53 protein-coding genes (2 of these 53 cut by a window edge) are annotated in these 56,291 nt (G+C 61.4%); 24 read left to right on the plus strand and 29 right to left on the minus strand.

Annotated elements, in window-relative coordinates; translation table 11 throughout:
- The 5 genes from GSF27_RS11150 to GSF27_RS11170 all read right to left on the minus strand — a co-directional run.
- Positions 1 to 21, minus strand: partial view of a nuclear transport factor 2 family protein gene (locus GSF27_RS11150; protein WP_160968998.1) — the start only. The gene continues 390 nt to the left of window position 1, outside the view; 21 of the gene's 411 nt are visible here — the first part of the coding sequence; the start codon lies at positions 19 to 21; the stop codon falls past the left edge of the window.
- A gap of 69 nt (positions 22 to 90) precedes the next feature.
- Entirely contained in the window at positions 91 to 831 is a 741-nt protein-coding gene (locus GSF27_RS11155) for an SDR family NAD(P)-dependent oxidoreductase (protein WP_160969000.1), read from the minus strand.
- An 89-nt stretch (positions 832 to 920) separates the two neighbouring features.
- Positions 921 to 1,736, minus strand: coding sequence for a TauD/TfdA family dioxygenase (locus tag GSF27_RS11160; protein ID WP_160969002.1), 816 nt, complete (start codon positions 1,734 to 1,736; stop codon positions 921 to 923).
- Positions 1,737 to 1,790: 54 nt separating this feature from the next.
- Positions 1,791 to 2,114 (minus strand): hypothetical protein, encoded by a 324-nt coding sequence (locus GSF27_RS11165; RefSeq protein ID WP_160969004.1) that lies wholly within the window; start codon positions 2,112 to 2,114, stop codon positions 1,791 to 1,793.
- 3 nt (positions 2,115 to 2,117) lie between these two features.
- A complete protein-coding gene (locus tag GSF27_RS11170) occupies positions 2,118 to 3,416 on the minus strand; it encodes an SRPBCC family protein (protein WP_160969006.1) in 1,299 nt (432 codons plus the stop codon).
- A gap of 201 nt (positions 3,417 to 3,617) precedes the next feature.
- On the opposite strand from GSF27_RS11170, the gene GSF27_RS11175 reads away from it, so the two are divergent.
- Positions 3,618 to 4,529: a LysR family transcriptional regulator gene (locus GSF27_RS11175; protein ID WP_160969008.1), complete on the plus strand. Its 912-nt coding sequence runs from the start codon at positions 3,618 to 3,620 to the stop codon at positions 4,527 to 4,529.
- A gap of 99 nt (positions 4,530 to 4,628) precedes the next feature.
- The gene (locus GSF27_RS11180) at positions 4,629 to 5,015 is read left to right on the plus strand and encodes a rhodanese-like domain-containing protein (protein WP_237457518.1); all 387 of its coding nucleotides are present in this window, start codon (positions 4,629 to 4,631) and stop codon (positions 5,013 to 5,015) included.
- Positions 5,016 to 5,049: 34 nt separating this feature from the next.
- Here the strand turns inward: GSF27_RS11180 and GSF27_RS11185 are convergent, their stop codons facing one another.
- The gene (locus GSF27_RS11185; protein WP_160969010.1) at positions 5,050 to 5,805 is read right to left on the minus strand and encodes an SDR family NAD(P)-dependent oxidoreductase; all 756 of its coding nucleotides are present in this window, start codon (positions 5,803 to 5,805) and stop codon (positions 5,050 to 5,052) included.
- Between the two features lie 160 nt (positions 5,806 to 5,965).
- Here GSF27_RS11185 and GSF27_RS11190 point away from each other — a divergent pair, with 160 nt between their 5' ends.
- Together GSF27_RS11190 and GSF27_RS11195 are read left to right on the plus strand one after the other, a co-directional pair.
- Positions 5,966 to 7,180, plus strand: a complete 1,215-nt coding sequence (locus GSF27_RS11190) for a cytochrome P450 (RefSeq protein ID WP_160969012.1) — start codon at positions 5,966 to 5,968, stop codon at positions 7,178 to 7,180.
- Between the two features lie 30 nt (positions 7,181 to 7,210).
- Positions 7,211 to 7,612, plus strand: coding sequence for a DUF1330 domain-containing protein (locus GSF27_RS11195; RefSeq protein WP_160969014.1), 402 nt, complete (start codon positions 7,211 to 7,213; stop codon positions 7,610 to 7,612).
- Between the two features lie 36 nt (positions 7,613 to 7,648).
- Here GSF27_RS11195 and GSF27_RS11200 read toward each other — a convergent pair whose 3' ends face one another.
- A complete protein-coding gene (locus GSF27_RS11200; RefSeq protein WP_160969016.1) occupies positions 7,649 to 8,569 on the minus strand; it encodes a LysR family transcriptional regulator in 921 nt (306 codons plus the stop codon).
- Positions 8,570 to 8,653: 84 nt separating this feature from the next.
- Between GSF27_RS11200 and GSF27_RS11205 the strand changes: the two genes are divergently transcribed.
- From GSF27_RS11205 to GSF27_RS11215, 3 genes are all read left to right on the plus strand, one after another.
- Entirely contained in the window at positions 8,654 to 9,490 is an 837-nt protein-coding gene (locus GSF27_RS11205; protein ID WP_160969018.1) for a sterol desaturase family protein, read from the plus strand.
- A gap of 210 nt (positions 9,491 to 9,700) precedes the next feature.
- The gene (locus GSF27_RS11210) at positions 9,701 to 10,129 is read left to right on the plus strand and encodes a hypothetical protein (RefSeq protein WP_160969020.1); all 429 of its coding nucleotides are present in this window, start codon (positions 9,701 to 9,703) and stop codon (positions 10,127 to 10,129) included.
- A 78-nt stretch (positions 10,130 to 10,207) separates the two neighbouring features.
- Complete coding sequence (locus GSF27_RS11215) at positions 10,208 to 10,495, plus strand: putative quinol monooxygenase (protein WP_160969022.1); 288 nt, start codon at positions 10,208 to 10,210, stop codon at positions 10,493 to 10,495.
- A gap of 65 nt (positions 10,496 to 10,560) precedes the next feature.
- Here GSF27_RS11215 and GSF27_RS11220 read toward each other — a convergent pair whose 3' ends face one another.
- The 4 genes from GSF27_RS11220 to GSF27_RS11235 form a co-directional block, all read right to left on the minus strand.
- Positions 10,561 to 11,499, minus strand: coding sequence for an aldo/keto reductase (locus GSF27_RS11220; protein ID WP_160969024.1), 939 nt, complete (start codon positions 11,497 to 11,499; stop codon positions 10,561 to 10,563).
- Between the two features lie 189 nt (positions 11,500 to 11,688).
- Positions 11,689 to 12,666 (minus strand): nitronate monooxygenase family protein, encoded by a 978-nt coding sequence (locus tag GSF27_RS11225; RefSeq protein WP_160969026.1) that lies wholly within the window; start codon positions 12,664 to 12,666, stop codon positions 11,689 to 11,691.
- A 159-nt stretch (positions 12,667 to 12,825) separates the two neighbouring features.
- Positions 12,826 to 16,335, minus strand: a complete 3,510-nt coding sequence (locus GSF27_RS11230) for an indolepyruvate ferredoxin oxidoreductase family protein (RefSeq protein WP_160969028.1) — start codon at positions 16,333 to 16,335, stop codon at positions 12,826 to 12,828.
- 83 nt (positions 16,336 to 16,418) lie between these two features.
- A complete protein-coding gene (locus tag GSF27_RS11235; RefSeq protein WP_160969030.1) occupies positions 16,419 to 16,892 on the minus strand; it encodes a VOC family protein in 474 nt (157 codons plus the stop codon).
- Between the two features lie 331 nt (positions 16,893 to 17,223).
- Here GSF27_RS11235 and GSF27_RS11240 point away from each other — a divergent pair, with 331 nt between their 5' ends.
- The 7 genes from GSF27_RS11240 (at position 17,224) to GSF27_RS11270 (ending at position 26,114) form a co-directional block, all read left to right on the plus strand.
- A complete protein-coding gene (locus tag GSF27_RS11240; RefSeq protein WP_160969032.1) occupies positions 17,224 to 18,612 on the plus strand; it encodes an SRPBCC family protein in 1,389 nt (462 codons plus the stop codon).
- 221 nt (positions 18,613 to 18,833) lie between these two features.
- Entirely contained in the window at positions 18,834 to 19,145 is a 312-nt protein-coding gene (locus tag GSF27_RS11245; RefSeq protein ID WP_160969034.1) for a non-heme iron oxygenase ferredoxin subunit, read from the plus strand.
- A gap of 163 nt (positions 19,146 to 19,308) precedes the next feature.
- Positions 19,309 to 20,511, plus strand: a complete 1,203-nt coding sequence (locus tag GSF27_RS11250; protein ID WP_160969036.1) for an acyl-CoA dehydrogenase family protein — start codon at positions 19,309 to 19,311, stop codon at positions 20,509 to 20,511.
- Complete coding sequence (locus tag GSF27_RS11255) at positions 20,508 to 21,554, plus strand: acyl-CoA dehydrogenase family protein (RefSeq protein ID WP_160969038.1); 1,047 nt, start codon at positions 20,508 to 20,510, stop codon at positions 21,552 to 21,554. The genes GSF27_RS11250 and GSF27_RS11255 overlap by 4 nt, the downstream gene beginning before the upstream one ends.
- 278 nt (positions 21,555 to 21,832) lie before the next feature.
- Positions 21,833 to 22,822 (plus strand): MDR family oxidoreductase, encoded by a 990-nt coding sequence (locus tag GSF27_RS11260; RefSeq protein ID WP_160969040.1) that lies wholly within the window; start codon positions 21,833 to 21,835, stop codon positions 22,820 to 22,822.
- 297 nt (positions 22,823 to 23,119) lie between these two features.
- Entirely contained in the window at positions 23,120 to 24,301 is a 1,182-nt protein-coding gene (locus tag GSF27_RS11265; RefSeq protein ID WP_160969042.1) for a MaoC family dehydratase N-terminal domain-containing protein, read from the plus strand.
- Between the two features lie 85 nt (positions 24,302 to 24,386).
- A complete protein-coding gene (locus GSF27_RS11270) occupies positions 24,387 to 26,114 on the plus strand; it encodes a class I adenylate-forming enzyme family protein (RefSeq protein WP_160969044.1) in 1,728 nt (575 codons plus the stop codon).
- A 79-nt stretch (positions 26,115 to 26,193) separates the two neighbouring features.
- Here GSF27_RS11270 and GSF27_RS11275 read toward each other — a convergent pair whose 3' ends face one another.
- On the minus strand, positions 26,194 to 26,670 hold the full coding sequence (locus tag GSF27_RS11275) for a hypothetical protein (RefSeq protein WP_160969046.1): 477 nt from the start codon (positions 26,668 to 26,670) through the stop codon (positions 26,194 to 26,196).
- Between the two features lie 275 nt (positions 26,671 to 26,945).
- On the opposite strand from GSF27_RS11275, the gene GSF27_RS11280 reads away from it, so the two are divergent.
- Both GSF27_RS11280 and GSF27_RS11285 read left to right on the plus strand, forming a co-directional pair.
- Positions 26,946 to 28,334, plus strand: a complete 1,389-nt coding sequence (locus tag GSF27_RS11280) for an MFS transporter (RefSeq protein WP_160969048.1) — start codon at positions 26,946 to 26,948, stop codon at positions 28,332 to 28,334.
- Entirely contained in the window at positions 28,331 to 28,735 is a 405-nt protein-coding gene (locus GSF27_RS11285) for a nuclear transport factor 2 family protein (protein ID WP_160969050.1), read from the plus strand. Before GSF27_RS11280 ends, GSF27_RS11285 begins: the two co-directional genes overlap by 4 nt.
- 16 nt (positions 28,736 to 28,751) lie before the next feature.
- On the opposite strand, the gene dmeF is transcribed toward GSF27_RS11285, so the two are convergent.
- Both dmeF and GSF27_RS11295 read right to left on the minus strand, forming a co-directional pair.
- On the minus strand, positions 28,752 to 29,756 hold the full coding sequence (dmeF, locus tag GSF27_RS11290) for a CDF family Co(II)/Ni(II) efflux transporter DmeF (protein ID WP_160969061.1): 1,005 nt from the start codon (positions 29,754 to 29,756) through the stop codon (positions 28,752 to 28,754).
- Positions 29,757 to 29,874: 118 nt separating this feature from the next.
- A complete protein-coding gene (locus GSF27_RS11295; RefSeq protein WP_160969063.1) occupies positions 29,875 to 30,885 on the minus strand; it encodes a LacI family DNA-binding transcriptional regulator in 1,011 nt (336 codons plus the stop codon).
- A 216-nt stretch (positions 30,886 to 31,101) separates the two neighbouring features.
- Between GSF27_RS11295 and GSF27_RS11300 the strand changes: the two genes are divergently transcribed.
- The 4 genes from GSF27_RS11300 (at position 31,102) to GSF27_RS11315 (ending at position 37,762) form a co-directional block, all read left to right on the plus strand.
- Positions 31,102 to 33,288, plus strand: coding sequence for a hypothetical protein (locus GSF27_RS11300; protein ID WP_202410407.1), 2,187 nt, complete (start codon positions 31,102 to 31,104; stop codon positions 33,286 to 33,288).
- A 99-nt stretch (positions 33,289 to 33,387) separates the two neighbouring features.
- Positions 33,388 to 35,829 carry a glycoside hydrolase family 3 C-terminal domain-containing protein gene (locus tag GSF27_RS11305; protein WP_160969065.1) on the plus strand — a complete coding sequence of 814 codons (2,442 nt, stop codon included), beginning with the start codon at positions 33,388 to 33,390 and terminating at the stop codon, positions 35,827 to 35,829.
- 41 nt (positions 35,830 to 35,870) lie between these two features.
- Positions 35,871 to 37,349 carry a sulfatase gene (locus GSF27_RS11310; RefSeq protein ID WP_160969067.1) on the plus strand — a complete coding sequence of 493 codons (1,479 nt, stop codon included), beginning with the start codon at positions 35,871 to 35,873 and terminating at the stop codon, positions 37,347 to 37,349.
- Between the two features lie 134 nt (positions 37,350 to 37,483).
- Positions 37,484 to 37,762, plus strand: a complete 279-nt coding sequence (locus tag GSF27_RS11315; RefSeq protein WP_160969069.1) for a hypothetical protein — start codon at positions 37,484 to 37,486, stop codon at positions 37,760 to 37,762.
- A gap of 44 nt (positions 37,763 to 37,806) precedes the next feature.
- Here GSF27_RS11315 and GSF27_RS11320 read toward each other — a convergent pair whose 3' ends face one another.
- The gene (locus tag GSF27_RS11320) at positions 37,807 to 38,457 is read right to left on the minus strand and encodes a hypothetical protein (RefSeq protein WP_160969080.1); all 651 of its coding nucleotides are present in this window, start codon (positions 38,455 to 38,457) and stop codon (positions 37,807 to 37,809) included.
- Between the two features lie 312 nt (positions 38,458 to 38,769).
- On the opposite strand from GSF27_RS11320, the gene GSF27_RS11325 reads away from it, so the two are divergent.
- From GSF27_RS11325 to GSF27_RS11340, 4 genes are read left to right on the plus strand one after another with little or no spacing between them, the layout of a single operon-like run.
- Entirely contained in the window at positions 38,770 to 39,696 is a 927-nt protein-coding gene (locus GSF27_RS11325) for a dialkylrecorsinol condensing enzyme (protein ID WP_160969082.1), read from the plus strand.
- Between the two features lie 24 nt (positions 39,697 to 39,720).
- The gene (locus GSF27_RS11330) at positions 39,721 to 40,878 is read left to right on the plus strand and encodes a beta-ketoacyl-ACP synthase III (protein ID WP_160969085.1); all 1,158 of its coding nucleotides are present in this window, start codon (positions 39,721 to 39,723) and stop codon (positions 40,876 to 40,878) included.
- 3 nt (positions 40,879 to 40,881) lie between these two features.
- Complete coding sequence (locus GSF27_RS11335; protein ID WP_160969087.1) at positions 40,882 to 41,307, plus strand: hypothetical protein; 426 nt, start codon at positions 40,882 to 40,884, stop codon at positions 41,305 to 41,307.
- Complete coding sequence (locus GSF27_RS11340) at positions 41,304 to 42,293, plus strand: BtrH N-terminal domain-containing protein (protein WP_160969089.1); 990 nt, start codon at positions 41,304 to 41,306, stop codon at positions 42,291 to 42,293. Before GSF27_RS11335 ends, GSF27_RS11340 begins: the two co-directional genes overlap by 4 nt.
- Before the next feature lie 725 nt (positions 42,294 to 43,018).
- On the opposite strand, the gene GSF27_RS11345 is transcribed toward GSF27_RS11340, so the two are convergent.
- The 14 genes from GSF27_RS11345 to GSF27_RS11410 form a co-directional block, all read right to left on the minus strand.
- Entirely contained in the window at positions 43,019 to 43,900 is an 882-nt protein-coding gene (locus GSF27_RS11345; RefSeq protein WP_160969091.1) for a beta-ketoacyl synthase N-terminal-like domain-containing protein, read from the minus strand.
- The gene (locus GSF27_RS11350; RefSeq protein WP_160969093.1) at positions 43,893 to 45,071 is read right to left on the minus strand and encodes a beta-ketoacyl synthase N-terminal-like domain-containing protein; all 1,179 of its coding nucleotides are present in this window, start codon (positions 45,069 to 45,071) and stop codon (positions 43,893 to 43,895) included. Before GSF27_RS11350 ends, GSF27_RS11345 begins: the two co-directional genes overlap by 8 nt.
- A 3-nt stretch (positions 45,072 to 45,074) precedes the next feature.
- Positions 45,075 to 45,326: an acyl carrier protein gene (locus GSF27_RS11355; RefSeq protein WP_160969095.1), complete on the minus strand. Its 252-nt coding sequence runs from the start codon at positions 45,324 to 45,326 to the stop codon at positions 45,075 to 45,077.
- A 41-nt stretch (positions 45,327 to 45,367) separates the two neighbouring features.
- Positions 45,368 to 46,537, minus strand: coding sequence for an ABC transporter permease (locus tag GSF27_RS11360; RefSeq protein ID WP_160969097.1), 1,170 nt, complete (start codon positions 46,535 to 46,537; stop codon positions 45,368 to 45,370).
- Between the two features lies 1 nt (position 46,538).
- Positions 46,539 to 47,456 carry an ABC transporter ATP-binding protein gene (locus GSF27_RS11365; RefSeq protein WP_160969099.1) on the minus strand — a complete coding sequence of 306 codons (918 nt, stop codon included), beginning with the start codon at positions 47,454 to 47,456 and terminating at the stop codon, positions 46,539 to 46,541.
- A gap of 109 nt (positions 47,457 to 47,565) precedes the next feature.
- Complete coding sequence (locus GSF27_RS11370) at positions 47,566 to 48,327, minus strand: hypothetical protein (protein WP_160969101.1); 762 nt, start codon at positions 48,325 to 48,327, stop codon at positions 47,566 to 47,568.
- Positions 48,328 to 48,405: 78 nt separating this feature from the next.
- Positions 48,406 to 48,957, minus strand: a complete 552-nt coding sequence (locus GSF27_RS11375; RefSeq protein ID WP_160969103.1) for an isoprenylcysteine carboxylmethyltransferase family protein — start codon at positions 48,955 to 48,957, stop codon at positions 48,406 to 48,408.
- The gene (locus GSF27_RS11380; protein WP_160969105.1) at positions 48,957 to 50,186 is read right to left on the minus strand and encodes a beta-ketoacyl-ACP synthase; all 1,230 of its coding nucleotides are present in this window, start codon (positions 50,184 to 50,186) and stop codon (positions 48,957 to 48,959) included. The genes GSF27_RS11375 and GSF27_RS11380 overlap by 1 nt, the downstream gene beginning before the upstream one ends.
- Positions 50,186 to 50,959 carry a 3-ketoacyl-ACP reductase FabG2 gene (locus tag GSF27_RS11385; protein WP_370462597.1) on the minus strand — a complete coding sequence of 258 codons (774 nt, stop codon included), beginning with the start codon at positions 50,957 to 50,959 and terminating at the stop codon, positions 50,186 to 50,188. Before GSF27_RS11385 ends, GSF27_RS11380 begins: the two co-directional genes overlap by 1 nt.
- Positions 50,956 to 51,429 carry a hotdog family protein gene (locus GSF27_RS11390; protein WP_160969107.1) on the minus strand — a complete coding sequence of 158 codons (474 nt, stop codon included), beginning with the start codon at positions 51,427 to 51,429 and terminating at the stop codon, positions 50,956 to 50,958. Before GSF27_RS11390 ends, GSF27_RS11385 begins: the two co-directional genes overlap by 4 nt.
- Before the next feature lies 1 nt (position 51,430).
- Positions 51,431 to 52,615 carry a beta-ketoacyl-ACP synthase gene (locus tag GSF27_RS11395; RefSeq protein ID WP_160969109.1) on the minus strand — a complete coding sequence of 395 codons (1,185 nt, stop codon included), beginning with the start codon at positions 52,613 to 52,615 and terminating at the stop codon, positions 51,431 to 51,433.
- Positions 52,608 to 53,225, minus strand: a complete 618-nt coding sequence (locus tag GSF27_RS11400) for a DUF3261 domain-containing protein (protein ID WP_160969111.1) — start codon at positions 53,223 to 53,225, stop codon at positions 52,608 to 52,610. Before GSF27_RS11400 ends, GSF27_RS11395 begins: the two co-directional genes overlap by 8 nt.
- Positions 53,225 to 54,469, minus strand: a complete 1,245-nt coding sequence (locus tag GSF27_RS11405; protein ID WP_160969113.1) for an NAD(P)/FAD-dependent oxidoreductase — start codon at positions 54,467 to 54,469, stop codon at positions 53,225 to 53,227. Before GSF27_RS11405 ends, GSF27_RS11400 begins: the two co-directional genes overlap by 1 nt.
- Positions 54,466 to 56,291, minus strand: partial view of an MMPL family transporter gene (locus GSF27_RS11410; RefSeq protein WP_160969115.1) — the 3' portion only. The gene runs 553 nt beyond the window's last position; the window shows 1,826 of its 2,379 coding nt (coding positions 554–2,379); its start codon lies beyond the right edge, outside the window — the gene reads right to left on this strand; it ends in the stop codon at positions 54,466 to 54,468. The genes GSF27_RS11405 and GSF27_RS11410 overlap by 4 nt, the downstream gene beginning before the upstream one ends.

Here is a 56,291-nt window from a genome sequence, read left to right on the forward strand (position 1 = left end):
TTTCTTATTGTTATCACTCATAGCTATCGTCTCTGCGTTATTTTTTAATTTTTCCCTAGTCCCTAGTCCCTAGTCCCTAGCCCCTGCGCTTTAGTCTTTGCCCAGATTGGACCCGCCATCAACCGGCAATACAAGCCCTGTCACCTGCGCTGACAGTTCGCTCGCAAGATAGATTGCCGCGTTGGCTACATCCTCCGGAGTGCCACGACGTTCCAGCGGCTGCTTGCGCCGTACCATCTCGTCCATATCGTAAAAGGTCTGGGCGGCGGGAATATGACCGGGGCAGATACAGTTTGCCCGCACGCCGTAGGCACCAAGCTCCTTGGCAATGGATTTGGTGTAGTGAATCACACCGGCTTTGGCGGCACGATAGGTGATCAATGGCAGGCCGGGTTTAAGGCCGGCGATGGAAGAGGTGTTGATGATGGAACCGCGTTTCTGTTTCGCCATATAGCGTCCTGCGGCGCGACTGCCCAGCATAACGCCCTTCAGGTTAACGCCGATGACCTGGTCAAAGTCGGCCAGGTCATCTTCCAGGTAGCTGTTGTGTACGGCACCGCTGATGCCGGCGTTGTTGTACATGCAGTGCAGGTCGCCAAACTGATCCAGCGCAAACTGCACCAGCTCTTCAATCTGCGCTTCGTTGCTGACATCAGTCTGCTTGAAGCGGGTGCTGTCACCCAGTTCCAGCGCCAGGGCTTCACCCTGCTCGCGATTGACGTCGGCAATCACGACACGGGCACCCTCTTCCACAAAACGTTTTACCGAGGCACGCCCGAGGCCGCTGGCGCCACCGGTGATGATGGCAACCTGATCGGTAAGTAAAGACATCACTGATACTCCGGAACGGGTTTTATTTTTATAAGTAAACCGCCTTGCGGCGGTTTTGCGTGTTAATGGTTATAGCATCACCGGGAACATCAATTCAAAGGCTCTTCCCCTTCAAGGATGGTGCGGTGCATCAGGCGACCACTGTCTTCCGGATAGGGGATGGCGCGGTGCATGGTGCCGGTGTTATCCCAGATCAGCAGGTCGCCCAGTTGCCATTCGTGGCGGTAGACATACTGTGGCTGGGTGGACCAGTCGCGTAGCTTGGCCAGCAGCGCTCGGCTCTCCTCAATTTTCATGTCGACCACATAGTCGCAGGTAGCCCCCAGTAACAGGGACTTGCGACCGGACTGGTGTTGCCACACCAGCGGGCAGTTTTTGTTGGGTACCTGTTGCCACTGCTGTACCTCGGCGTAGCTCATTTCCGGGCGCACGTAATATTGTGATGCTTCAGCGCTGTGAATTACCCGCAGTTTGTCGTAGTCAGATTTTTCCGCGTCGCTGAGATCGTCGTAAGCAGCGTAGGTGTTGGCAAACTCTGTCTGGCCGCCGACTTCGGACAACTTCATCGGGCGCAGCAGCGCACCCAGGTTGGGGTACTTCTGCAGCGAGCCGTCGGAGTGCCACATCAGGGAGCCCTTCAGGTAGTCAGCGCGGGCGTTGATACCCTTGTCGAGGGAGATTTTGTAAATGCCGCCCTCGCCTTCATTGTCGGGAATGGTGCCCAGGGTTTTGGCGATAGCGACTTGCTGTTCGTCGTTAATGGGCATGTTGCGGAACACCACTACGCCGCGGTGCTCGAGAATTTCACGGATATCCCTCGAGTGTTTTCCGGACAGCAGGGTCTGCACATCGGTTTTGATTTCACTGCCGATGCGGGGTGTCAGGTTGATGACTGTAAAGCTCATGGTTCACCTCAACAGGCAGTTCACGGCGACTGCCCTGATACAATGAATTGGCGATCAACAAATTCGCGTCAGGATGGTGTTGGCCGAGTGTTTGACCCGGGGCTGGCGCCACACTTCGACTGCCAGGGCAACGGTTATCAGTGAGTAGACCAGATTGCGAAGGTTGGCCGCGTCTTCCGGCAATGGCTCGCTGTAATCAAATTGGTTGATGTACTCAATCGCCTCCTTGCCGCGGGGAAACATGTCGTTGTAGAAGGCTTTCAGCTGCTCCATGGTGCTGTTGACCCGCTTTACGTAGCGCTGGTGGCCATCTTCGATGCCCCACTCTTCTACCCAGCACTCAAGCTCCCGGAATTGTTGCGGTAATTTTGAGGTCATTGGTTAGCCCCCCTGCTTCGCAATAATATTTTTGTTCTTTTCTTTCTCACCTTCTTCCACGGTGTCCTGCACCACCTTGTGCAGGTGGCGGACCAGAATCTCTTCGTCGTTGGCGTGGAAGTGTGTCAGTGCGCGGCTGTTGAGCATGGCCTGCATGCCTTCCAGGGGGCTGGCGTCTTCCAGAACAATATCGTTGAGGAAGGAGACAGTTAGCTCCTGGGAGATGCGCTCCTTGTGGGTGGTGGGCGGTTTGAAATACATATCCACTTCAATGATGTGTGAGTGCGGTCCCGTCGGCCAGTGCAGATGGGTGGTAAACCCGGACGAAGAGAAGATGAGTACGAAGTTGGGGAAGAACTGGAAGGAGTCAAAGCCGTACTTGTCGGAACGGGTCGGGTTCAATCCTTTCGGCAATGGCTTGTCGCTGGGTTTCTTGTTCCAGGGACCGGCGGGGCTGGATTCGGTGAGCTTCTCAATCGGGCGGGAGAACGGCGTCTCTTTGGAGGGTTCGCCGTAGAAAGAGAACATACGATGTGGTCCGCTCAGCTGATAGGCCAGTGCATCGGTGTAGGGGTTGGCGGCATCCATCTTGGCCACTTCTGTCAGCGCCCCGAAGGAGTTGGCGTGCAGGTAGGGGCCGTGATAACTCTCGGCGAAGCCATCCATGAAGATTTTCCAGTTGCACTGCAGTTCGGCCTTGAACTTGTACACCTGGTGTGGCCCGTCGAAGTCGTAACCTTCCAGTCCGTCGGCAAACTCGCCGAGGAAATCCCGCACCGTCTGCTTGTTGTCAGGATCCATATTGATAAAGACAAAACCGCCCCAGGTATCGCACTGGATAGCGGGAACGCTGCACTTGCTGCCGTCAAAATCCAGCAGCAGGTCGGCGCGGGAGGGCTTGATGAGGGAGCCATCCAGGTTGAAGCGCCAGCCGTGGAAGCGGCAGTAGAGCAGTGGCGCATTGCCCTCCATCTCCTTGAACGGGTCGTCCTGCCATACCAGCTTATTGCCGCGGTGGGGGCAGACGTTGTGGAAGGCGCGAATCACATCATCCTTGCCTCGCACCACCAGCACGGAGGTGTCGAGAATGGCCAGCTCACGGGTGAAATAGCTGCCCTTTTTCGGGACTTGTTCAACGCGTCCGACACAGAGCCAGTTCTTGCGAAAGACGTGCTCTTTCTCCTTTTCGTAGAACTCCGGGCAGACACTGTCTTCCAGGGAGATGGGACCGCGCCCCAGCTCCGGGTAGGCGTCATGCCAGAAGCCGCTTTCGGGCTTCTTAACGATGGGGTCGTCACTCATCAGGCTCTCCTTCAATTATTTCCACCGACTCTTCAGGCCCGGGGTTATCGCATTGAACGCTCACCTTGAGGGCAAGCTGATTATTGTTTGGACGATCTTACTCTTGACTCAATATCGCAAAAAGACCTTAAATAAAAACATGGTGTTGCAATAATGGAACAGGATAAGGGTCCTGGCCCGTGTACTTCTGAGAGTGGCGTAATGGAACAGAACCTCCCTTTCAATGTGGACGCGCTGCTGGTGTTCAGCAAGGTGGTGGAGTGCCGCAGTCTCTCCCGCGCGGCGGCACTGCTGGGGATGCCCAAGTCCACCGTCAGTCGCAAGATCAGCAAGCTGGAGGCGGACCTGGGGATCAAGCTGTTGCGCAAGAATACCCATCAGTTGTCGGTGACCGACCTGGGGGAGCAGGTTTACCAGCACAGCCTCAAGATCTTTACCGAGGCCAACGATATCCGTGCCCTGGTAGAGGGCAGCAAGCAGGAGCCTCAGGGTGCGCTGCGGGTGGCGATGCCGGTATTTGTAGGCATCGACTACGCCGCCAATGTCAGCACGCTGTTCCTGCAGCGCTTTCCGAAATCACGGCTGGAGATCCGCCTCGTAGACAGTATGGCGCACCCGGTTAAGGACGGGTTCGACCTGGTGCTGGGAGTGGGCCCGCTGCAGGACTCCTCCCTGATCGCCCGCAAGGTGTTCACCCTGGACTGCTTTCTCTGTGCCTCTCCGGTCTATCTGGAGTCCCTGGCAGAGCCGGTTACCGCTCCGTCGCAGGTGAACAAACTGCCGCTCATCGACACCGACTTCTACGGCTCGTCCAATAAACTGGTACTGGACAACGGCAGGAAGCAGCTGGAGTTCTCGCCCCTGGTGCGCGCGCGTGCCAACAGTTTCCAGATCTGCAAGCAGTATGTGCTGCAGGGACTGGGTGTGGGCATCCTGCCGCAACAGATGATTGTGGCCAGCGATGAGCTGGTACCGCTGCTGCCGGAGTGGCAGGCGGCGAAGGTGGATATGTATATGCTCTACCCTTTCCAGCTGTCGTTCTCCAGCCTGATCAGCGCCTTCTACGATACCGCGCTGGAGGTGATGGGTCGCAATTCCCGGCCATCGGCCTGATTCCGCATCCGGATCAAGGCAAATTTATTCAGCGGGTGTCAGAGTCACAAGCACAGTGTTGATACCCTGCTGGCGTCAGTGTCAGCAACGCAGGAGACCATGAAGATGAAAGATGCCCATGAACTGGTACTGGAAGCCAAGGCCAGGATCACTGAAGTGTCACTGCCGCAGGTGGATGACGCCATTACCCGGGCGGCGGCGGTGATTGATGTGCGCGAGCCGGACGAGTACCGGCAGGGTCACGTGCCGGGTGCGATCAATATTCCCCGCGGTTTGCTGGAATTCAAACTCTCCGGTTCCCCGGAGCTGGCCGGTCGCGACCTGCCCCTGGTGCTCTATTGCAAAAGCAGTGGCCGCGCCGCACTGGCGGCCTGCAGCCTGCAGCAGATGGGTTACCTGAGTGTCACCAGTATTGCCGGTGGTTTTGATGCCTGGCTGGAGGCGGGCAAGCCGGTGGCGCGCGCCGACGAGCTGGATTTCGAGTAGTCCAACGGCCTGCGTTCCATTGGGGCGGCGCTTGCTAAACCGCGGTGCCGCCGTTCACGCCAAGCAATTGCGCGGTAATGTAACCGGCCTCTTCCGAGGCAAAGAACGCTGTTGCGGCCGCCACTTCCTCGGGCCTGCCAAGACGGGGAATGGGGTAGCTGGCCAGTACCGCGTCGATATTCTCCCCCAGTTTGGCGGCGGCAATGGTGCGCTGCGCCATGGGGGTATCGATAAACCCGGGGGCCACGGCGTTTACGGTAATCCCCTGTCTTCCCAGCTCCTGCGCCAGTGAGCGGGTCATGGCAATAATGCCACCCTTGGCGGCGGTGTAGTGCACCATGTTCGGGGCGCCCACCTGGGCGCCGAAGGAGGATATGTTGATGATCCGTCCCCACTGCTGCGCAATCATATCGGGCACCACCGCCTGGGTGACGTAGTAATTACCCGTCAGATTGACACCGATCTGGCGCTGCCAGTTGTCGTCGCTGATTTCGGTGAAGGGGGTAAAGTCCTCAATCCCGGCGTTGTTGACCAGAACACTGATGGGGCCAAGTTGTGCGTGAATGGTGGCGATGGCGTTATCAACCTGAGCGCGCTCGGAGATATCCGCGCTGCACGCCAGGGCCCTGCCACCGGATGCGGTAATGGCCGCCGCCACCTGTCGGGCGTTTTCCTGATTGATATCCAGTACGGCCACTGCGAGACCGTCCCGGGCCAGACGTTGGGCGGTGGCTTCGCCCATACCGGCGCCGCCGCCGGTTACAAGGGCAACTCGTTGTTGCGTCTGCATAGTAGGTCCTGATCGTTATTGTTATTGGATTGTGTGCTTCTGCTACATTGATGGCGCTTGGGGGCTACTATACCCTCAAATCCAGGTCAGGAAAGAAACCACCCGGTAAGCTGTCATCAGGCAGCCATCAGATAATAAAAACAAGATACAGAGTAATGCCATGACTTCCATCCAGAAGTTGAACCTGCCCCATTTACCTGTCAGTGATCCCGACTTTCATCGCGACCCGTTTGCCTTTGTGGCCGAGGCTCGCTCACACCACCCATGGCTGGCAGGTTTTGAATCCGGCTATGTGGTCTACGGCTATCAGGCCCTGCGGGAGCTCGGTGCCATGGATGACAAGCTGGAGATGGGACTGGCCGGGGTGGTGGATTTCTATCAGGCAGGCGACTCACACTGGGCGCGCTTTATGCTGGAGATGATGCAATCAAAATCCGGCGTCGATCACCACCGGTTGCGTATGAGTGTGGCAGAGGCATTTTCACCGCGCCGGGCGCAACAGGCGCGACCGTTGATGCAGCAGGTGATCAGCGACCTGCTGGATCAGTGGTCGCCTCTGGGCGCTTTTGATTTTGCGGAGTTTGCGGCCCACTTTCCAGTGACAGTGTTGTGCGGGATCCTCGGCGTTCCGCCGGATTCCATTGCCACCATTCGCGCCGATATCGAAACCTATATGACGCTGTTCGGATTGCAGCCTCAACTGAAAGAAGATTTTTTGAGGGCTTACGATAACCTGTGGTGCTTTGTGGATCGCATTGTAACCACTCGTGAGACCGGTGCGCTTGAGCAGCCTCACGGGGACGGATTGCTGGATGCCCTGATCGTCAGTAAAAACAGCGGCAGGATCAGCGATGATGATCTGCGGTTTATGCTGCTGGACCTGTTGATCGCCGGCTACGACACATCGACAAACATTCTCACGCTGACAGTACACCAATTGCTGTCGCATCCGGACTACTGGCAGCGTTGTGCCGACGAGCTGCCTTTCTGTCGCCAGGTCATTGAAGAGATGTTGCGCTTCTCCTCAATCGCTACCTTCTTCCGCACGGTCAAGGAAGCGTTTGAGTACGACGGTGTGCATTTTCCCCGGGGGACGTTACTGGCGTTTTCCATACCCCTCAGCGGCCGTGATCCTGCAGTGTTTTCTGACCCCGATCGCTTTGATCCGTTGCGCAACAGTGAACAGCGTCACCTGGCCTTTGGCCGTGGTGAGCATATCTGTCTGGGTCAGTTCCTGGCGCGGGCACAGTTGGAGGAAGGTTTGCACCTGATCGCACAGCGCCTGCGTCAGCCGCAGTTGGCTGGTGAGTTACAGTGGCGACCGTTTCTCGGCGCCTGGGGATTACAGAGTTTACCGATCAAGTTTGAGTGCTGAGGGTTCAGCGCAGGAGAAGCGGGAGATAACATGGAAACCATAGAAGCCAGCAAAGAACAGCTGCAACAACTGACTGAACAGCTGCCCGCCGATACTCCATTCGTCATGCTTAACCTGCTGCGTTTTCGCCAGCGGGCGGACTATCGAAGTACGGGTGATGAAGTGTCCGGAGAAGAAGCCTATCGGCGTTACAGTCGCGCGGCAGCGCCATTGCTGCAGGCGGTGGGCGGCGAAGTGATCTGGTACGGGGACGCACGGGCGACGGTTATCGGGCCGCAGGACGAGTGCTGGGATCAGGTATTGATGGTGCGCTATCCAGACCTGCAGGCTTTTATGAGCCTGATTACCGGCAGTGACTATGCTGCCGCCGTCAAACATCGTATGGCGGCATTGCAGGACTCGCGCCTGATCGCGACCTTGCCGAAGTTTTGATGTCGACAGCAATGCCGCTTCTGTGAATGGCAGGGCTTAGTCCTGCAGCAGTTGCGCCATTTCCCGCTGCAGTCGTTGCAGCAGCTGTTGCGCCGCGGGGGAGAGTGAACGCTGTTTGAGGGTGTAGCACACCATCCTGAAACTGACGGCAGCCTCTCCCTCGGTTCCCGGTAATAAACAGAGTTGGCCGCTGCGCAGTTCGTTGGCCACCGCCAGCCAGGAGATGGGCCAGACGGCGTCGGTGGTTTGGGTCAGTCGGGTCAGTAGCCCGTAGTCACTGGTGACCAGGCGCGGTGGTTGCTCCAGGTGATCACGCCAGTCGGCAGGAAAGCCGCGATAGCTGCTGGCACCGAAGTGCCCGGTGGCAATGACCGGAAACTGTCGGGAGGCCGCCGGTAATGCCTCTGCCAGCAACGGGTGGCCGTTGCGCACCACAAACGAGATCGGAAAGCTGGCCAGTGTCAGCTGGTCTACCGGCGCGTTGGCCGGCAGTTGCTCCTCGGCACAGACAAAAAACTCGATCTTCTCATCCAGCAACAGCGCCAGCAGGTCCCTGGCTGTCTGCACCTCCGCCTGCCAGCGCAATTTGCTGTCACTGCTGAGCAGCTCCTGCGCCAGCTGCGGCAGCAGTGCCTTGGCCGGCAACGGGGCCATGCCAAAACGTACCTCGCCGTCATCGCCACTGGCGATTCGTGCCATTACCTGTTCGAAGTCATCCATCTCCCGCAGCAGGCTCTCGGCCCGCAGCACAAAATCCTGGCCCACGGCGGTCAGGTGCACACTGCCCCGGTCCCGGTCGAAGATCTTCAGCTGCAGTTTCTCTTCCAGTGTCTGGATGCTGCGTGACAGGGCCGGCTGCGTGAGGTGCACCCGTTCGGCGGCGCGGGTGAAATTGCGTTCCCGGGCGAGGGCGATCACGTGGCGCAGGCTGCGGATGTCCATATGCATATAACTCATAAGATTTTGATAAATAATGCATTGGACGCAGGCTGGGGTGCAAGCCAGAATCCCTCCACAGCATAAGAAAGTGAGGCACTCCCCATGCAGGACATACATCTCTGGATAGGCACGGTACTGGGCATTGTATTTGTGGCCGAGTTACTGGCTGGCCGGCATCGCGGCATCTACAACGGCAATGACTATCTGGTGAACGGCCTCTGTATTGCGTTGGGGTACACCATTCGCCCGATGCTGGCGGTGGGTCTGGCTGTATTTATCGGTTGGTTGGTGCCTGCTCCTAAAGGGGCGTTGGCAGATCTGCCCTTCTGGCCGGCACTCATTGGTATCGTGCTGCTGGCGGAGTTCTGCAACTACTGGGTACACCGGGCATCCCACCTCAAGCGCAATAACCGCTGGCTGGGCTGGATCTGGCCCCTGCACCGCACCCATCACACCGCCAGCTACGCCAACGTGATCCTGCATTTCCGCATCAATCTGTTCTGGGGGCTGGTGTCACCCCTGGCCTGGGTGCACTCGCTGGCGTTTTACCTGGGCCTGTATCAGGCGGCCAGTGTCAGCATCCTGATCTTTGCCATGTGGGGCATCTTTACCCACAGCAACTTCCGCTGGGACGATTCCTTGCGCAGCAACCGGCTCACGGGCAAACCCTTTCGAGCCCTGGAACACCTGCTGGTGTCGCCCGGTATTCATCACACCCACCACGGCTTTGGTGGCGCTGATGGCAAACACTATCGCAACTTTGGTCTCTTCCTGTCGGTGTTTGACTGGATGTTCGGTACCCTGCATATCCCCGAGGGTCGTCCGGCCCGTTACGGGGTGCCGGGGGCAAGACCGCACTGGGCGGAGGAGCTGTTCTACCCACTCTATCGCCACAAGCCGGCCCGGGTGATGGCGTCACCCCAACCCGATCAGCTGTGAGAGCTGCAAGATGATCGGCACAAAGCCCGCTATTGCGGGCTTTGTTGTTTTCAGGGCGGACCTGGGTACCCTGTTCGATTTGCCCGGCGAGTGGCGCTACAATCGATGTCTTAAATGTGGTTTGGGAAACTCGCAAACCGCGCGGTGAGCCCACAGTCACAAGCTGTGGGTTTTGTTCGTCAGGAATGGCACTACAAGGAATCGGTCAGGATGACTTCAGGTAAGGAGAGCAGCTACCAGGCAGAGTGGATGCTGTTGCAGAACCAATACGACAGCTATGAGAAGTTTTCGCTGCTGATCAAACTGACTAATGTGGTGGTCACGGCATATTTGCTGTTTGCACTGCAGGTGGATTTTTGGGCAGCACTGGTAGCAGCTACCCTGTGGTTGCAGGATGGCATCTGGAAAACCTGGCAGTCCCGCATCAATGCCCGCTTGCTGGAAGTGGAAGCAGTACTGAGCAGCGAATATCCCGATACCGCCGCTCCTATGCAATACAACCAACGCTGGTTGCAATTGCGACCCGGTATGATGGGTATGGTGAAGGAGTACCTGCGCAATGCACTGGCGCCGACGGTCGCTTACCCTCATATGGTGCTGGTGGTCTTGAGTGGGCTGGTTGGTGTTTGCGGCGTTTAAAGCACAGTCGTCGTTAAGCGTAACGGTACGTACCCTTGCCTGGTTAAAGTTATAAAACAATAAACATCGGAACGAAAAATGAGTATAAGACTGATTGTAGAATTCGAATTGAAGGCCGGCGAGACAGACGCCTTTGTGCAAATGTTGCAGTCCGCCAAGCCCAACATTGAAAGTGTGGAAGGTTGTGAGTCGGTGGAGGTGCTGCTGAATCTGGAGACTCCCGATCGGGTGGCACTCTCGGAAGTGTGGGAGTCAAAAGAGCTGCATGATCAGTACGCAGAGAGGATGCGTGAAGCCGGTTCCATGGATGCCATGGCCTCGCGCCTGGCGGGTCCGCCTAAAACCCTGCTGTTTGAAATCAAGTAATTGAGTGACTGCTCCGGGTTTGGTCCCGGAGCATATCCCTTATCGGTATTCCAGGGACAGTCGTCTTAGCCCTGACAAATCTGATCGATCTGTTGCATCTCTTCCGCAGCCAGCTTCCACTCGCCGCACTCCAGGTTTTTCTGCAGCTGCTGTGGTGTCGTTGTGCCGGCGATGACGCTGCACACCACCGGTTGTGCCAGCAGCCAGGAGATGGCCAGCTCCAGCAGGTTGTGCCCGCGCTCTTGCGCGAAGGCACTGAGCTTGTCCACCAGCTGCAGGCGCTCCGGTGTCAGGTAGCGGTCGCCCATATTCCACAGGTTTTTCGCCAGGCGGGTGTCGCTGGGCAGTTCGCCACTGGCGGAGTACTTGCCGGTGAGCAGGCCGTTGGCCAGTGGTGAGTAGGGCATCAGCGCCATGCCGTACTTTTCCAGCGCCGGGATATGGCTCTGGCGGTTCTGCTGGCCCACCAGCGAATACTCCTCCTGGGTGACGATGTAGCGGTGCAGGCCTTCGTTCTTCGACAGCCACTGGGATTCCACCACCTGCCACGCCGGCAGGTTACCGCAGCCCAGGTAACGCACCTTGCCGCTGGTGACCAGGTCGTCCAGTGCCCGCAGGGTCTCTTCCATGGGGGTGCTCACATCGGGCCAGTGCAGCATGTAAATATCGATGTAATCGGTGCCCAGTCGGCCCAGACTTTCATCCACCTGCTTGAGGATATTGCTGCGTGAGGTGTTGCGGGAGTAGTCCGGGCACATCCCGAACTTGGTGACGATCACGGCGTCCTGGCGACGACGGCCCAGTGCCTTGCCGAGGATAGACTCAGACTGGCCCCACTCTGCACCGTAAACCGGTGCGGTATCAAACAGGGTGACACCGGCGTCCAGGGCGTTGTGTACCAGCTTGGTAGAGGCAGTGAGATCGGTTTTGAGGCCAAAGTTATTACAGCCAAAGCCGATGCTGGAGACCCGCAGGCCTGTGTTACCGACATTGCGTGTGTGCATGTGTGCCTCCTGCAAATGGCAAAATACGAAAAGGGGTCATTGTCCTGTTCACCCCGCTGTGAGTCCAGAGCAGTTCGCGGTTTGGCGAATTCGCCTTGTGGCGGCGGGTGTTGGCAGAAGCAAATTGGATTGAGCAAAAAAAGCCCCGCAGGTGCGGGGCTTTTCGTTGGCGTTGCGCAGGTTCCTGGATTAACCGAGGAAACCAGCCAGACGACCTTTGATGATGGCTTCAGCGTCAGCCACCATGCGATCCAGCAGTTCCTGACAGGTAGGAATGTCGTGGATCAGGCCCTGGATCTGACCGGCCCATACCAGACCCGCTTCGGTGTCACCGGTTTCCAGTGCCACGCGACCGTCGGCACCTTTCACCAGGTGGTGAACATCGCCGAAGGTGGCTTCAGGGTTCTTGAGGATCTCAACCACTTCGGAAGAGCGACCGGTCTTGGCGACACGACCGGTGTTGCGCAGGGAGCGGAAGATCAGGTTGGTGTCACGCTCGGTGTTGCTCACCAGCAGCTGCTTGACGTTGTCATGGATTGGCGCTTCCACGGTGGCGCAGAAACGGGTACCCATGTTCACACCTTCGGCGCCCAGTGCCAGGGCGGCAGCCAGGCCGCGACCATCGCCGATACCGCCGGAGGCGATCATGGGAATGGAAACCTTGTCGGCGGCAGCAGGGATCAGTACCAGGCCGGGGATGTCATCTTCACCGGGGTGACCGGCACACTCGAAGCCGTCGATGGAGATGGCGTCAACGCCCATCTTCTCGGCGGATACCGCGTGACGCACGGCAGTACACTTGTGAACCACGATAATGCCGTTGTTCTTGAAGTCTTCCACGTGCTCACCTGGGTTGTGACCGGCGGTCTCAACCACTTTTACGCCCATCTCGATGATGGCCTTGCGGTACTCGGCGTAAGGCGGTGGGTTAACGGAAGGCAGGATGGTCAGGTTCACACCGAACGGCTTGTCGGTCATCTGGCGGCAGCGCTCGATCTCTTTGCGCAGGTCGTCAGGGGTAGGCTGGGTCAGGGCGGTGAGGATGCCCAGGCCACCGGCGTTGGAAACGGCGGCGGCCAGCTCGGCGCGGCCAACCCACATCATGCCGCCCTGTACGATGGGCTTCTCAATACCGACCAGCTCGGTGAAACGTGTCTTCAGTGCCATAGGGGTTCTACTCCAATTCTCGTCAAATGACAGCGGTCGGCTGCCCGCGTCGCTGTCCTGTCCGGGACAGGTCAGTGATGCAGGCCAGACTGGCATTCCCCTGCCGGGGCGCTGTCTTGTGGTTCACTTTTGTTCTCTTCAGCAAGCCGGGGCGGGGGCTCAGGCTTGCTGTACTTTTATTAGCTGGGGTTCGGCAATCTGCACACCGGGGTTGTCAAAGGCTTGCTTAAGCCCCGGCAGCTGTTTGCGGTACTCCTCCACCGACGCTTCCTTGACCGGTCCATAGCCGCCGATGTCGGCAGCGGCACGGGCCAGGGCGATGGCTTCGTTCAGATTGCTCTGAGCAAGACGCGGCACTATACCACCAATTAACTCCCGATACTCACCTATGAGGGCCCGCTCCATGCGGCGCTCCGCGGTATAGCCGAACAGGTCCAGGGCGGTACCGCGCAGGCCTTTGGCCCTGGCCAACAGCCTGAAGGCGCTCAGTACCCAAGGGCCGAAGGTGCGTTTTTTCGGTCGCCCGGAGGTGTCCTTGCCCGGCAGCATGGGGGGCGCCAGGTGGAAGCTGAGCTTGAGGTCGCCGCTGAACTGGTGTTTCAGGCGCTCCATAAAGGCGGGCTGGGAGTAGAGCCGTGCCACTTCGTACTCGTCCTTGTAGGCCATCAGTTTGGCCAGGGTCAGGGCCACCTGACGGACAAATTCGTCGCTGCCGGGTACCTGGCTCACTTTGGCGCGGATGTCGGCGATAAAGTCGCTGTAGGCCCCGGCGTAGGCCTCGTTCTGGTAATCGGTCAGGCGCGGGATACGGCTGGCCAGCACTGCTTCCACGGTTTCCAGGGATGGCAGGGGGTCATGAGCTTCCAGTTGCTCAGCCAGCGCCTTGGGATTGTGAGCGGCGAGGCGACCCAGGGCGAAGGTGCGCAGGTTGCCTTTAACAAAGGTGCCGTTGAGGCGGATTGCCTCTTCGATGGACGCCACCGACAGCGGCAACAATCCCTTCTGGGCGGCGTAGCCCATCATCAGCACGTTGGTGCCAATGCTGTCGCCGGTGAGGTCGGTGGCCAGTTCGCTGGCGTGCAGGTCGAACGACGGGCCACCGGCGATGGCGTCGAGGATCGCCTTGCGCAGGCGCGCCTCGCCCAGGTCCAGGTTCTTGTTGCTCTGGAAGTCGCCGGTGGGGGCTACATCGGTGTTGAGGATGGCGGCGGTGTGGCCCGGCCGCACGGTCTTCAGCGCCGGGGCGCCGGAGGCGGAGATCAGGTCGCAGGCCAGCAGCAGGTCGGTCATGCCTTCACTGAGCCGCGAGGTGTAAATGCCGTCGGGACTCTGGCCGATGCGGATATGGCTGGTGACAGTACCGCCCTTCTGCGCCATGCCGGTGAGGTCGAGAATGGAGCTGCCCTTGCCGTCCAGGTGTGCGGCCATACCCAGCAAGGCGCCGATGGTGAGTACACCGGTGCCGCCGATACCGGCCACCAGGATGTTGTAGCCGCGCTCATCCAGCGGGGCCACCGGGGCCTCCGGCAGGCTGGCGATCAACTGTTCCAGGGCCGAGGCGTCGCCGCTGGTGTGGGTGGCGATTTTTGCCCCCTGCACACTGACAAACGACGGGCAGAAGCCCTTCACGCAGCTGAAATCCTTGTTGCAGGTGGACTGGTCGATCTTGCGCTTGCGACCGAACTCGGTCTCCAGCGGCTGGATGCTGATGCAGTTGGACTGCACGGAGCAGTCGCTGCAGCCCTCACAGACGTCCTGGTTGATGAACACACGGCGATCCGGATCGTCCATCAGGCCGCGCTTGCGGCGACGGCGTTTTTCGGTACCGCAGGTCTGCTCGTAGACGATACCGGTGACGCCGGGGGTCTCGCGCAAGCGGCGCTGGACGGCATCCAGCTCGTCGCGGTGGTGCAGCTCGCAGTTGGCGGGCAGCTTCAGGTGTTTGTAGTTATCGGGCTGGTCGGTCACCAGCATCACCGGGCGCACGCCCTCGGAGAGCAGCTGGTTCACCATGTCGATGGGGGTGATGCCCTGCTCTACCGGCTGGCCGCCGGTCATGGCCACGGCGTCGTTGTAGAGCACCTTGTAGGTGATGTTGGCCTTGGCCGCCACCGAGGCGCGGATGGCCAGTACACCGGAGTGGGAGTAGGTGCCGTCGCCCATGTTCTGGAACATGTGCGGGGTGTCCACGAAGTGGCTGACGCCGGCCCAGCCGGAGCCCTCGTGACCCATGGGCATAAACTGCATGGTGTTGCGGTCCATCACCACCGCCACCAGGCCGTGGCAGCCGATGCCGCCGAGGGCGCGGGAGCCGTCGGGGATGTTGGTGCTGGTGTTGTGGGGGCAGCCGGAACAGAAGTAGGCCGGGCGGATGCTGCCGCTGCCGGCGCTCAGGGCTTGCTGCTCTACCTGCTCCAGCTCGGCGAAGCGGGCGTTAACGCTCTCGTCTTCGATACCCAGCTGCTCCAGCAGGGTTTTGAGGGCGTGGCGTACCTTGGGCACGCTCAGTTCACCCACCGCTGGCAGCAGGGATTTGCCCTGCAGGTCTTTCTTGCCCGCCAGTGCCGGGCGCAGGTCGGCACTGAGGCCGTAGAGGGCGTGGGCGATCTGGTCTTCCATCACCGGGCGCTTCTCTTCCATCACCAGCAGTGCCTGATGGCCACTGGCGAAGGCGGTCAGGCCCTGGTCGTCCATGGGCCAGATCAGGCCCGGTTTGTAGACGCGGATACCGAGGCGGGCACAGGTGGCGTCGTCCAGGCCCAGGTCAGCCATGGCCTGACGCACATCCAGATAGGCTTTACCGGCACTGACGATACCGAGGGTGCGCTTTTCGCCATCCACGGTGACCCGGTCTATGCCATTGGCGCGGGCAAAGGCGGTGGCCGCCGGCAGGCGGTAGTTCACCAGCCACTCCTCCTCCACCAGCGGTGGCAGGTTCTCGCGCAGGTTGAGACCTTCCGGAGGAATCTCCACGTCAGTGGGGATGTTGTAACTGCGCATGGGGTCGGGCAGCTCAACACAGGCGGACAGGTCGAGGGTGTCGGTAATGGTCTTCAGGGCCACGTAGCAACCACTGAAGCGGGACATCTGCCAGCCAAACAGGCCGAACTCCATGATCTCGCCGATGGTGGCCGGGTACAGGATCGGCGTCATGGCCGCCATCAATGTGTGTTCGGACTGATGGGCGCTGTCGGAGGACTTGCCGCCGTGGTCGTCCCCGGCCACCACCAGGAAACCACCGCTGGCGGAGGCGCCTTCAAAGTTGCCCAGTTTGAGGGATTCGCAGGCGCGATCGACGCCGATGCCCTTGCCGTACCAGAGGCCGAAGACGCCGTCGTATTGGGACTCGCCAAACCACTTCAGCTCCTGGGTACCGCGGATGGAACTGGCCGCCAGCTCCTCGTTGAGGCCGGCCTGGAAGACGATATTGTGCTCGTCCAGCAGCTTCTGCGCACCCCACAGGGCGGAATCGTAGACCCCCAGCGGCGAGCCGCGGTAGCCGGAGATAAAACCGGCGGTCTTCAGGCCCAGTGCCGCGTCGCGGCGGGCCTGGTCCAGCGGCAGGCGCACCAGCGCCTGGTTGGAGGTCATAAAGACCTGGCCGGAGGTCTGGAGGTACTTGTCGTCCAGGGTCACGGCGTGGGCGGTGGAGTCGGGTGATTTGGTCATAGTGTGTTCAGTATCAGTTTGCATACCTCTACCGGGCGTCCGCTGTTGGCGCCCGGTAGAGGTTTAGGGGGCGTCGGGCCGGGTTACTTGGCGACCGGAGGCAGGGCGCTCAGGGGGAAGTCGCAGTTCACGGTTTCCTGGATCTCGATCACATTGCCTTCGGGATCCTTGCCATAGATGGATTTCACATGGCCCACATTGATGGGCTCAGGCTCAGGGAAGGTCATGCCGACGCTCTGCAGGCGCTTGAACTCCTCTTCGATGTCGGTGACGTCGATACACATATGAGTGTAGCCCTTGTCGTAGGGCTGCTTGGGCGCGGGGGAGTCCGGTTCCGGGGCGCTGTACTGGAACAGCTCCATATAACAGGTGCCGGCGCGCAGCATGCAGCCGCGGGCGGCGGAGCCTTTTACGGCCACGATGCGGTCGATGAATTCGTCGTCTTTCCAGCTGAAGCCTTCGCCCACCAGCTCAAAGCCAAAGGCCTCGCGGTAGAACTCGATCATGCGGTCCATGTCGTTCACATGAATGCCGATGTGGTGTATGCCTCTTATCATTGTTCTCTCCTCCAAACGGGTGTGTGCCCCGGTGCAGCGGCTGCGCTGCGGGGCTGCGGATGGGCGGAATGACGCCGCCGCAGATTGTCTTAGTTATGGTCCACAAACCCAGGCTATCGGTTGGGTCAGGTTAGTCTATCCTCAACTGCATGGCAGGCATATCAGGGTGGCAGAAGCAGGCAAGTTGCGGTGCCCGCGCAGTCATTTTGGCTTTACAGGGGCGGTGGCATAATGACCGAATCAAGAAATAAGCCTGCAAACAACAGGTGTATTGCAGTGGCTGCAATGCACTCAAAACAAAGACGCCACCCAAGGTAACTGGAGGAGAGGCATGAGCGATCAAGCATTGGAAAAAGGCCAGGCCCGCTGCCCGGGCGAGCCCAGCACTCAGGAAATCATTGCCCGTGACCGGGTCAAGGCACCACAGTGGGTGACCTCCGAGTCTTACCAGTTTATGGGTGATGAGGATGTCAGTGTCGATCGTTACATCGATGCCGACTACGCGCAGAAAGAATACGACCGTCTGTGGAGCCGCACCTGGCAGTTCGCCTGCCGCGAGGAGCACATCCCGGAAGTGGGTGATTACTACGTCTACGACATCGGCAAACACTCCTTTATCGTTACCCGCACTGCCGAAGATCAGGTCAAGGCTTACTACAACGCCTGTATGCACCGCGGCACCAAGCTGCGTCCATCCGGCACCGAAGGTTCTGCCACTGTCTTCCGCTGCCCCTTCCACGGCTGGACCTGGAACGTGGACGGCACCATGAAGGAAGTGCTGTGTGACTGGGACTTCCCCCATGTGAACAAGAGCGAATTCTCCCTGCCGGAAGCCCGTGTGGAACTGCTGGCCGGTTTCGTCTTTATCAACATGGATAAGGATGCCCCCTCCCTGGCGGAGTACTTTGGCCCTGAAGCCATGTCCCACATTGAGCAGTGGGGCCTGGAAGACCGCTACATCGTGGCCCACGTTTCCAAGATCATTCCGGCTAACTGGAAGCTGACCATGGAGGCCTTTATGGAGGCCTATCACGTACTGGAGACCCACCCGCAGGTGTCTGTTTCCAACGCCGACGCCAACTCCCAGTACGACACTTACGGCGATCACGTGAACCGCTTTATCTCCAGTCTGGGCGTAGTGAGTCCTCACCACCGTGGTCGCTACAGCGAGCAGGATGTGCTGGATCAGTTCACTGTGGGTGACGCCTCTGTCCTCGAAGGTGCCGACCGCACCCTGAAAGAGGGTGAGACCGCCCGCCAGCGCATGGCGGACATGATGCGGGAGATGTTCTCCAAGGCCGCGGATACGGACCTGAGCAAGGTGTCCGATGCCGAGCTGCTGGACTGCTTCTCCTACACCGTGTTCCCCAACACCTTCCTGTTCCCGGGTATCTCCCTGCCGATGGTTTACCGCTTCCGCCCGGTGGCTGACGATCACCGCAAGTGCTACTACGAGGTGTTCTTCATGCATCCCGTGCCGGCCAATGGCGAGCGTCCTGAGCCAGCCTGTGAAGAGCACCTGACCGAGCATCAGTCCTTCTGCGAGGCGCCTTCCATGAATGACGGTTTTGGCGCCATTCTGGATCAGGACACCGAGAACCTGTTGCTGCAGCAGCAGGGCCTGGAGGCCTCTGCCAAGCCGGGTATTACCCTGGGTAACTACCAGGAGATCCGCATTCGTCACTTTGAGCAGACTGTCGACAAGTACGTCAACAGCTGAGGCTCCGGCCTCCAATCCGAGTGACATCGACGGGCCGGCCAATCGCGCTTGCAGGGCAAGCAGGGTTGGCCGGCCCTTTGTTTTTTACGCCCCGGAATCCCCGTCTGCCGGCCTTCTGCCGGGGGACCCCAGCCCCCTTTTGCTTGTCTACAACGCTGTTGATCAATAGAATGTGGGCGCTGTGGGAGAACTGCCGGGCTTTTGAAGAAAGGTGAATTGCTTTGACTAAAGAGTTTCAGCGCTTCTGCGCAGTGGACGCCGTGCCAGCCAATGGTAAGAAAGCTGGTCGTGTAAATGGTACGCCGGTGCTGGTGGTTAACACCAAGGGCAAGCTGTTTGCGGTATCCGCTGTCTGCTCCCATCAGGAGAAATTTCTGACCGCTGGTCGGGTGCGCAATTGCCGCATTACCTGCCCCCTGCACGGGGCGCAGTTCAACCTGGAGACTGGTGAGGCCATGTGCCTGCCGGCCACCAAGCCCATTGCTACCTATGAGGTGCGGGTGGTTGATGACTGGATTGAAGTCGCGGTCTGAGCCTTATCGGGCAGGCCCGCCAGGTGTCTCGGCTATACTGCCCTGACACCACCCGCTTCCGCATCCCCGGTTCCACCGGTCAGACGTTATCGACCCGGCAGTGATCTGCCCGGGCTCCCAGCGAGTATCGATATCAGAATTATCAAGCGATATAGGTTTACAGATGAGCTCAGAAAACAGTACTGACCTGCTGCGTCAGGAGGTAAGAGCCTGGCTGCAGGAGAATGTGCCGGCCGGTTGGCGTGAGGCCATGACCAACGTCGATCAGGAACTCTTTTTCGAAGCCCAGCGCGACTGGTTCAAAAAACTGTCCGCTGCTGGCTACGCCACCCCCCACTGGCCGGAAGGCTGGCCGGGCGGCGGTCGCTCCCTCGCCGAGCAGAAGGTGATTTACGAAGAGGTGGCCCGTGCCGATGCGCCGCGTCTGATTCTCTATTTCGTGGCTCTCTATCACGCCGCCTGTACCCTAATGGAGTGCGGCAGCAAGGAGCAGCAGGAGAAGTACCTGCCTGGCATCCTCAATGGTGAGATCTGGTGTCAGGGCTTCTCCGAGCCCAACGCCGGTTCCGATCTGGCGTCCCTCAAGACCAAGGCCGAGCGCCGTGGCGACAAGTACATCATCAACGGTCAGAAGACCTGGTCCACCATGGCCCAGTACGCCGATCGCTGCCTGCTGCTGTGCCGCACCGACAATTCCGGTCCGCCCCAGGCTGGCCTGACCTACCTGCTGCTGGACATGAAATCCCCCGGTGTCTCCGTGGTGCCGATTCACCAGATCACCGGTGACGACGAGTTTGCCGAAATCTTCTTCGACGACGTGGAAGTCTCCGTGGACGACCTGGTGGGCGAAGAGGGCAATGGCTGGGCCGTGGCCCAGGCGACCCTGGCCTCCGAGCGTGGCCTGACCCTGGTAGAGCTGAGCCAGCGCATGCGCTACTCCCTCTCCTTCCTGGCCGAAGCCATGCAAGCCAATGGCACCAGCGAAGATCCGGTGTTGCGCCGTGAGCTGGGCAACGTGATCGCCCGCGTCGATGGCGCCTGCGCACTGGCTGACCAGTACCTGCTGAAGCGTATTTCCCATCAGGAGCAGGTGGGTGACGCCTCCCTGGTGAAGCTCTATTACGCCCAGGCGCTGCGCGCCTACACCACCCTGGGCCGCAAGATCGCCGGTCTGGACGGCATGTTCGACCCCGGCTTTATGCGCGGTGCTACCCAGGAGACCGGTAACTGGCCGCTCGACTTTATGAACTCATACAACTGGTCCATCGCCGGTGGCAGTAACGAAATTCAGCGCAACATCATCTCCGAGCGCATGCTGAAGATGCCGCGCGAGCCCAAGAGCTGGAAGTGGGAAGGAGGTAGATGATGAACGAATTTCTGAAAGAGCTGCAGGACTCCGCCCGCCAGGTAATGGAAGGCGCCGGTACCCCGGCCAAAGAGGAGTCCACCTGGGGTCAATTGGTTGAACTGGGCTGGCTGCTGACTGCGGTACCTGAGGAGCTGGATGGCCTGGGCCTTGGTGCCGACGCCCTCTGCATGCTCAGTGGTGAGCTGGGTCGCAACCTCTCTGAAGCCCCCTTCCTGCCGGCAGCACTGGCGATCGAAGCGCTGGTACAGAGTGGCCTGGAGAACAAGGCCGAGCTGTTGGCGGGCCTGACCATGGGTGGCGAGCTGGCCACCGCGTCACTGGCGGGCTCCGATGTCACTGCCTCCGGCAGCGGCGACAGCCTGACACTGAACGGTAAACTGGTGGCGGTACAGTCAGCGGACAACGCCAGCCAGCTGCTGGTGTGGAGCAACGACAGCCAGTGCGTGGCACTGGTGGCTGCCGATCAGGCCGCGGTTGAAGCCGTGTCCCGCCCCGGCTGGGATGTTACCCGACGCCTGTTTGACGTCACCCTCAACGGCGCCGCCGGTGTGGCCCTGGCTCAAGGTGCGGAAGCCGAAGCGCTGGTAGCGCGCCTGCTCAACCTGCGTGACTTCGCCATGGCGGCGGATTCCCTCGGTGGTGCCAACGCGCTGCTGGAGCTGACCATCGTGCACCTCACCGATCGCGTGCAGTTTGCCCGTCCGCTGGCCTCCTTCCAGGCGCTCAAGCACCGCTGTGCTGACCTGAAGGTGGAGATTGCGGCGGCAGAAGCGCTGCTCAATGACAGCCTGCTGAAGATCGAAGGCCAGCTGGGCAGTGATGACGCCGTGTTCCGTGGCAAGAAAGCCAAGTACCTGGCCAGTGCTACCTACTCCAAGGTGGCGGAAGAGTGCCTGCAGTTGAGCGGCGGTATCGGCATGGCGTCCGAATATCCCTGTCACCTGTACCTGAAGCGTTCTATGCTGAGTGAGCACCTGGGCAGCCAGGGCAGCTACGAGGCGGATATCGCTGAAGCCTTTCTGCGTCAGCTGTCGATTTAAGGCAGCGCCGCGATGAGCCCGAAAGGGCTCAGAACCTCCGCGTCAGGCGCCCTGCGGGCCCTGCCGCTGCCCCCGAGGGGGTATTTGCCGGCCGGTTTTGCCGTGCGCGGAATGTCGATAAGATCGCATAAAGTGAGGAGATTCCCCCAACCCCGATGAATTAGCATGCTGGACTACTGTTTGATAGCGGTCTGGTAAATCGTCGGGCCTTTCTCTGGATCAGGGGGCCTCACTGCGAAGAATTCACATTAACTCACACGAAAATAGAGAAGGTGCGTATGTTTTCTGCAGTCGTAATTAACAAGGACGATTCCGGTCAAACCGTCGAAGTTGCTCAGCTGGATGAGTCCCAGCTGCCTGAGGGTGATGTCACCATCGACGTGGAATACTCCACTCTGAACTACAAGGATGGCCTGGCCATCACTGGTAGCTCCCCTGTGGTCCGCAAGTTCCCCATGGTGCCTGGTATCGACCTGGCCGGTGTGGTGAGCGAGAGCAACAGCGCCGAGTTCAAGGTTGGCGACCGTGTGGTCCTGAACGGCTGGGGCGTTGGTGAAGGTCACTGGGGCGGTCTGTCCCAGAAAGCCCGCCTGAAAGCCGACTGGCTGGTGGGTCTGCCTGCCGCGTTCAGTGCCCGTCAGGCCATGGCCATCGGTACAGCCGGCTACACCGCAGCACTGTGTGTGAATGCGCTGGTGAACAAGGGCGTGACTCCTGACCAGGGCGAGATCCTGGTGACCGGTGCCACCGGTGGTGTGGGCAGCTTCGCTGTCGCCCTGCTGACCAAGGCCGGTTACACCGTTGTGGCGGCGACCGGTAAGGCTTCCGAGGAAGATTACCTGAAGAGCCTCGGTGCCAGCGCTATCATTGACCGTAACGAATTGACTGAGAAAGGTAAGCCCCTGCAGAGAGAACGCTGGGCTGGTGTAGTCGACTCCGTTGGCAGCTTCACCCTGGCCAACGCCTGTGCACAGACCAAGTACGGCGGCGCGGTAGCGGCCTGCGGTCTGGCCCAGGGTCCTGACTTCAACACCACCGTAATGCCGTTCATCCTGCGTGGCGTTGCCCTGCTGGGTATCGACAGTGTAATGGCACCCAAGGGTCCACGTATGGCCGCCTGGGAGCGTCTGGGTCGCGATATGGATCAGGCCACTCTGGACCTGATCGGTGGCAGCACCGAGCTGACCCTGGCTGAAGCCATTCCTGTTGCAGCCGACCTGCTGGCTGGCAAGGTTCGTGGCCGCGTTGTGGTTGACGTAAACAAGTAATCACACCCGCCACACCTGCAATGCCGGAGCCCGCTTACGGGTTCCGGTGCTTGCGCCACTGTGAGAGGCATCATCCCGGTGCCTCCGCAGTCTCTTGCCCTCTGCTGTCTGCTCCTTCGGGGTCGGGCACTGCCCTGCACGCCACTGCGCGCCTTTCTGATCAGTTACCCATACAGTCCGGGCCTGTTTTGCTGCAGCCCGCATACTGGCTATAACAACATCGCTGTCTGAGTCGACAGGCTCGCTCGCTGGTTACCAGCAATGGCAGTCAAGGTTTGATCTGGAGGAGTAATCCGCATGTCCGATGAGAATAAAGTAGAACTTGATCTGAGTGATCTGGACCGCCTGGTGGGCCAGGAAGTGGTCTATGCCGAGCTGTGGGAGCCTTGTAACGCTACCGACATCCGCCGCTGGGCTATGGCGATGGATAACCCCAACCCCATTCACTGGGATCAGGAGTTCGCTAAAAACTCCAAGTTTGGCGGCATTGTTGCGCCCCAGTCCTTTGCGGTATGCATGGACTACGGTCACGGCTGTCACCCGGCAGGCGTTGGTAAAATCCCCGGTTCTCACCTGATCTTCGGTGGTGAAGAGTGGTGGTTCTACGGTAACCGTATCAAGCCGGGTGACAAGCTGACCCAGAAGCGTCGTTTCGACGGCTATGACCTGAAAGAGACCAGCTTTGCCGGACCTACCGTGTTCCAGCGCGGTGACACCGAGCACCGCAACCAGCACGGTCAATTGGTTGCCCGTGAGCGTGCGACTTCCATCCGCTACCTGCGTGAAGAAGCCAACAAGCGTGCCGTGCACGGTAAAGAGCGTGCCACTCCAAGACGCTGGACCAAGGAAGAGCTGAAAGAGATTCACCAGATCCGTCACGAGTGGCTGATGTCCAACCGTGAAGGTAAAACTCCACTGTTTGAAGATGTGCAGGTTGGCGACAAGCTGCCACGTAAGGTGATTGGTCCTCACTCAGTAGTGACCTTTGTTACCGAGTACCGCGCCTTTACCCAGAACATGTGGGGTTCCTGGCGCTGGAATGTGCCTGAGGGCAAGTACGACCCAGCTACTGAAGATGCCGGTTTCGCTGAAGATATGACCTACGATCACGAAGCTCGTAAGGTTGACCCACGTATGGGTGACGGCTTGTACCACGGTCCGTCAAGTGGTCACGTAAACCTGGAGAAAGCCGAAAACATCGGTATGGGTGGTATGTACGGCTACGGCGCCTCCATGAACGCCTGGCACCTGGACTACATCGCCTACTGGGCCGGACACGACGGCTTTATCTGGCACTCCAACACCCAGTTCCGCAGCCCGGCCTTCGAAGGTGATATCACCTACATCGACGGTGAAGTGGTGGAGAAGATTGAGAAGTCTTCATTCGGTTGCCCGGTGGTAAAAGTGAAGGTTCGTATGACCACTCAGGACGGCGAAACCATCCTCACCGGTACGGCCGAAGTCGAGCTGGCCCAATAATAGCTCTGCGACAGGGCTTGTTTGTTAGACGCCGGGCCTGATCGGGCCCGGGGTGTTCTGCTGTTACAGGATGCGTGCTGGAATCATGGCGAATTCATCTCTCTCTCTTGTGCGTGCTATGCCATTGGCTGAAGAGCCAGGCATGGGTGCATTGACTGTTCCCGGATATTTGAAAGAAGTGACACAGCGTTTCGGTGATAACGAAGCGGTTGTCATGCATAAAGCGGACGGTGTTGAGCGTTGGAGTTACAACGATCTTTATGCCAGGTCACTGGAAGTGGCCAAGGCTCTGGTGGCCGCCGGTGTGGGCAAAGACACCCGCGTCGGTATGCTGATGACCAACCGCTCGGAGTTCCTTAGCGTGATGTTCGGTACCGCGCTGGCCGGTGGTGTGTTTGTGCCGCTGAGTACCTTTTCCACCCCGGTGGAGCTGGAGCACCTGTTGAGTGTGTCGGGTATCTCCATCCTGATCTACGAAGACCAGGTGCTGAAGAAAGACTTCACCGCCATCATTGCCGGTATCGAGCCAGCCATTAAATCTGCCCGAGCCGGTGAGATCAGCTCCGCCAAATTCCCCTTCCTGACCCGCATGGTGAGCATGGCCGGCGTGACCGCTGTCGGTGACGCCGAGCTGCCGGCGGCCTCTGTGGCTGGGATTGAAGCCTGGGAGGATTTCCTCAAACTGGGTGCCGATGTCAGTACCGCAGTGGTGGATGCCCGCGCCGACCTGGTGACGCCGGCGGATACCGGCGGCCTGTTCTTCTCCTCCGGCACCACCAGCCTGCCGAAAGGTATCCTGCACCTGCAGCGCGCCTTTGCCGTGCAGTTCTGGCGCTGGCCGCGCCTGTGGGCGCTGGACGAGCCGGCCCGCTGCTGGACCGGCAACGGCTTCTTCTGGTCCGGCCCGGTGACCATTCTGGTAGGTACCGCCTTCTCCACCGGTGGTGCGCTGATCATGCAGCCGCTGTTTGATGCCGACGAAGCCCTGAAGCTGATCAAGGCAGAGCGGGTGAGCCTGATGAACGGCCGTCCACACCAGTGGGCGCGTATGCAGTCCTCACCGCTGTGGGCCGATGCGGACTTCAGCAGCCTGAAAAACGTCACCAAGGGCGAGATCATTCTCGAGCACCCTACCGCCAATACCGACTGGGAGATGCCCAACGCTTTCGGTACCACCGAAACCATGGCCATCATGACTTCGTTTGTCTCCGGTGACGCCGCCAACAAGGATCGCAGCAACTTTGGCAAACTGCTGCCGGGCAACACCATCAAGGTGATCGATCCGCAAACCGGTGCGCTGGTACCCATGGGTGAGCGCGGTGAAGTGTGCATCAAGGGCGCGACCCTGATGCAGCGCTACCTGGGCAAGGCCCCGGAAGAGTGCTTCGACGAGGAGGGCTTTTACCGCACCGGTGACGGCGGCTACATCGATGCCGAAGGTCACCTGTTCTGGGAAGGCCGCATGAACGATGTGATCAAAACCGGTGGTGCCAATGTGTCGCCGCTGGAGATCGACACCGCCATCGCCAAGTTCCCGGGCGTGAAGCGCACCCAGACCGTGGGTGTTCCGCACGAGACCCTGAGTGAAATCGTGGTGGCCTGTATCGTGCCAATTGATGGCCAGAGTGTGGACCCGCAGGCACTCATCAGCTACCTGAAAGAGCAGCTGGCCAGCTTCAAGGTGCCGCGCGAGGTGCTGGTATTTACCGAAGAGGAGTACCCGCTCACCGGTAACGAGAAAGTCAAAGCCGGCGACCTGAGGAAACTGGCGTGTGAACGTCTCGGTGTGGAGAACAAGGCGGCTCTCAGCTGAGTGGCCTGACTTGTACTGCACCGCCCCGGAAGGGTGACAGCTGAACGGTTGTCACCCTTTTGTTTTTCCGGCTCCGGGGTTAATGGAGGCTTTGCGCTGGCTGGATCTGCGCCGCGGAGTAGGGGGCATCGGTGTGTTGGCTGCTCTCTTCCAGTACCTGCAGCAGCTGTGACGTCAGGGCTTCCCAGGCGGCCTGCTCGGCACCGGCTTCCGGGGGGATGCTCTCCCCGACCACGGCGGCCGTAACCTCCAGCAGGCCGGCGTACCAATGCGGTGGCACCTTGAGGGTGTAGTGGTGGTGGGGGACGGAATGGGCGAGCATTACCTCAATGCTGCCCGGATCCGCATACCAGTCCATCAGGCAGTAGAGTGCGTTCTGCACCATATCGCCCTCCAGCTGCTGTTGCTTACCGAGGCCGTGATGCTTAAAGCTGGCCTCCATCTCAGGGAAGCGGTGGTAGAGCTGCTGAATAACCAGCGGCGTAATGTCGCCCACCTGTTCTGCGGTGCGGGTCAGTGTGGCTTCAATCAAAGCCTGCTGGTTGTCGCTGGCCATAGGCCGCTAACCTCCGCCGGCCCAGCCGGGGTAATAGGGATTGTTATTGTCCTGACGCCACTCTAGCGCAACGGGCGCACCCGGCCCTGACACAAATCAATCGCTGCCCAATCACCTGGCGGGTGTCTTGCTGCTCCAGCAGGAGCTGGGCGGGGGCAGGCGCGGTTTCGCAGGCGCGAAAAGCGGCCCGCAGCCACCCCGATCCCTGACAACACCCGCTATACTGGTCGTCTTTGGCTGCCGGCAGCAGGTAGCACTTTTCAGACCTGGTAGCCATGACCGCTTCAGCTTTGCCCTCACACGACAACAACTCCCGCGCCGCCCTGCCGGCGGTGATAGCCATCGCCATTGGCTACGTGCTCAATCCCGTTAACAGTTCCCTCGTGGTAACCGCCTATCCCCATCTGGCAACGGTGTTCGACGTTCCCTATTCGTGGCTGTCGGCCATGGTGATGTACTTTATGGCCGCCACCGCGGTGGCGCAGCCGCTGGCGGGCGGCTTGGGTGATTTTCTCGGCCGCAGGAATATCTTCCTGGTGGGCATTTCGGGCTTTACCCTGGCCAGCGGGCTGGCGGGTTTTGTCAGCAGCTTCAACGCGCTGCTGGTGTGCCGGGTACTGCAGGCCGTGTTCTCCGGGCTGATTATGGCCAACGGCGTGGCGCTGCTGGGGCAGGTGGTGCCGAAAGAGAAGTTTGGCTTTTACCTGGGGGTGTTGACCTCGGCGGTGGTGACCGGCACCGCCACCGGCTTTCCACTGGGTGGCCTGTTGCTGCAGCTGTTCGATTGGCACATCCTGTTCTGGATCAACGTGCCCTTCGGCCTGCTGGCACTGCTGCTGGCGCTGCTGTACCTGCCCCGGGATGAGCCGCGACAGGCCCACTTCACCATCATGAGTTTTATGGGGGTGCCTTTCGTGCCGCTGGCGTTTGGCCTGCAGGCCTTTATCCAGGGTGGCGAGTGGTGGTTTTACGGGCTGGCGTTGGCGCTGGCGGTGGTGGCCCTGGCCTGGGGGATCCACCGTTCCCGCAGGTCCCGTGAGCAGTTTGCGGCCATTAACCGCCTCAATTTTCACCTGGCCGGATTGATGGCGTTTCTGGTGTCGGCGGTGCAGTTCGGGGTGTTCTTTATGCTGCCGGCCTGGATTGGCGTCTCGCTGGGCATCGAAGGCGGTCTGCTGGGGGCCTACATGTCCATCCTGTCGCTCACCATGCTGGTGACCAGTCCCATGGCCGGGCGCTGGATCGACCGGCGTGGCCCGGCGTTGTTACAGCTGCTGATGCTGGCGGGGGTGCTGGGTGCCCTGTTGTTATTGATGTTTACCCTCAACAAGGTGACCTTCGGGTTGGCCCTGATGGCGCTTGGGGTTGGCGGCGCCCTGTCGCAACTGATCAGCCAGTGGGGGGCTCTGGCCGCCGTACCGGACAGCTCCAAGGCGCTGGGCAATGGTATCTACAACAGCGTGCGTTCGGCCGGCAGCCTCAGCGGTAATGCGCTGGCGGCGCTGGTACTGCTCAGCTATCAACCTGTCACTGCGGCGGCGGGTGTGAGTGTGCTGCACTGGCAGTTGCTGGTGTTTTTTGTGCCGCTGGTGGTCGTGGTACTGTTGCTGCGGCGCGCCGCCAGACCCCGCCAGACGTTACCCCCCATCAAGGAGCCCTCATGAGCCATCCATACCACCAGCTGGTACGCGACTTCTTCACCCAGCTGGCCACAGGCACCATCAGTGATGAACTGCTGTGCGATGACATTACCTTCTGGAGTGTGAACTCCGGTTTGTCCGACACCGCGCGGTTTAAGGCCGGTATCCGTGCCCTCAACGCCATTGTGGATGGTCAGATTAGCTACGAGATTGAGTCCATTACGGCGGAAGAGGATCGCGCCGTGGCGGTCATCAACTCCCACGGCACCCTGATCAATGGCGACAAAACGGCCAACAACCACGTCTTCGTCATGACGATTCGCGACGGCCGGGTGGCCCATGTGAAGGAGTTTATGAATGTGGATGTGGTGCGGGAGAAGATCGCACCACTGCTGCAACAGGTGATGGCCGCCGCCCAGCAGTAAGCCGGGCGGACCGGGGTCAGTTGGCTGCCTGTTGTGCTGATGGCGCGCAGGGATCACCGGCGCACTGTTGAACCTCAATGGTGACGTGGGCCAGCTGGTGATGTTTCATCAACAGCTCCCGGTAGTGTTCCACCGGCTTTGGCTGGTGGGTGACCAGGGCAATGATGGCGGCGTGGTGGCTGCCGCTCACCCGCCACACGTGCAGATCCGACACGCGGTTGTCGGCGTCACTCTCAATGGTTGCGCGAATGGCATCGCTGAGGGCCGTATCCACACTGGCGTCCAGCAGGATGGGGCTGGTCTGCTTCATCAGGCCCCAGGCCCAGCGGGTGATAATCACTGCGCCGACGATACCCATCAGCGGGTCCAGCCAGCTCCAGCCCAGGGTCTTGCCCGCCACCAGCGCCACAATTGCCAGCAGTGAGGTCAGGGCATCCGCCAGCACGTGCATGTAGGCGGCGTGCAGGTTGTGGTCCTTGTGGTGTTCATGGTCATGCTCATGATGGTGGTCATGGTCATGGTCATGGTCATGATGATGGTGACTGTGGCCATGGTGGTCGTGATGGTGGTGATCCTTCAGCAGCCAGGCGCTCACCAGGTTTACCAGCAGGCCGATCACCGCCACCGCGATGGCTTCGTTAAAGCGAATGGTGTGCGGTTCGATAAGACGCTGGGTGGACTCCAGCAGCATCATCAACGCGACGATGGCCAGTGCCACGGCACTGGCAAAGCCCCCCAGTACATTGACCTTGCCGGTGCCAAAACTGTAGGCCGGGTTGTTGGCGTGTTTGCGCGCGTAGCTGTAGGCAAACAGGGTGATCATAAATGCCGCTACATGGGTGCCCATGTGCCAGCCATCCGCCAGCAGGGCCATGGAGCCGTAGACACTGCCTGCCACAATCTCAATCACCATGGTGACCAGGGTAAGCCACAGCACGTAGCGGGTGCGCTGTTCACCGCTGCTGTTACTGGTGCTGAAGTTGTGGTGGTGGCGCTGTTGCTCCAGGGTGTGTTGATGCATCTTGCTTCTCAGTGGCGATGTTTGGTCAATGGCGATGTTTGGCTGTTTGGCTGTTTGGCTGTTGGGTGGCTTGCAGGTGGCAGTTTGCCAGCGGTGGGCTATCGCGGCCAGCCCCGGATCAGGCTTCAGCGGGTGGCGGCGCGCTGGATTCCCGCACCTTGAGTGTCAGCGGGCAGATGACGGTTCGCGGTGTATCGCCGCTGTTGGGGGTGAGCAGCAGGTTTACCGCCTCGCTCATCATCTGGTCAAACGGCTGGTGCACGGTGGTGATGGGGGGCCACATAACGCGGCTGATTTCGGCATCGTCATAGCCCACCACGGTCAGGTCGGCGGGAATGCTGAGCCCGTGGGCCCAGGCGTGGCTGATCAGTGCAGCGGCAATTTCATCGTTGTAGGCGCAGACCGCGGTGGGTCTGGGGTTCATGGTGAGCAGTTGTTCCCCCAGCAGGCGGCCCATTTCGGCCGGTGTCTGGCCGCGCCAATCCTGCTTCACTTCGGTCAGGTCTGCGGCCCGGAAGCCGCTGGCCAGCAGTGCTGCCCGCATATCCCTCTGTCCCGAGCCCAGTAGCGACGACACCAGCACCCGCCGATGTCCCAGCTGCCACAGGTGTTCCGCCAGCAGTTGCACCCCCTCGCCCTGAATATTGGTGACGGCATCGGAGCGCCCGGGGTCGGTCCCCGGCAACAGGCGCACATAGGGCACCTGCAGCCGCTCCAGCATACCCAGCACCGGTGCCTGATCACTCAGCTGTGTCAGGATCAGGCCGTCGCAGCGGGCCTGGCGCAGGGAGGCCTCCAGTTCCGCCAGTGAGCTGGCGGTGATCTCGGGTACTTCTTCCGCCATCAGGTGGTAGCCGCGGGCGCGGCAGGCGCGTACACCGCTGAAGTACATGGCGCGGAAGAAGTTGGCGTCCAGGCGCATACCCAACAGCCCGATCAGCAGGCTCCTGGAGGCAGCCAGGGAGCGTGCTGCCAGGTTGGGGCGATAGTCCAGTTCGTTAACCGCGCGATTGACCGCCTCACGGGTGGCAGGGCGTACGTGCGCCTCGCCATTGATGACACGGGAGACGGTTTTGGGGGAGACGCCAGCCAGTCGGGCCACATCCTCCAGAGTCACGGTGGTTTTCAAAAGGGCTATTCTCAGTTGATGTCCGCGGTGGGGAGTGCGCCGGATTATAGGCGATCCGGCACCTGAATCCCTCATTGAGCAGGCAGTGATAAGCTTTGTAACGCCGTTTGACAGCGCTGTCAAACGGCGTTAGCGTGTGTCACCAGCGGCGCCGCCCCGGGTTTGGCGCCTAAAACTACAAAGACTAAACCTACAAAGACAAAGAAGGCCTCGTTTATGTCTGCTCAGATGACTCTCCTGCACCGCCTCGGGCGGTCACTGCTGGGCGCTGTTTGCGGTGTGGCAGCACACACTGCACTGGCGGCAGCGCCGGCAACCGCGCCTGTGGATCCCCATTTCACCAAGCCCTTTATCGATCTGCAGGAGTGGCGGGATATCCCGGTACGCCACCGCTACGTCCATGGCGGCTTCGAGGGTACCGATACGCGGTTTTCCCTCTACCTGCCGCCCAAAGAGCAGTATGAGGGGCGTTTCTTCCAATACATCACGCCGGTACCGGACAGCGAGAACCTCTCCCAGGGCAAGAGCGGCGAAGAGGACAAGATCGGCTTCGCCATTGCCAGTGGTGCCTACCTGGTAGAGTCCAATGGCGGTGGTAAAGAGGGGATGGCGGTGCCCGGTTCCGGCATCGACGGTACCATTGGGGCCTACCGTGCCAATGCGGCCATTGCACAGTACTCCCGCGACGTGGCGAAGAAGTTTTACGAGACCGACGCCCGCCCCTGGGGCTACGCTTTCGGTGGCAGCGGCGGCGCCTACCGCACCATTGGCGGCATGGAGAATACCAGCGGTGTCTGGGACGGGGCGGTGCCCTTTGTGATGGGTTCGCCCATGGCCATTCCCAATGTCTTCTCGGTGCGCATGCACGCCATGCGCATCCTGCACGACAAGTTCCCGCAGATCCTCGACGCCCTCGAGCCCGGTGGCAGCGGTGACATGTACGCTGGCCTCAATGAGGAAGAAGCTGCTGCGCTGCGTGAAGTGACCGGCATGGGCTTCCCCCCTGGTTCCTGGTACGCCTGGGAGACCATGGGCGTACACGCTTTTACCGTGCTCTACCCGCCGGTCAAGGCGATGGATCCTTCCTACTTTAGCGATTTCTGGAGCAAGCCCGGCTACCTCGGTTTCAAACCACCCAAGTCCCTGCTGGAGGCCCGCCTGCAGCATCAGGACACCATCAAGCAGGTGCTGAGTGGAGCCGACCTCTACAGCATGGGTATCGATCTCGGCCACCAGGCCGGCGCCAGCAAGGCTGAAGAGGCCAAACAGAAAGAGCAGGCCAAGGCTGCGCTGGAGCGCTCCAAGGGTGACAAGGGCACGGCTGACAAGGCTTGGCAGGCCATGGAAGAGAAGGGCGCTGGCACCCCGGTGGCCATACAGTTGGGCAAGGCCCCCCGTGAGGTAGGCTTCCTGGGCGGTGACCTGGTGATCCTCAGTGGCGCTGCCAAGGGCAAGGTGCTGACCGTGCGTGCCCTGCAGGGTGACCTGGCAATCTTCGGCATGGCCGACCCCAAGGTCCTGCAGCAGTTGCAGCCCGGTGACGAAGTGCGCCTGGACAACAGCGACTTCCTCGCCCTGCAGACCTACCACCGCCATCAGGTGCCCGGTAAGGAGTATTCCGTCTGGGATCAGTTCCGCAACGACAAGGGTGAGCCCATCTACCCACAGCGTCCCATGCTGCTGGGTCCCATCTTTACCCGCGGAGCTGCAGGCACCGTACCCACCGGCAAGTTTGACGGCAAGATGATCCTGCTGGAGTCCCTCTGGGACCGTGAGGCTTTCCCGTGGCAGGCGGACTGGTACCGTGCGAGGGTCGAAGAGCACCTGGGTGGCGACATCGATAACCGCTTCCGCCTGTGGATGACCGATCGTGCACTGCATGGCGACCACACCCAACAGGATGACCCGACCCAGGCGGTCAGCTACCTGGGCACCCTGCAGCAGGCGCTGCGTGACCTCGCGGCCTGGGTGGAAGAGGGTATTGAGCCACCGGCCAACACCAGCTATCGCGTGGTGGAAGGCCAGGTGATCGTGCCGGAGACGGCTGCTGAGCGCCACGGTATCCAGCCGGTCGTGAAGGTGACTGCCAATGGCGCTGAGCGTGCCGAGATCAAGGCGGGCAAGAAAGTCACCCTGAAGGCGGTGATTGAAGTGCCGCCGGGCACAGGCACCGTTTCAGCGGCGGCCTGGGACCTGGATGGCAGTGGCGAGTTCGCAACCAGGGTTGACCCGTCGGACCTGAAAGTGAAAAACGGCAAGGTAACCGTCAAGCTCAAGCACCGTTTCGAGCAGTCCGGCACCTGGTTCCCGGTACTGCGCGCTACCTCCAGCCGCAGCGGCGAGGCCGACAGTCCCTATGCCCAGATCGGCAACCTGGGACGGGTGCGCGTCGTCGTTAAGTAACCCTGCCCAAAGCAGCCGCGACAGAGTGATCTGTCGCGGCTTTTTTTGTTTGTGAAAGTTTTGTCTAAGTAAGTTTGTTTCTGTGAGGAAAGCCCGTCCATGACCAACCCGGCAGTGACCGCCCTGCTCGAGCAGATGACCCGTGAGGAGAAAGCCGCCTTCTGTTGTGGAGAGGGGTTCTGGCACCTGAAGTCCAGCGAGCGCCTGGGTTTGCCTGCCATCATGGTGACCGACGGGCCCAATGGCCTGCGCAAGCAGGACACCTCCTCCGACAACCTCGGTATCCTCGACGCCCTGCCGGCCACCTGTTTCCCCAGCGCCGCCGGCCTCGCCTGCAGCTGGAGCCCGGAGCTGCTCCGCTCGGTGGGCGAGGCCATCGGCCGCGAGTGTCGCAAGGAGCAGGTGAGTGTGATCCTGGGGCCCGGGGTGGATACCAAACGCAATCCCCGCGGTGGCCGGAATTTCGAGTACTACTCCGAAGATCCGCTGCTCACCGGGCAGCTGGCGTCTGCCTGGGTGGCGGGCGTGCAGAGCCAGGGGGTGGGCACCTGCCCCAAACATTTCGCCGCCAACAACCACGAATCCAACCGCATGGTGGTGGATGCGGTGGTGGACGAGCGCACCTTGCGCGAGCTCTACCTGCTGGCCTATGAAATCCTGGTTAAGGAGGTGCAGCCCTGGAGCATCATGTGCTCCTACAACAAGGTGAACGGCAGCTACCTCTCGGACAGCCAGACCCTGCTGACCGATATCCTGCGGGATGAGTGGGGCTTCGAGGGCATGGTGGTGTCCGACTGGGGCGCTACCAATGATCGTATCGAATCCCTGAAGGCGGGCATGAACCTGGAGATGCCCTCCAGCGGCACCATCCACACAGAGCGCATCCTGGCAGCACTGGCAGATGGCTCCCTCAGCGACGCGCAGCTGGACCAGGCTCTGGCCCCGGTACTGGAGTTGATCCTCAAGGCCAAACCGGCACTGCAGCAGCCGGCGCCGGCTTTCACGATGGAGGAGCACCACCGGCTGGCGGCAAGGGCAGCGGAAGAGGCCTGCGTGCTGTTGCAGAACCGCGATGACCTGTTGCCCCTGCCTCAGGGCGCGTCGGTGGCGGTGATCGGCGCGCTGGCCAAAGAGACCCGCTATCAGGGTGCCGGCAGCTCCAAAGTGACCCCGACCCGTGTTGAACAGCCCTGGGATGAGTGTCTGGCGCTGCTCGGGTCGTCAGCGCGACTGACTTATGCCGCCGGCTATCCCCTGACGGGTGAGCCCACTGCCGGGATGTTCGAGGAGGCGCTTGACGTCGCCCGCGCTGCCGAAAAAGTGGTGCTGTTTATCGGCCTCACCCCGGAATACGAATCCGAGGGCTACGATCGCCCCCACCTGTCACTGCCAACCGCACAGCTGGCGCTGGTGGAGGCGCTGGCGCCGGTCTACCACAAACTGGTGGTAGTCCTGCAGAACGGCGCTCCGGTGGACCTGCCCTTCGCCGATAAGGTGCCGGCCATACTGGAGGCCTATCTGGGCGGACAGGCCGGTGCCTCGGCGCTGGCAAAAGTGCTGTTCGGTCTGGCGAATCCCAGCGGCAAACTGGCGGAGACATTCCCTTTGCGCTGCGCGGATGCCCCCTCGGACGCCTGGTTCCCGGGTGAGCCGCGGCTGAGCCAATACCGCGAAGGTCTGTGGGTGGGATACCGTTACTTCGATACGGTGGGGCAGCCGGTGCGCTACCCGTTTGGTCACGGCCTCTCCTACACCCGCTTCGACTATTCGGCGCTCTGCATCAATGGCGAGCTGGCTGTGGGGCAGGCGCTGCACTGCACGATGCAGGGTGAAGAACGGATCACCGTCAGCTTTACCATCACCAACCTCGGTGATCGTACCGGCGCCGAGGTGGCGCAATTGTATGTGGGCCAGGCCGCCAGTGGGGCACCGCGACCACTGAAGGAGTTGAAGGCCTTCGGCAAAGTCTTGTTGCGACCTGGCGAGTCGCAAACGGTTGAGCTGACACTGGACCGCCGCGCCTTTGCCTGGTGGTCGACGGAGAGGCAGGCCTGGCTGGTGGAGTCTGATGATTTCACACTCTTTGTCGGCGCATCGGTAGCGGATATTCGCCTGCAGCAGACCATCACCCTGCAGGGCGATGTGGCGCGCTTGCCCCGGGACCCGCGCCTGGCTCCATATTTTGATCCTGCCGGCGGCGACTTCAATGATGCGGCCTTTGAAGTGCTGCTGGGACGTGAACTGCCGCGCCCGATCGCGGCCACACCCTTCCATTTCAACTCCACCATCGGCGAAGTGAAGCACACCTTGTTGGGCGGCCTGCTGTTCAAAATGATGCTGAAAATGACCGCCAAACACGTGGGCAAGTTGAGTGAAGCGGAGACGCGCATGCTGCACGCCATTCTTGAGGAGATGCCGCTGCGCAATCTGGCCACCCAGAGTATGGGGCGTTTCAAGCTGACGGCACTGCAGAAAATGATTCATATCATGAACCGCAACTGGAAAGGCCTCTGGCGCGGTGACAGTGTGGATTATCGTTGAGCCCTCCCGGTGCATAAACAGATCAATCGGACATAACAATAATGAAACTGTTTTCTTTCCTGGCCCGATCGCTGTCGGGGTTTTTTATCACCCTGGGCCTGTTGCTGCTGTGCGCGATGTTATTTTTGGGCTATCGCATCGCCACTTTTACGCAGCAGGATAATCCGGAGTTGCTGGCGGGCAAGTCTGCTTACCTGCAGAAAGTTCAGGCCCAGGGTATTGCAGCCAGGCCCAATATTGTTTTTGTGCTCTATGACGATATGGGCTACGGCGATATCGGCGCTGGTGCACCACAGCCGTCACCGATTGCAACCCCGAACATTAACCGCCTGGCAGCGGAAGGCATCAGCCTTACCAACTTCTATTCGCCGGCGTCGGTCTGCACACCGTCCCGCGCCGGCTTTCTCACCGGGCGTCTGCCGCTGCGCGCCGGTCTGCCTTATGTGGTTTTTCCATCGGACGGTTGGCTGGATCGACTGTTCTTCAGGGTGATGAATCCCGCCCGCAATGTGCGCCTGCCTGTCGGGGAAATTACCCTGCCCGAGGTATTGTCGGCGGCGGGCTACCACACCGGCATGGTGGGCAAGTGGCACCTGGGTGACCGTTCACCCTCGCTGCCCAACGATTTCGGTTTCGACAGCTTTTTTGGTTCACACTACAGCAACGACATGACGCCATTTGAGCTGTACCGCAATCAACAGGTGGCCATCGCGGCACCCGTGGACCAGCGTCAGTTGTCGCAGCGTTACAACGAGGAGGTGCTGGGTTTTATCAACGCGGCCGGTGACAAGCCGTTCTTTCTCTACCTCGCTCACAACTTCCCCCATGACCCGCTGCACGCTGGTGAGCAGAGACTGGGGCAATCCGCGGCTGGCAAGTTCGGCGATGTGGTGGAAGAGCTGGACGAGGGCATTGGTGACCTGGTGGCGTCGCTGGAGATGAGCGGCAAACTGGACAACACCCTGATCATTATCAGCTCTGATAATGGTCCCTGGTTTCAGGGCAATACCGGCGGTTTGCGCAGCCGCAAGGGCAGCACTTTCGATGGCGGTATGCGGGTGCCGTTTATCGCCCACTGGCCGGCCGCCATCGCGCCGGGACAGGTCAGTGATGCCATGGCTATGGGCACCGACCTGATGCCGACACTGCTGGATATCCTGGATTTGCCTCTGCCGGATGATCGCTCACTGGATGGTCGCAGCCTGCGCGCCACACTCACCGCTGCAGCGGGCTCGCCCCACGACTACCTCTATCTGGTGGACGGCGAAACCCTGTTTGCCGTGCGCGACCAGCGTTTTAAATACCGTGCGGCCCTGCCTATTGCCTATGGCCAGGATGAGATGGGCATGGCGTTCCCGACGCCGCAAAAGGAGTTTCTGTTTGACCTGCAGGCAGACCCGGCAGAAACCTACGATGTCTCTGACCGTTATCCGCAGGAGCTGAAACGACTGCGGGCGGCTTTCCTGATCAAACGGCAGGCGTTGAAGACACTGGTCAGTGGCGGGGAGTCGTCGCTGTAGCCACTGGCCATCGGCTCTTGTCATTGAACACCGCGCCAATGAGTGGCAATGTAGCCATCGTTCGGCCATTGGCCCCGGGATGACAGATCCCCGGCTGCCGGTGTCACTGCCGTTGTCATGGTACTGAGGTAATAGTGAAAGAGTTACTGAGAAAACTGTTTGCGCCCATTCTGCGTCCCTTTGAAGCGGGCGAAGGCGCGTTCTCCTACAAAAAATCCCACCGCACCATTCTGGTGGCGGTGGGCTGCCTGTTCCTGGTGTTGTCCGTCGGCGGCCTGGTGGCCGCCATCATGGCCGGCCAGCTGTCAGGTGCGCTGCCTGTGGTTGTGTTTTTTGTCGTGGCGCTGGTCTGTGTAGTGGTTGGCGGGCTGGGTTCTGACCGGGCTGTGGCCAAAATCTGGGGTAACAGGTAAGGCTTGGCACCGCGGCTTGTGCAGGCAGCACACCGCTGCTGCAATCAGGCAAATACCGCGGTCAGTTCGCCGCTGCAGAGTGCTGTTCCGGCATTTTCGCGAACCACAAAGCCGGCGCTGAGGGCATCGTCCTGCTGACTGATGATGGCAATTTTCGCCTGCAGTTGTGAGCCGACCGGCAGCGCGTTGCGGTGGCAGTGCAGTGTCCGCAGCATGACGATATGGGCCTTTCTTAACCCGCCTTGTTGCAGGGCGCCATGGCATGCCAGCAACTGGGCGGCGTATTCCAGTCCACACCAGGCAGACAATTGGTCGCCGCGCAGCAGGGGATTGTCGGCGGTGATCACCGCTTCTCCCCAACTCCGCAGGTCGCCGTCGCTGGCGATACCCTGCAGCAGGCACATGTTGCCGCTGTGGGGCAGCATGGCATAGCAGCCGCCGGCATCGGTGAATGGAGGCGTGGCAGCAACGTCTTCAGCAGGGACCACTGCATCCGGGGCCGCTGTAGCATTACCGGTGGCATTACCCCGGCACACTTCTCTCCCGGACTGACTCAAACTAAAGCGCCAGTCCTGCCCCCTGGCCTGCCAGTTGACCTGCAGCGGCTGCCCCGCTTGTACCACCCCCGAAAACCGTACGCGCTGCAAACTGTCGATGTCGCCCGGAGCTTCGCCGCCAAGCAGTAAGTCCAGCAACAGCGCGCCCGGAACCACAGGTTGCCCCGGAAAATGACCGGCCAGGGCAGGGTGGTTTCCGGGGATTAAGAGAGACTGTGGAGCGATGTCAGGCATGTGTCGGAGGGAGTCCGGAATGGTCTGCGGGCGGGGCGAAGCGATTCAGCTTAACAGACGCCTATGCTATAGTCCGCCCCTTTATGACAGTGTGATGAAGGTCACTGTGGAGCCGGGGATTACAGGTTTCGCGGGGGCAATTGGGGGGAAGGCGATACACCGGGGTACACCGGACGCGGCCCTGTAAACCGCCGGGCGCTTCCGGGGATTGAGAACGTGAAAAAAAAGATCCTGGTCATTCACTTTTCCCAGACGGGGCAGCTGAACGAAGCCGTTAAGGCCTTTGTGGCGCCACTGCAGGCGTCTGATACCGTCGAGGTCACCTTCGAAGTCCTGCGTCCTGTTGAGCCTTTCCCTTTTCCGTGGCCATTCCTGCGTTTCCTGGATGTGTTCCCCGAGGCGGTCTATGACGACCCGCCGCCGCTGCAGCCTTCTGCTCTTAAAGGTGACGAACAGTTTGACCTGATCATCCTCGCCTATCAGGTGTGGTTCCTGTCACCCTCGCTGCCGGTTACCGCCTTTTTGCAGAGTGAACTGGCGACCAAACTGCTGCGTGATACGCCGGTGGTCACCCTGATCGCCTGCCGCGATATGTGGCTGATGGCGCAGGAGCGGGTCAAGGCGCGCCTGCAGCAGTTGGGGGCCAAACTGGTAGGTAATGTGGCCCTGACCGATGAGGCCGGTAGCCTGCTGAGCTTCTTTGCCACGCCCCTGTGGGTGACGACGGGGCGCAAGGGGCCGTTTTTCGGTGGCCTGGTACCACGAGCCGGTGTGGCGCCGGAACGCATTACAGCCTGCAGCCGTTTTGGTGAACGGATTCGTGAACGCCTGCAGGGCGATCTGCCTTTGCAGGAAGACCTGTTACGGGGCTTGCAGGCGGTACGCATCGACCCGGCGCTGGTGTCCAGCGAAAAAGCCGGTCAGCGGGCCTTCCGTATCTGGGGGCGGCTGTTGCGCGCGCTGGGGCCATCCCGCAGCTGGCAGCGCAAACCGGTGCTGGCGTTTTACGCGGTTTTTCTGGTGACGCTGATTGCGACCGTGATTCCGCTGAGTATGTTGATTAAAAAACTGGTGGCGCCCTTCGCCCGCGAGCGCATAGCTGCCCAGCGGGCCTATTACAGCGCGCCATCCGGTGAAGAGTAAGCTCTGCAAGAGCATGGACAGCCGATGAGATCCGTTTATATCACAGCCACTGCTGCGGCCCTGCCCAATGCCCCGGTCACCAATGACCAGATGGAATCGGTGCTGGGACAGGCAGGCAACAAACCCTCCCGGGCGCGCTCGGTGGTGTTGCGCAGCAATGGGATTCAGACCCGCTACTACGCCATCGACCCGGCCACTGGCCTGCCCACCCACAACAACGCCCAACTCACCGCTGAGGCCATCCGCGGCCTGCCGCCGGAAGCCGATGCTGTCGGTTGCCTGGCCTGTGGCACCAGCCTGGCAGACCAGCTGATGCCCAATCACGCGGTGATGGTGCAGGGCGAACTGGGGCTGCCCTCCTGTGAGGTGGTGGCCACCAGTGGCGTCTGCCTGGCGGGTATGACCGCCCTCAAGTACGCCTGGATGGCGGTGGCTTCCGGTCAGTGCGAGCGGGCTGTGGCAACCGGTTCCGAGGTGGCCTCGGCGGTGCTGCGGGGCCACCTGTTTGAGCCTGAAGTGGAGGCCCGGGTGGAGGCGCTGGAGAAACAGCCGGAGCTGGTGTTCGAGAAGGACTTCCTGCGCTGGATGCTCTCTGACGGCGCCGGTGCCATGCGCCTGGCACCGCAACCGGCAGCGGATGGCCTGTCCCTGCGCATTGAGTGGATTGATGTGCGCTCCTACGCCGATCAGCTGGACGCCTGTATGTACGCCGGTGCCATCAAGTGTGAGGACGGTTCGCTGCAGGGCTGGAAAGAGATGGCGCCGCAGACCTGGCTGGATGAGTCGGTGTTTGCCATCAAGCAGGATGTGAAACTGCTCAACCCCAATATCGTGCCGCTGACCGTGGAGCGCCTGTTGCCCGAGGTGATTGAGGCGCGGCAGCTGCGGGCGGAGCAGGTGGACTACTTTGTCCCCCACTACTCATCCGAATACTTCCGTCAGCGCCTTTACGACGGCATGAAAACCGCCGGCTGTGAGATTCCCTTCGAGCGCTGGTTTACCAACCTCAGCCGCTGCGGCAACACCGGGTCGGCCTCCATCTACATCATGCTGGATGAGCTGCTGAAGAGCGGCCGCCTGCAGGTGGGTGAGCGTATCCTCTGTTACGTACCGGAGAGCGGCCGCTTCTCGTCGTCGTTTATGTTGCTGCAGGTGTGCGGCCCCGAGACGGCGGGAGAGTAAGCCATGAAAGAGAACGAGGTGCCACAGGACCAGGCCCCCGGTCTCGGCGGTGAGCGCAAAGCCCTTTACGCCCGCGATGCCAGCGGCCGCTACACCACCGTCGCTTCCAGTGGTTGGGATGCCGAGGAGATCGTGCTGCAGCAGGCGCTGGATGAATACAGTCGCGCCTGTGCCGCCGCCCGGGCAAGGGTGGAGCGGGGCGAGTCCGCCGCGCTGGAGTACCACATGTACAGCCGCCGTATGGACGTCACCCTGCTGGCGCAGAGCACCGGCTTTTTCAAATGGCAGGTGCGCCGTCACCTGCGGCCGCAGGTATTCAGCAAACTGTCTGTGCGCAAGCTGCAGCGCTATGAGCAGGCCCTGCAGTTGAGTGCCACCGAATTGGCTTCCCTGCCGCCCCCTCCCACACCGGATTTGCCCCAGTCATGACCAGTTTTGAACACCGCCAGACCGCCCACTGTGAAAGCGGCGCGGTCTCCTCACTGCTGCGCCACCACGGTTTACCGCTGTCTGAACCTATGGTGTTTGGCCTCTCGGCCGCTCTCACCTACGCCTACATCCCGCTGCTGAAGATCGGCGGTATGCCCATGCTCGCCTATCGCATGCCGCCGGGCATGATTATCCGTGGCCTCAGTAAACGGGTGGGCATCAACTTCCGCTTCCAGCGCTTCCGCCGCCCGGAACAGGGCATGGCGGTATTGGACCAGCACCTGGCCCAGGCTCGCCCGGTGGGCTTACAGACCTCGGTCTACTGGCTGCCCTACTTTCCGGAAAACATGCGTTTCCACTTCAACGCCCACAACCTGGTGGCCTATGGTCGCGATGGCGAGGATTACCTCATCAGCGATCCCACCTTCGAGCACCCGGTGCGTGCCGACGGTCCCTCGCTGCAGCGTGCCCGCTTCGTCAAAGGCATGCTGGCCCCCAAGGGACTGATCTACTATCCCGAGAAGATGCCGGCGGCGGTGGATTATCCGCGGGTTATCCCGGCCGCCATCGGCCGCACCTCGAAGCTGATGCTGGAGACCCCGCTGCCCTTTATCGGCGTGCGCGGTATCAACTACGTGGCCCGCAAGCTGGAGGGCTTTGACCCTGCCGGTGACCACCAGCAACAGCTGATCCTCGGCCACATGGTGCGCATGCAGGAGGAGATCGGTACCGGCGGTGCCGGCTTCCGCTTCCTGTTCGCCTCCTTCCTGCAGGAGTCAGCGGAGCTGTTGCAGAACGAACGCCTGCAGGTTGCTGCGGACCTGTTTACCGACGCCGGGGATGAGTGGCGACGCTTTGCGCTCTATGCAGCGAAGATGCTGAAGGGGCGGATGGAGCTGGATTACCACAAACTGGCGGAGCAGTTGCGGCAGGTGGCGGCGATGGAGGAACGGGGGTATCGGGACTTGCGGAAGGCGATTGGGTGATCTTCTGTGTGGTGCTTTTTTGTCTGGCGCTCTTTCTGATTTATGTTGTGAATTTGGGCTGCCTGTTTCGCCCTGCTGGGCGAGTTACTTTTCTTTTGCTGTCGCCCAAAAGAAAAGTAACCAAAAGAAAACGGCGACCCGGTTCGCTGGTCAGCTGGTAAAAGGCACCAGCTGACTCCCCTCTCTCCGGCCTGTCTGCGGGGGTCGGCCTGATGGGCCCTCCTGGCCCAACAGGCCTGAAGCGCACGTCCATGTGCGCTTCTCCCCCACAGCCAGCCCTCCGTTCAGCAGCTCGCACGGGGATCGAGTCCGTGCCAGTGCCATGGTTATTTCAAATTCAAAAGATCGCGCGGAGGACCGCGCTCCTACAGCGCACGATCCGGGTTTCGTAGGAGCGCGGTCCTCCGCGCGATCTTTTCGGCTTTTTGAAATCTGTTTTGAATATGGCACGGACTTGGGGGCCCCTGCGCAGCGCCGAGCACCGCAGTGGTGGAGGGGGAAGCCGGCCATGGACGGCCGGCTTAGCCTTGTTGCGCCATGGAAGGCGCATCAAGGCGACCCCGGAAGCGCGAGGAGCACAGGGAACCGGAAAGCGTGTTTTTGCTTTCCGGCGCGGAGGTGGGGTTGGGCTTTCTTTTGGTTACTTTTCTTTGCCCAAACAAAGAAAAGTGACTCGCCCGGCAGGGCGAAACAGGCAGCTCAAATCCACTGGGGAAACCCACTCATCAGCCACAACTAACCCGCACCACATGCCACCGCCCATCCTCATCCCCCGTCACACACAACAACGCGCGAACACCGTAGGGAGGAGACTGCACAAACGCCAGCAACGCCCCGGCACTGATAGCGGGATAGTAAGCCAGCGACGGGTCAAACCAGCCCCCCTGCCACAGGTCTGCAACGGCTGCACGACAGGTGGGAGCGGCAAACAGCAAAGTCCCTTCCTGCTCCGACTGCATGGCTTGCAGCCACTGCTGGAGGGCATCGCTGTCGGCTAAACAGCGCAGCTGATCCACCTGGCCCAGCGCAGTGGCACCACTGCCACTCCTTGCCAGACGCAACCAGTGACTGCCCTCGCCCTGAGTGTTTGAGTCGGTGCTCACTGCCAGCCGTTGCCGGTGGTGTGCCAGTGGCGTCACCGCCTCTTCTACTATGCCCACCAGCGCTTCATCCACGGTACCACTCAGCAGGTCGAGGCTGGCCACCTGCAGTGTCGCTACAGTGGAGGCATCGCCGCGGGAGACAAACTGGTTGCGGCCGCTGAGTTCGAGATTACGGGCCACGTAGAACGAGGCGGAGTTGCTGAGGGAGTTGATGAAGTGGGCCGGCTTGGGCGTGTCGCCGCGGCCGATCATCTGCTCGTGCATGGTGATGGCATTGCTCAGGGAGGCAAAGCGCGAGCCCATGTAGAGGCCGGTGCGGGGAGACAGAGGCTGTTCGCCGACGCAGCGGGCCGAGCCCAGCAGGGCCAGTTGGGTGTAGCGATCTATGCGCCGGGGACGCTCGCGACAGACCGCATTCACGTCGGCACGCAGATCTGCGGGCGTTTCGTTCTCGGCGACGTTGGCGGCGTAATCGCCGCAGGCAATGATGTCGAGCTTATACATGCCGCGGCTCCCCAGAGTGGCGCAGCACCAGGCTGCAGTTGTTGCCACCAAAACCGAAAAAGTTCAGCAGGTAGTGGCCATCGGCCGCTGTCTGGGGGGCCGTGGTGGGTACTACCCCCAGCGCCGGATCGGCATTACGAAACCCGCTGCTGGCGGGCAGCAAGCCGTGCTGCAGGCAGGCGCCGGTGAGCAGGGTCTCCATGGCGCCGCAGCTGCCAAGGGTGTGTCCCAGTGCCGCCTTGAGGCTGAAAAAAGGCGGGATGGCGTCGGCAAACAAGCGTCGCATACCGGCGGCTTCGCTGTCGTCGTTGAGGGGCGTGGCGGTGCCGTGGGCTTTGATTGCGAGGATATCGGCAGGCAGCAGACCGCAACTCTCCAGCGCCTCCTGCATGACCGCGGCGATGGTGGAGCCGTCGGGATTGGAGGTGGAGATACCGTAGGTGTCGCACTGGCTGGCGCCACCCACCAGTTGCAGCCCGGCGTCATCGTCGGCGGCAGTCAACAGCAGCACGCCGCAGCCCTCACCCAGCACCAGGCCGTTGCGCTCCCTGTCGAAGGGGCGCATACCGTTGGCGGCCAGCAGCTGCATGCTGTGAAAGCCGCCCAGAGTCGTTTCATTGCGCGCCTCCAGGCCCACCACCAGTGCATGGCGACAGAGGCCATTGTTGATGGCGGTGGCAGCTGTCAGCAGGGCGTTGGCGCTGGCAGTACAGGCGGTGTTGAAGGAAAAATCGGGGCCACAGAACTGGTGTTGGCGGCGGAGGTGGCTGCTGATCTGCAGAAAGCCGTCCAGTGGCATCGGCACGGCGCTGTCGGCATCGGCCTGCCACGCCTGTTGGTAGCGCTGTTCACCAATGCCGATACCGTAGCAGGAGGAACCGATAAACAGGGCTGTGTCACGGCGCTCAGCCACACTCAACGGGTGGCTAGCAAAGAGCTGCGCCAGCGCCCCATCCAGCAGCCACTGCAGCCTTGCTCCGGCATCCTGTGGTCCGTCGCTGACACCGCAGTAGGGTACCTGCAGCTGAGGATCAAACAGTTCCAGGGTCGCTTCCCGGGCGGGGTTTACCCCTTGGTAGAGGGCTTCAAGGGTATGCGGCAGGGTATTGCCCAGTGCGCTGACCAGTCCACCGCCGGCAATCTTAACGGCACGCTGCAGCGCGGCACCCATGGCTTATTCGCCGCTGATAAACTGCGCCAGCGTATTGACCGAGGTCAGCGCCAGGCGGGTTTCGTTACCGCTGTCGATGTGCTTGCCAAAGCGGCGCTTCACCTCCAGCGAGATACTGAGGGCGTCGAGGGAATCCAGGTTGAGGCGACTCTGGTCACCCAGCAGGAACTCGTCGTCGAGGATCTCATCGGCGCTGACGTCCACATCACACTCATCGACGATCAGCTGTTTCAGTTCGGCTTTCAGTTTTTCCATGGCTCTTCTTCAGTGTTTCGTTCGGTTAACGTCAGCGCGGATCAGGCGCGGCGGCGTTCAATCAGGGTGGCCAGGGCCACCATGGTGGCGGCGAACAACAGCAGCTTGCCGGCTTCCGGCAGTACCGCTATCACATCGCCACCGCGCAACAGAATGTCAAAAAAGCCCTCCAGGCCCCAGGCCATGGGGGAGAGGTCGCTCAGCTGCTGCATTGTAGCGGGCATGATAAAGCGTGGCACCATCACCCCGCCGAGAGCGGCCATGATGATGTTGCAGACGGCGGCAAACATGGTGGCCTGCTCCACCGTGCCGGCCAGTTGCGCCACCAGCAGGGCATAGCAAACGGCCGCGAGGCTGGCGGCCAGGGCGATCACCAGCAGCGCCCAGGGGTGTTGCCCCAAGGTCAACTGATCGCCACCCAGCCAGGGCACCAGGTAGAGGCCGATCAAAAACAGCATCACCACCTGCAGCAGGTTGATACCGAAATAGGGAATCAACTTGCCCGCCAGCAGCTGGCCGCGGCCGATACCCTGGCTGCGCAGGCGGGTCAGGGTGCCTTGCTGGCGCTCGCTGATAAAGGTGGTGGAGAGCGGGATGGCGATGAAGAACATGGCGAACAGCAACCAGGCGGGGACATTCTGCTGCACCGAGGTGGGGTACTGCTGCTCCCCTTCAAACAGGGAGCTGGCACTGTAGAGATCGTTGTTGTTGATCAGTTGCCGGATATCGTCGGCGGACTCCAGCAGTTCACCGTAGCTCAGCTCCAGGCTGAGGCGCTTGAGCAGGAAGCTCACCTGGCTCTCCACCACACCGGTAAAGATGGGTGAGGTACCGGGAGCAAAGAGCAGCTCCACGGCGGTCTGCTGTGCCGCCAGTTGTTCGGCGAAGCCGGCGTTGATAATCAGCAGGAACTTGGCGTCATCCGCCTGCGCGCGGGCGCGCAGTGCCTCCTCGTCGCCGCTGTCCTGCAGGCGGTTAAAGGTACCTACCTCTCCCAGACCCTCCACAAAGCGGGCACTGGCCTCGCTCTGGTCGCGGTCCAGCAGCAGGTAGTCGAGGCGGGTGTCGGTGTTGAGCGAGTACTGATTTTGCAGTGCAAAGGTCATCACCAGGATAAACACGGCAGGCATCAGGAACAGCAGTGCCAGGCCGTGGGGGTCGCGCCCCAGCAGCTGCAGCTCTTTCCTGATCAGGAATCCGGTCGCTGACATATCAGTCCCTCAGGTTGCGGTGAGTGAGATCGAGGAACAGGGATTCCAGGTTGTGCTGGCCGTAGCGCACCCGCACGATGCCCAGGTGCTGCAGCTGTTGCACCAGCGACAACATCTCGCCGAGCTGTGCCGGCTGGGCATCCAGCTGGCGGCCACAATCGCTGACGGTCACGGATGGGGCCAGCAGCGCCCGCTCGCTGGCACCCAGGGGACGTTGCAGTTCCAGGCTCAGGCGCTCGCTGCCCTGCTGTTCCAGCAGTGTCTGCAGCTCGCCCTGCAGGCGGATCTCGCCGTGATCCACAATGGCGATGCGATCGCAGAGGCTCTCTACCTCCTCCATGTAGTGTGAGGTGTAGATCACCGTGGTGCCCTGGGCATTGAGTGCAGCAATGGTCTGCAGGATAAAGTGGCGCGAGTGGGGGTCGATGCCCACCGTGGGCTCGTCCAGCAGCAGCAGGCGTGGCTCATTCAGCAGGCCAATGGCCAGGTTGAGGCGCCGCTTGAGGCCGCCGGAGAGATTGCCGGCGCGGTCGCCGAGGCGTTCGCTGAGGCCGGTCTGTGCGGCAGCCTGGGCAATGCGTTGCTGGCGCTGCTGTTTGTCCAGCCCCTGCACCCCGGCAAAAAATTCCAGGTTCTGCTGTACCGTCAATGGCAGGTAAAACGCGTACTCCTGTGGCACCAGCGCCAGTCGTGCCTTTTGCAGGGTGCCCGGTTGGGCGAGGTCGAGATCGTTGATCCACACCTGTCCCGGCGGGCACGGCAACAGTCCGCTGAGGATGGAGAGCAGGGTGGTTTTGCCGGCGCCATTTGGGCCCAACAGGCCGAACAGGCTGCCTTCACCGATCTCCAGCGAAATATCCCTGAGGCTGGGCTGCTGGCTGGCGGGGTAGGAAAAACGCAGGTTTTGTATGCGGATCACAGGCGACTCGGGCAGCGGTAACGAAAAGGCGGTCGGGGCACAGCGCTCCCGACCGCTTCCGGGGTAGTGGCCAGCTGCGGTTATGCGGCGCTGGCATCAGGGCCCGGGATCAGGGGTAGCCGGATTCGTTGGCGTTGAGCTCAACCCCGATCACCCGCCAGCCGGCGCTGTAGTGGCTCTCGTTGGCAAACACCACGCGGCCCTGGCCTTTGTAGAGGGCGGCCATGCGCACCGTGTCACCACCCTTGAAGTTGAAGGGGATCCAGGCCTTGCCGGTCTGGTAGTTGTGGGTAGCGGTAGGCTGACCAACCAGCGCGTAGACCTCGGACATGCCCATGCCCTCCTTGACCACGCTCAGCGGTTGCTTGCCAGTGGCGGCGGGAGCGGCGCTGGGTTTGCCCGCCGCGGGTGCGGCGTTGGCCACCTTGGCCTTGGCACCGGCTTGCTTCAGCGACACGCTGCCTTTGACATACTGGGCGTCACTGCCGTTGTTGAGCTGCTTAAGGGCCTTGCTGGCGTACTTGCGCAGTTTGCGGTGGGCATCGCTGTCGGCGATCTCCTGCAGGGTGCTGCGGTAGCGGTTCAGGCCGGATTGTCCCAGTGCCTTGGTGCCCCAGGCCATGGCGTCAATGTTGGTGTTGCTGCCGTCCTGGTAGGTCTGCAGCATCACTTCTGCCAGGACATCCAGCACTTCAGTGTCTCTGGAGCCGGTGTGGTAGAGGGATTTGGAGACGTCGCGAACGCTGACCGGGCCGCCGTTGACCAGGCGGTCTACCTGCAGGGCGCCGGCGGCATCCAGGGCGAAGGCCTGTCCGGCGGAGAGACAGGTAAGGCTGAGCAGCAAGCTGCCAAGAATAAGTAGTCGTTGCATGAGAATAACTCCTTGTTGTGTGGGTTTTCTTCCAGTTAAAACGTCATGGTCGGGTGCGGTGGCTTGTGCCCTGCGAACCTACCACAGCAGTGGCAGGAAGCGTTTGCTGCGGGTGCGGTAAGCCTGGTAGCTGTCGCCAAAGACCTGGCAATTCTCCTCTTCCTCAAAGCGCGCTGTCAGATAGAGCGCCAGGGTGACCAGCAGCGCCACCAGCGTGGCCATCATTCCCGGCTGTTTCAGGTACAGGCCCCAGTTAAAAGCCAGTAAGGCACTGTACATGGGGTGGCGGATATAGCCGTAAATGCCGGTGGTGATCAGGTGTTCGGTGTTCTCGAAGGCGAAGTTCTCGATGGCCTGTTGTTCCCGGCCCTGGCCGCGGGCGCGGCGCAGGTGCAGCAGCCCGCTGACCAGCAGGCCCGATGCAGACAGCATCAGTAACAACGACAGCAGCTGGCGCAGGGAGAACAGCTGCGCGTGCCACACCGGCAGCGCCTGCAGCAACAGCCAAAGTACACCGACAAAGGCGAAAAAACGGTAAAAGCCGTGGCAGGCGGGGTTGCGCAGCTGCTGGCGGCAGAGCCAGGCCAGCAGCAGGCTGCCGCCGCCAAATGAGAGGGTGGTTAGGCTCATCAGTCGTTCCAGCGGCGGAATATCAGCGAGGTGTTGATGCCACCGAACGCAAAGTTATTGCTCATGATGTATTCGCAATCCAGGCGGCGGCTCTCACCGCGGATGTAATCCAGCTCGGCACACTCCGGATCGATATTGTCGAGATTGGCGGTGGCGTGGAAGCGGCCGCGGTTCATCGACTCGATGGCGACCCAGGCTTCGAGAGCGCCACAGGCGCCCAGGGTGTGGCCGGTGAAACTCTTGAAGGCACTGATGGGCATACGGCTGCCGAACAGGTCGGCGGTGGCGTGGCTCTCCGCCACGTCGCCGCGATCGGTGGCGGTGCCGTGGGCACTGACGTAGCCGATGGCACCGGCATCCAGACCGGCGTCATCCAGCGCCTGTTGCATGGCCAGCAGCATGGTCTCGCGGGTGGGCTGGGTGATGTGGGTACCGTCGGAGTTGGTACCGAAACCCACCAGTTCGGCGTAGATGGTGGCGCCGCGGGCGCGGGCGTGCTCCAGCTCTTCCAGCACCAGGGTGCCGGCACCTTCACCGATCACCAGACCGTCGCGGTCGCGGTCAAAGGGGCGCGGGGTCAGTTCGGGGGAGTCGTTGCGGGTACTGGTGGCGTAGAGGGTATCGAACACCGCAGCCTGGGTGGGGCAGAGACCTTCACAGCCGCCGGCCAGCATCAGCTGCTGCTTGCCAAAGCGGATCGCCTCGTAGGCGTAGCCAAGACCCTGGCTGCCGGAGGTGCAGGCGCTGGAGGTGGTGATCACCCGGCCCTTGAGGCCGAAAAAGACGCCGATGTTTACGGGTGCGGTGTGGCTCATCATGCGCACATAGGAGGTAGCCGTGAGACCGTCTACCGCTTTGTTGATGAGCATATTGCCGAACTCCTGGGTGGCGGCAGTACAGCCACTGGAGGAACCGTAGGCCACGCCCATACGGCCGTCAGTAATACAGGGATCCTCCAGCAGGCCGGCCTGCAGCAGCGCCAGCTCCGAAGCGCGGGTGGCCATCAGTGCCACCCGGCCCATGCTGCGCACTGCACGGCGGGGGTAGTGGGCGGGTTTCTCAAAGTCGGTGACGGGACCGGCCAGGCGGGTATTGAGGCCGCGGTACTCACCCCATTCGGGCAGTGTGCGGATACCGGTGGTGAGGCTCTCCAGGTTACCTGAAATGGTCTCCCAGTCGCTGCCGATGGGCGAGATACCGGCCATGCCGGTGACCACAACGCGCTTCATTAACATATACCTCCGTTAACCGAGAGTACCTGCCGGGTGATGTAGGCGGCGTCGGCGGACATCAGGAAACTGACGGCTGCGGCCACCTCTTCCGGTTTACCCAGGCGTTGGCTGGGGATCATCTTCATGGCTTCTTCCACCGGTACTTCTTCGATCATGTCGGTCTCGATCAGGCCCGGGGCGACGCAGTTGACGGTAATTTTGCGCTTGGCCAGCTCTACCGCCAACGCTTTGGTGGCCCCAATGATACCCGCTTTGGCGGCGCTGTAATTGACCTGACCCCGGTTACCGATGATTCCGGACACCGACGACAGGGTGACAATGCGGCCCGGAGCACGGCGGCGGATCATGGGCATGATCAGCGGATTGAGCACATTGTAGAAACCGTCGAGGTTGGTGTGCAGTACCAGATCCCACTCCTCGCCGGGGATGGCGGGGAAGGCGTTGTCGCGGGTGACGCCGGCGTTACACACCACACCGTAATAGGCGCCGCAGGTTTCAACGTCCGCCAGCAGCACTTCGCTGCACTGCTCCCGGTCGGCGATATCAAACTGCAGGATACGGGCAGAACGCCCCAGGGCTTCGATCTCAGCTTGTACGGCAGCAGCCTGCTCCATACCGCTGCGACAGTGCAGCACAATGTCGTAGCCATCGGCGGCCAGACGCAGGGCGGTGGCTCGTCCGATTCCGCGGCTGGAGCCGGTAACCAGAATGGTGCCTTTGCTGTTGGTCTGATCGCTCAGGGGTGCCTGGCTCATGGCTGCATCGCTCATGAATTGTCCTCTAAAAATACTTCTACATTGTCCGGCTGGAACACATTCAGTGTGGCCCGGGCCTGATATTGCTGCCCGTCAGGGGCCGTGGCTGTCAGCTGGCATTCGAAGGCGCCGAGACCATTTTCCCCCGCCAGCTGTTGGTGTACATAAATCTCCAGCTCGCTGCCCAGAGGCAGGGTCGGGCCGTCCGGCTCGTATCGGCGGGTGCCCACCAGAAAACCGATTTTAACAGCCTCGCCCCGCTGGCGGGCCTGTACGCCGGCCCAGGCGGCAATGGTCTGGGCCATATATTCAATCCCCACCCAGGCGGGAATGCTGTCGCTGCCCGGTCCGGCAAAGGGGGAGTCGGCGGGGATTGAGGCGCGGGCCCGCAGCCAGTCCTCTCCGCCATCAAGGATGGCATCCAGCAGGCTCATGGTGGCGGCGTGGGGTACCACCTCGGCGATGGGGTAGTCGCTGATGTGCATATTAGTCCTGCCCCGCTCTGCTCAACAGCAGGCTGATGTTGTTGCCGCCAAAGGCGAAGGAGTTGCTGAGGGCGTGGCGCGGTGGCGCAGCCAGGCGCTGGCCGGCGGCAGCCAGTGTCAGTGGTGCCAGCTCGGCATCCACCTCGCCCTGCAACCAGTGCGGTGGCAGGTGGCCGTCACCGTTCAGGGTCAGCCAGCAGAAGGCCGCTTCCAGGGCGCCGGCAGCGCCCAGGGTGTGGCCAACCAGCGGTTTGGTTGAACTGCAGGGCACCTGCTCTCCCAGCTGCTGGTTTACCGCCAGGTGCTCCATGCGGTCGTTCTGCGGGGTGGCGGTGCCGTGCAGGTTGACGTAGCCGATGGCGCCGGCCTCCAGACCGGCATCCGCCAGCGCGGCGCTAATGGCGGCACTGGCACCGCGCCCCTCCGGGTGGGGTGCTGAAATGTGGTGGGCGTCGGAGGTTTCGCCGACACCGCTCAGCTCTACCGGGCCAGGGTCCCGGGTCATGACAAAGACGCAGGCGCCCTCGCCAATATTGATGCCGTCGCGCTGGCTGCCGGAGGGCCGACAGGTCTGCTGGCTGACTGAATCCAGGGCGTGGAAGCCGTTCACGGTCAGGCGGCAAAGGCTGTCGACACCGCCGCACAGCACCGCATCGCAGATCCCCTGCCGCAGCAGCCGGCGGGCGCTGGCCAGCGCCTTGGCGCCGGAGGAGCAGGCGGTGGAGACGGTAATGGCAGGGCCGGCCAGTTGCAGGTGGCGGGCGAGAAATTGCGCGGGTGCGCCGATCTCCTGCTGGCTGTAGTGGTAGGTTTGCGGCAAGTTGCCGTCCGCGTCCCGCTGGCGGAACGCCTGCTCCGCCTCGCCGATACCGGAGGTACTGGTGCCCAGTACCACGCCAATGCGGTGGGCAGGGTAGCGCTGCTGCAAAGCATCCAGCTGGTCGGCCAGTTGTGCCACAGCGGTGAGCAGCAGACGGTTGTTGCGGCTCTCGTCGGTGGCGGCCAGTGGACCGGCGTAAAGCGGTGTGGTCACCTGCCCCAGGGGCAGGGTCAGTCCCGGGGTAAAGGCATCGGTAGGTGTGAGCGGCTTTGGCTCGCTGGCGAACAGCTGTGCGGCGATGGCATCAGTGTTGTCGCCGAGGGCGCAGATCATGCCCGGTTTGTGCAGGTAGACCGTGTCACTCATGGCGGTTCGCCTCGGCAGTTGTGGTGGTCTGCAGGGTAGTCACGGTCAGGCTTGTCTTCGAACGATGGTGAGTAATCACCACATGCTCGGCCGGATCGGGTATATGCCGGTCCGTGGCGGGCGTGTGGTTGGTCAGGGGGCGGTAAGTTACCGTAATCAGGGGGCGCTGCTCAAGCTGCAGGGTGCGGGAGCGGCCGTCCGTGGTGACCTGCCAGGGGGCGCCCCAGCCGGCCTGCAGTTGTGCCAGTGGCCAGTAGGCCAGCTGCAACTGCACCAGTATCCACTCGTCGGACAGTGGCAGTTGCAGGTCGTGGTAGTGCTGGCTGCGCAGGTTATGGCCATCGTAATCCAGTTGCAGCAGCCGCTGCCCCAATGAGCTGACACCGGTCAGGCGCAGCTGCTGTGGTTCCACCGCCAGCGCTGCCAGCAGCTGGTGACGGTTGTCACCCTGCTGCAGGGTCAGTTGCTGGGTGGCCTGCAGGGTAAAGCCCGCCGCGGCCGGGGACAGCAGCGGCGGTGCGTCGGGGCTGATTGCGCGGGGCACCAGCTGGCAGCCGCCCAGCAACAGCAGGACGGTCAGCAGCAGGCTGGTTGGCAGGGCGCGTTGCATCAGCTGTAGCTGCGGCAGGTTTCCACCAGTACGTTGAGGCGCCGCTCGCTCTCTTTCACGTAGGGGTTGTTGGTGTCCCAGGCGTAGCCGGCGAGGATGGAGGAGATCATCTCGCGGATGGTGGCTGACTGGTTTTTGGCGAAGATCACGTCCTGGAAGCGGCCGTCGTACCAGGCGCTGACGAAGGTGCGGAAAGTGTCCACACCCTTCTTCAGTGGCACCGCGTAGTCCGCTTCCCAGTCCACCGTTTCACCCTGCAGCTGACGGTGCAGGCAGTCATTGGCGAGGTTGGCGGACTTCATGGCGATGGTGACGCCGGAGGAGAAGACCGGGTCGAGGAACTCGCCGGCGTTCCCCAGCAGGGCGTAGCCCGGCCCCCACAGGGACTTCACGTTGCAGGAGTAACCGTTGATCTCCCGTGCCGGGGTATCCCAGCGGGCGTTGGCCAACAGCCGCGCCAGATTGGGATCTTCATTGACCAGAGCCTGCAGCCGCTCGGTAGGCTCACCGCTGTACTGGGCCAGAAATGCCGGTTCGGCCACCACGCCGAGGGAGCAGCGGCCATTGCCGAACGGGATCAGCCAGAACCACACGTCGCGGTGCTCGGGGTGGACGGTGATCAGGATCTTGTCGCGGTCGTGGGCCGGATCGTCGATGCGGTCTTCGATGTGGGTAAAGAGGGAGGCGCGCACCGGGAAATCGGAGGGGGTCTCCAGATCCAGCAAGCGCGGCAGCACGCGCCCGAAGCCGCTGGCGTCGAGGGCGAAGCGGCCACGGGCCTCCAGCACCTCGCCGGCCTCGTTGCGTACCTGCAGGCTGACGCCGTCGTCACTGCCTTCAAAAGCGATAATTTCGTGTCCGTAGAGAATGCGGGCGCCGAAACGCTCCGCTTCGTCCGCCAGGATCTGGTCGAAGCGACCGCGCTGTACCTGATAGGTGGTGCCGTGGCCGGGAGAGAACTTCTGGCGGAAATCAAAGCCGGTGTCCATGCCCTGCCAGTGGAAGGCGGCGCCGTTCTTGTATTGGAAACTGCTCTCTGCCTGCACCGCGTCCAGCATGCCCGCCTGCTCGATGAACTCCATGCACTGTGGCAGCAGGCTTTCGCCAATGGAGAAGCGCGGGAAGTGCTGCTTCTCCAGTACCAGCACGTCGTAACCCTGCTGACGCAACAGGGCGGCGGCAATGGCGCCGGAGGGGCCGGCACCGATCACAATAATGTCACTGGTCAGTGGTGCAGTGGTCATGGAGTCGTTCCTTGTGGTGAGGTTTGGGTAGAGCCGGCGCGCAACGCCAGACTCAGTAACCAGGTGAGCAGTATGCCGGGTAACACCGTCGCGCCGAAATAATGCAGTACCGGGGTCTGGCTCAGGGCCAGCAGGCCAAAGGCCAGAATCGAGGTCAGGGCGGAGAGGCTGACGGCGTCCCAAGCGTGGGGCTCGCCGGCACTTTCGCGCAGGAAGATGCCCGTATCCAGGCCGATGCCCAGCACCAGCAGTGCCGCCAGCAGGTGAAACAGGGTCAGGGGGTGGCCCTGCAGCGACAGCAGGCCAAAGGTCATCAGGGTACTGAGCAGGGGCAGGGCGAGAATGAGCCAGCCTCGGCGGCCGTAGCGCAGGCGCAGCAACAGGGCGATGGCCACGGCGGCCAGCAGCATCCACTCGCTCACCGTGATGCGGTAGCTGGCCAGCAAGCCGGAGATATCCGCTACCCGGTTCACCAGTGTCACACCGCGGTATTCATCGGCAAGGGCCTGCAGCTGTGAGTAAACGGCGGGATCGGCCACCGGCCCGAGGCTGATGACGCTGACCGCAGCCGGCAGTCCCGGGCTGGCTTCACTGTTCAGCCACAAAAAGGGCAGCAGCTGGCTGATCGGGTGGTCGGCCCAGTCGTCGGGGGTGAGCCAGCGGGGCTGGTGATTGGCCAGGTGTGCTTCGCTGGCAGAGGCGGCATCGGCGCCGGCGCCCAGGGTGGTAAACAGGTGGGCAATACCCTGCCCCTGCAACAGCTGCTGGTGCACTAGCCGGTAGTCCTGCTGCTGGCGGGCGACGGAGGGGATCACTTGTGACAGGGCCTGGTAGCTGTGCAGCTGCCGGCTGACCACCATAGTATCCAGCCGCTGGCGCAGGGCCTCTTCGGTTTGCAGCAGGGTCTCGGCATCATCGGCCTGCAGCAACAGGAAGCGGCTGGCACCGGCGCGCTGGCTCAGTTGCTGAACCCTGGCCTCATCCGCCAGCAGCGCCGCGGGCGAGCTCTGCAGGTTCTGCAGGCTGTCATCAAACCTGAGCTGGCTCAGCCCCCACAGCGCACACAGGCCAGCCACCAGTAGCAGAGCAGCCAGCCAGCGCCGCCGTGCCGCCAGGGCCGCGATGGCAGGCCAAAGGCGGGAAGTCTGTGTGGTGTCGGCAGATGGAGCCCGGGCCAGCAGGGGGAACCAGCAAACCACAGTAAGCCAGGCGCCAATCAGGCCAATGGCGGCAAACACGGCCATTTGCCGCAGCCCCGGGAAGGGGGTCAGGGCCTGGGCGCTGTAAGCCAGCACGCTGGTGATCAGGCCGAGGGTGATGCCCGGCAGGATGTGGTGCAGGGCGCGACCGCTTAGCTGACGCTGGGCACAGAGGTAATGCAGGGCGTAATCCACCGATACCCCCACCAGGCTGGCACCAAACGCCAGGGTGATGATGTGCACCCGGCCGAACAGCAGCAGGCAGGCGGTCAGCGCCAGCAGCAGGCCGGCGCCGATACTCAATAGCGGCAGTAACAGGGGGCGCGGGCTGCGGAAGTACCAGAACAGCAGCAGCACAATACCGGCCAGTGAGCCGAGGCCGATGGTGGACATCTCGCTGCGCGCCTGTTCGGCGCCGGCGGCGGCGTGAAACAGCAGTCCCGAACGCAGTAGGCGCAGTTCGTCGTCTTCCTGCAGCCTGGCCGTGGCGATGGCCGCGTCAATGGCGTTCAACAGGCGCTGCTGGTTGGCAGGATCGTAGGCGCTGCCGGCAAAGCTGGCTTGTACTACCCGGTATTGATAATCGGCGTCGCTGGCTACCAGGCCCCAGGCGTCGGGGCGGA

Source organism: Pseudomaricurvus sp. HS19 (assembly GCF_009857815.1).
Classification (GTDB): Bacteria; Pseudomonadota; Gammaproteobacteria; order Pseudomonadales; family Cellvibrionaceae; genus Pseudomaricurvus.

Bases quoted from the DNA above. Each gene is read 5' to 3' on its own strand.
- GSF27_RS11155 (WP_160969000.1), bottom strand. From the start codon at position 831: ATGTCTTTACTTACCGATCAGGTTGCCATCATCACCGGTGGCGCCAGC.
- GSF27_RS11160 (WP_160969002.1), bottom strand. From the start codon at position 1,736: ATGAGCTTTACAGTCATCAACCTGACACCCCGCATCGGCAGTGAAATC.
- GSF27_RS11165 (WP_160969004.1), bottom strand. From the start codon at position 2,114: ATGACCTCAAAATTACCGCAACAATTCCGGGAGCTTGAGTGCTGGGTA.
- GSF27_RS11170 (WP_160969006.1), bottom strand. From the start codon at position 3,416: ATGAGTGACGACCCCATCGTTAAGAAGCCCGAAAGCGGCTTCTGGCAT.
- GSF27_RS11175 (WP_160969008.1), top strand. From the start codon at position 3,618: ATGGAACAGAACCTCCCTTTCAATGTGGACGCGCTGCTGGTGTTCAGC.
- GSF27_RS11180 (WP_237457518.1), top strand. From the start codon at position 4,629: ATGAAGATGAAAGATGCCCATGAACTGGTACTGGAAGCCAAGGCCAGG.
- GSF27_RS11185 (WP_160969010.1), bottom strand. From the start codon at position 5,805: ATGCAGACGCAACAACGAGTTGCCCTTGTAACCGGCGGCGGCGCCGGT.
- GSF27_RS11190 (WP_160969012.1), top strand. From the start codon at position 5,966: ATGACTTCCATCCAGAAGTTGAACCTGCCCCATTTACCTGTCAGTGAT.
- GSF27_RS11195 (WP_160969014.1), top strand. From the start codon at position 7,211: ATGGAAACCATAGAAGCCAGCAAAGAACAGCTGCAACAACTGACTGAA.
- GSF27_RS11200 (WP_160969016.1), bottom strand. From the start codon at position 8,569: ATGAGTTATATGCATATGGACATCCGCAGCCTGCGCCACGTGATCGCC.
- GSF27_RS11205 (WP_160969018.1), top strand. From the start codon at position 8,654: ATGCAGGACATACATCTCTGGATAGGCACGGTACTGGGCATTGTATTT.
- GSF27_RS11210 (WP_160969020.1), top strand. From the start codon at position 9,701: ATGACTTCAGGTAAGGAGAGCAGCTACCAGGCAGAGTGGATGCTGTTG.
- GSF27_RS11215 (WP_160969022.1), top strand. From the start codon at position 10,208: ATGAGTATAAGACTGATTGTAGAATTCGAATTGAAGGCCGGCGAGACA.
- GSF27_RS11220 (WP_160969024.1), bottom strand. From the start codon at position 11,499: ATGCACACACGCAATGTCGGTAACACAGGCCTGCGGGTCTCCAGCATC.
- GSF27_RS11225 (WP_160969026.1), bottom strand. From the start codon at position 12,666: ATGGCACTGAAGACACGTTTCACCGAGCTGGTCGGTATTGAGAAGCCC.
- GSF27_RS11230 (WP_160969028.1), bottom strand. From the start codon at position 16,335: ATGACCAAATCACCCGACTCCACCGCCCACGCCGTGACCCTGGACGAC.
- GSF27_RS11235 (WP_160969030.1), bottom strand. From the start codon at position 16,892: ATGATAAGAGGCATACACCACATCGGCATTCATGTGAACGACATGGAC.
- GSF27_RS11240 (WP_160969032.1), top strand. From the start codon at position 17,224: ATGAGCGATCAAGCATTGGAAAAAGGCCAGGCCCGCTGCCCGGGCGAG.
- GSF27_RS11250 (WP_160969036.1), top strand. From the start codon at position 19,309: ATGAGCTCAGAAAACAGTACTGACCTGCTGCGTCAGGAGGTAAGAGCC.
- GSF27_RS11255 (WP_160969038.1), top strand. From the start codon at position 20,508: ATGATGAACGAATTTCTGAAAGAGCTGCAGGACTCCGCCCGCCAGGTA.
- GSF27_RS11260 (WP_160969040.1), top strand. From the start codon at position 21,833: ATGTTTTCTGCAGTCGTAATTAACAAGGACGATTCCGGTCAAACCGTC.
- GSF27_RS11265 (WP_160969042.1), top strand. From the start codon at position 23,120: ATGTCCGATGAGAATAAAGTAGAACTTGATCTGAGTGATCTGGACCGC.
- GSF27_RS11270 (WP_160969044.1), top strand. From the start codon at position 24,387: ATGGCGAATTCATCTCTCTCTCTTGTGCGTGCTATGCCATTGGCTGAA.
- GSF27_RS11275 (WP_160969046.1), bottom strand. From the start codon at position 26,670: ATGGCCAGCGACAACCAGCAGGCTTTGATTGAAGCCACACTGACCCGC.
- GSF27_RS11280 (WP_160969048.1), top strand. From the start codon at position 26,946: ATGACCGCTTCAGCTTTGCCCTCACACGACAACAACTCCCGCGCCGCC.
- GSF27_RS11285 (WP_160969050.1), top strand. From the start codon at position 28,331: ATGAGCCATCCATACCACCAGCTGGTACGCGACTTCTTCACCCAGCTG.
- dmeF (WP_160969061.1), bottom strand. From the start codon at position 29,756: ATGCATCAACACACCCTGGAGCAACAGCGCCACCACCACAACTTCAGC.
- GSF27_RS11300 (WP_202410407.1), top strand. From the start codon at position 31,102: ATGTCTGCTCAGATGACTCTCCTGCACCGCCTCGGGCGGTCACTGCTG.
- GSF27_RS11305 (WP_160969065.1), top strand. From the start codon at position 33,388: ATGACCAACCCGGCAGTGACCGCCCTGCTCGAGCAGATGACCCGTGAG.
- GSF27_RS11310 (WP_160969067.1), top strand. From the start codon at position 35,871: ATGAAACTGTTTTCTTTCCTGGCCCGATCGCTGTCGGGGTTTTTTATC.
- GSF27_RS11330 (WP_160969085.1), top strand. From the start codon at position 39,721: ATGAGATCCGTTTATATCACAGCCACTGCTGCGGCCCTGCCCAATGCC.
- GSF27_RS11335 (WP_160969087.1), top strand. From the start codon at position 40,882: ATGAAAGAGAACGAGGTGCCACAGGACCAGGCCCCCGGTCTCGGCGGT.
- GSF27_RS11340 (WP_160969089.1), top strand. From the start codon at position 41,304: ATGACCAGTTTTGAACACCGCCAGACCGCCCACTGTGAAAGCGGCGCG.
- GSF27_RS11345 (WP_160969091.1), bottom strand. From the start codon at position 43,900: ATGTATAAGCTCGACATCATTGCCTGCGGCGATTACGCCGCCAACGTC.
- GSF27_RS11350 (WP_160969093.1), bottom strand. From the start codon at position 45,071: ATGGGTGCCGCGCTGCAGCGTGCCGTTAAGATTGCCGGCGGTGGACTG.
- GSF27_RS11355 (WP_160969095.1), bottom strand. From the start codon at position 45,326: ATGGAAAAACTGAAAGCCGAACTGAAACAGCTGATCGTCGATGAGTGT.
- GSF27_RS11360 (WP_160969097.1), bottom strand. From the start codon at position 46,537: ATGTCAGCGACCGGATTCCTGATCAGGAAAGAGCTGCAGCTGCTGGGG.
- GSF27_RS11370 (WP_160969101.1), bottom strand. From the start codon at position 48,327: ATGCAACGACTACTTATTCTTGGCAGCTTGCTGCTCAGCCTTACCTGT.
- GSF27_RS11375 (WP_160969103.1), bottom strand. From the start codon at position 48,957: ATGAGCCTAACCACCCTCTCATTTGGCGGCGGCAGCCTGCTGCTGGCC.
- GSF27_RS11380 (WP_160969105.1), bottom strand. From the start codon at position 50,186: ATGAAGCGCGTTGTGGTCACCGGCATGGCCGGTATCTCGCCCATCGGC.
- GSF27_RS11385 (WP_370462597.1), bottom strand. From the start codon at position 50,959: ATGAGCGATGCAGCCATGAGCCAGGCACCCCTGAGCGATCAGACCAAC.
- GSF27_RS11390 (WP_160969107.1), bottom strand. From the start codon at position 51,429: ATGCACATCAGCGACTACCCCATCGCCGAGGTGGTACCCCACGCCGCC.
- GSF27_RS11395 (WP_160969109.1), bottom strand. From the start codon at position 52,615: ATGAGTGACACGGTCTACCTGCACAAACCGGGCATGATCTGCGCCCTC.
- GSF27_RS11400 (WP_160969111.1), bottom strand. From the start codon at position 53,225: ATGCAACGCGCCCTGCCAACCAGCCTGCTGCTGACCGTCCTGCTGTTG.
- GSF27_RS11405 (WP_160969113.1), bottom strand. From the start codon at position 54,469: ATGACCACTGCACCACTGACCAGTGACATTATTGTGATCGGTGCCGGC.